The organism is Lentzea sp. NPDC006480, from assembly GCF_040611995.1.
Lineage (GTDB): Bacteria > Actinomycetota > Actinomycetes > Mycobacteriales > Pseudonocardiaceae > Lentzea.
Map to the genome: position 1 here is coordinate 56,282 of NZ_JBEXPJ010000003.1, position 55,960 is coordinate 112,241.

Here is a 55,960-nt window from a genome sequence, read left to right on the forward strand (position 1 = left end):
CGCCGCACGATCGTGCAGTACGTCCGGCTGCTCGCGCGGGATCGGCTCACGCCCGCGCCGTACCGGGAGCTGTGATGCGCACGGTCGTCATCGGCGGTGGCATCTGCGGTCTCGCGGTCGCACACCGCCTGGCCCGTTCGGGCGTCGACGTCACGTTGCTCGAAGCGTCCGGCCAGCTCGGCGGGCTCGGCACGTTCTTCCCGTGGCGCGACAGGTGGGTCGAGCGGTTCTACCACTGCGTCATGCCGACGGACGAGAACCTGTTGCCGCTGCTGGGAGAGCTCGGGCTGGGCGACGACGTCCGCTGGGAGCGCACCAGCATGGGCATGATCGTCGACGGCCGGCACTACCCGTTCAACTCAGGCCTGGACCTCCTGCGGTTCACCGCATTGGGTGTTGCCGACCGGATCAGGTTCGGCGTGATCTCGGTGCTGCTGCGCCGGTTGGGCAAGGGCAAGGACCTCGACAACCTGCGCACCGAGGACTGGTTGCGCGGTCTGTACGGCGACAAGGTGTGGGAGAACCTCTTCGCGCCGCTGTTCGGGTCGAAGTTCGGCGCGGCGTTCGGCGACGTGCCCGCGCTGTACCTGTGGCAGCGCCTGGGCCGCGAACGCAACGTCGCCGTGCGCGGGTACCCGGCCGGTGGGTACAAGTCGATCATCGACGCGCTGAGGGCCTCGATCGAGTCGCACGGCGGGATCGTGCGGACGTCGGCTCCGGTCAGGGTGTTGCGGGACGGCGAGGTCGAGCTCGACGGCGAGACGATCAGGGCCGACCGGATCGTGTCCACGTTGCCGCTGCCGGCGTTGCGCCAGGTGGCAGACCCCGAGCTGGCGCCGTTGCTGCCGTCGGTGAACCTGCGCTACCAGGGCGTCGTGAACGCGCTCTTCGTGCTGCGCAAGCCGTTGTCCGGGCACTACTGGACGCCGGTGCTGCGGTCGGGCACCGAGTTCGACGGCGTGGTCGAGATGTCGCCGCTGACCGGACCGGTCGACGGGCGGCACCTCGCGTACGTCATGCGCTACACCGGCCGGGACTCCGAGCTGTTCGCCGAGGACGAGAGCGCCATCGCGGCCAGGTGGACCGATCAGCTGCGGTCACTGCACCCCGGCGCGGACGTCGAGGAGGTGCACGTCTTCCGCGCGCCGTTCGTGGAACCCGTGTACCCGGTGGGATATCTGGCGTCGAAGCCTGAGGTGGAGGTGGCGGGCACGTCGCTGCTGCTCGCCACCACCGCCCACGTCTACCCCTCGGTGACGAGCTGGAACTCGAGCGTCGGGCTGGCCAACCGGGTGTCGGAGACCATCCTGCGCACGGCGGCCTCGATGAGCCCGGACGGCGAACCGGTGCCGTAGGGCGACGGGATCTCCGCCAGCCGGGCGCGGTGCCCGCTCACGTCGTCGAGCCAGCGCAGCACCTCGGTCCGCACTCGGGGACCGGGCGGCACGAGCGTGCCGAACGTGCCCTCGATCTCGGGCCGTTCGGTGCTGCGGCGGACCACGACGACCGGCCGCTTGAGGACGCTGACCTCCTCCTGCACACCGCCGGAGTCGGACACGAGCACCGCGGACCAGCGCGCCAGCGAGAGGAAGTCCTTGTAGGACTGGGGTTCGATCACCCGCAGCCGGGTGAGCAGGTGGTCGAGCCCGAACGCGGCCACCTGCTTCGCGGTCCGCGGGTGCAGCGGCAGCACGACCGGCAGCGGCAGCCTGGCGAGCTCGGTGAGGATCGTCTCCAGGTTGTCCCTCTGGTCGACGTTCTCCGGCCGGTGCACGGTGGCGAGCACGTAGTCGTCCTGCTGGAGCCCGAGCTCGTCGATCAGCTGTGCCGACTCGTCCTGGCTCGGCAGCGCTTCCTCCAGCGCCTCCACGACGGTGTTGCCGGTGACCGTGATCCGGTCCGCCGCAACACCTTCCGCGACCAGGTTGGCGAAGTTGATCGACGTCGGCGCGCAGCAGAGGTCGGCGAGGTGGTCGATGGCGACCCGGTTGTGCTCCTCCGGCATGGCCCGGTCGTAGCTGCGCAGGCCGGCCTCGACGTGCACCAGCGGCAGGTCGTTCGCGTTGGCGGCCAAGCCACCCGCGAGCGCGGATGTCGTGTCACCCTGCACGATCACCACATCGGGTGGTTCTTGGACGAAGTGCGCGTCGAGTGCCGCGACCGCGTTGCCCAGCTGCGCACCTCGGCGTCCGCCACCCAGGCCGAGCTCGACGAAGCTGCCGGGTTCCGCGATGCCCTGCCGGATGCGCGCGTACATCGCGCGGTCGTAATGCTGTCCTGTGTAGACGACGGCTGCCTCTTCGCCGAACCGGCGGATGAGCGGAGCGAGCTTGATCAGTTCCGGCCGCGTGCCGCACACCAACGTGATTCTCACCGGCCGCACCCTAGGACCAGGCACGGAATTTCCGTTGGCGTGTCAGTCGATCGGGTGAGTCGCGGCTGGAGTGGTGCCGGAAATTGTTGCGGCGCAACTAATGTGTGACGGTGTTCAAGAGACCCGCCGCGATGGTCATCGCCGCGATCATCGCTTCCGCACTCACCGCCTCGTCGCACGCCGCCACGCCGATGCTGCCGGACCTGCGGCAGGCTCCCGTGGGCTGCCCAGGCGGATATGACGGGGATGCCGGCAAGTGCGACGCCTGGGACGTCTGCATGGTGACCGACCCCTCCGCACCCGGCGGTCCGTGCGTCACCGAGGGCGACATCAAGGCAGTGCGCCTGAGGTTCACCACTTCGGTGGACAACATCGGCGACGGCCCGTTCCTCGTGCACGCCCACCGCAACAGCACGGCCCAGCCCCGCATGTCGGTGCGGCAGGCCATCCAGTCCGAAGAGGACGGACCGATCCCGATGACCTTCGCCGAGGCGCAGCACCGCACCTCGACGTGGTCGTACTACGAGCCCGCGGCCGCGCACCAGCACTGGCACCTGATGGGCTTCGAGTACTTCCAGCTGCGCACCCCGACCGGCGAGACCGTCGTGACGGACCGCAAGAACGGCTTCTGCCTGGGCGACCGCTACACAAACGTGGACGCGGGAGCACTGGCCCACCGGCCCGGCGGCGAGGACACCCACACCGGCAAGCTCGCGGCGCTGCTCGACGGCCACAAGTGCCAGCACCACAACCCGCAGGCGCTGGACGTGTTCTTCGGGATCTCCGTCGGTGAGGGCGACGACTACAAGTACCAGGTGGAGTTCCAGTGGCTCGACCTCACGAAGGTCGCCTCCGGGGTCTACGACGTGGTGACGGTCGCGAACCCGGACCGCCAGCTGCAGGAGAAGAACTACGACAACAACGCGGCGGCGATGGCCATCTCGGTGCAGTGGCCGGACCGCGCTTCCGCCGCGCCCGCCAAGATCACCCGGCCGCCCGTCGTGAAGCTGCTGCGCGGCTGCCCGGGCAAGACGCGCTGCGCCAACGAACCCTGACACTTCACGGCTTTGCCATCAGAATCGGCGGATGTCCTTCCTGATCGGCGGACGACCGCTGGCCGACCGGCTCGTCGCGGAGCTGCCCTCGTTCGTGCGGCGGGTGCTCGCGGAGATCACCTCACGCGTGCCGGAGTACCAGCAGCTGCCCCGCGAGGAGCTGGCCGGCGACATCACGCGCGTGATCGAGCAGGCGCTGCGCGCGTTCGCCGACGTCCTGCGCACCGGTGTCCTGCCGACCGGTGAACAGCTGCGGTTCCTGCGCGAGTCGGCGGCGCGGCGGGCCGAGGAGGGCGTGCCGGTCGACGTGGTGCTCACCGCGTACCACGTCGGTATCCAGGTGGTGTGGGAAGCGCTGGTGCCCGACGCCCGGCCGGAGGAGGTCGGGGAGGTGCTGAAGCTCAACGCGCTGGCCATGCGCTACCTGCAGGTGGTCACGCCGGTGGTGAGCGCCGGGTACCTGGACGAGCGGCAGACGATCTTCGATGACGAGCGGTCCGCGCGGCACACGCTGCTGACCGGGTTGCTCGCCGGAACCGTTGAGGCGTCCGGACCTCACGTGGTGCTGGCGCTGCACGTGCCGCCGCACCCGGACGAGCTGCTGCCCGGTGTGGACGCTTCCGTTGCGGCACGGCGGAAACTGCGGCGGTTGCGCACGGAGCTGGAGCGGCACAGCCGGGAGCCGGTGCTGTCGTCGCTCGGCGTGGAGGGCGGGCTGGCGTTGCTGCCCGGTGAAGATCTTCCGCTGGACCGGATCGTGGCGGACGTGACGCGGTCCGCGGGCGTGCCGTTGACAGTGGCGGCGGTCGCGGCCCCACCCTCCGGGGTCGCGGCCGCCGCCGGGCTCGCGCGCGAGGTGCTCGACGTGGCGCTGCGGTCGGGTCCTGGCCTGTACCGGCTGGCCGACGTGTTGCTGGAGTACCAGTTGTCCCGTCCCAGCGCCGCGCTCGGGCCGCTCGCTGCTGTGGTCGCGCCGTTGTCAGATGAACTTGTTGGCACGCTTGAGGTCTATCTCCGGCGTGGCTCGCGGCGGCCGGCTGCGTCGGAGCTGCACGTGCATCCGAACACAGTGGACTACCGGTTGCGCCGGGTCGCGGAGCTCACCGGCCTGGACCCGACGCGGATCGAGCACGTCACGCTCCTGACCGCAGCCCTTGCAGCGCGGCGCGCCCAACCGTGAGGCCGAACGCCTTCATGCCGGCGGCGTTGGGGTGCAGCGGCGCGGCGATCGTCGTCGGGATCAGGCCTTCCAGGTAGCGATCAGCGGGTTCGGCGCAGATGTCATGGCCTTCCGTCACTGCCGCGAAGTCCACGAACATCGCGCCGCGCTTGGTGGTTTCGGCTTTGACGGTCGCGCTGATCTTGTTCATGACGCTCTGCAGGTAGTCGCCGTCACGGCCCCAGACGGGCTGACGCGGGTAGCAGCCACCTGGTCTGATGTAGGTGCCGTAGCCGGTGATCACGAGCTTCGCGTTGGGCGAACGCTTCTTGATCGCGTCGAGCGCTGCGCCGAACTCCGGTGCCCACGCGTCGACGGCCTTGGCGAGCTGGTCCCCGCCTTCGGTGTAGCGGTCCTTGCAGGAGATCCCCGCGGGTTCGGGCAGGAAGTTGATGCAGCTCAACGCCGTCTGGAACAGTCCGATGTCGTTGGCGCCGATCGTGAGCGACACGAGGTCCGTGGTCGGTCTCAACGCTTCCAGTTGCGGCGTCACGAACCCGAACTGGTGGCCCGCGAGGTGGTTCGTCTCGGCGCCGGAGCACGTGACGTCCGTGAGCTTCGCCCCGAGGAACGCTGCTGCGACCTGCGGGTAGTTGTGGTCGCTGCGCAGGCACCACAGCGCGGGGTCCTGGTTGGGGATCAACGGGCCGGCCGCGGCCGAGTCGCCCAGTGCCACGTACTCGATGCTGCTCTCGGCGTTCGCTGTGGTTGTTCCCGCGACCAATGCCGTGATCAGCGCCAACCCGGCCACGATCCGCATCCCGAACCTCCCACGTCGTTGTCAGGTCAGCTCATCGTGGTGGAACAGGTCACGGGCGCGGATGGGACGTTGCCCAGAGTCATCCGGTCGTGTTTGTGACCGATCACAATGGAGCAGTGACTCCCGGGGAACTCCTCTCGTTGGCCGCCCAGTCCTGCGTGGACGCGGCCAAGCTGCTGCACGAGGTGCGCGTCTCAGTCGCGGCGAAGGGGGCGTTCGACCAGGTCAGCTCGGCTGATCTGGAGGTCGAGGCGTTCCTGCGCGCCGCGTTGACCAGCGGCGTGCCCGGTTCGACGGTGGTCGGCGAGGAGCTCGGCGGTGCGTCTTCGAGGATCACCTGGTTCGTCGACCCGATCGACGGGACGCGGAACTTCGTGCGCGGCATCCCGCTGGCGTGCATCTCGGTGGCGGCGGCCGTGGACGGCTCGCTGGTCGCCGGGTGCGTGCTCGACCCGTTCCGCGACGAGCTGTTCACGGCGGCGGTGGGCGTGCCGTTTTCGGTGCGTTCCTCGGGTCTGGTGATTCCTCCCGGCGTGAGTCCGCGCCCGCTCGTGCTGACGGACATCCCGTTGCCCGGCAGCCCCTACCGCGGCGAGATGGAGTTGCTCGGGTCGCTGATGGAGATCGCGGACGTGCGGCGGGTGTACGTGACCGCCCTGTCGCTCGCCTGGGTCGCTGCGGGCAGGGCGGACGCGGCGGCGAACCTCGGCATCCACCCGTGGGACGTGGCGGCGGGTTCGGTGCTGGTGCGAGAGGCCGGTGGGGAGTTCTGGCCGGTCGGCTCGGACGGGTTCGTGGCCGGCCGTGGTGAGATCGTCTCGTGGCTGCTCGAACGGCTGGAGGGCATCGTCTCGTGATCGATCTCAGCGGCAAGGTCGTGCTCGTCACCGGAGCGGGTGGTGGCTTGGGTGCGGGCATCGCCCGGCGGTTCTCCGACGCGGGCGCGTTGGTCGTGCGCCACAACGGTGTTGCGGACGGCGACCTGCGCACGGACGCTGAGCGAGTTGTGTCGGCGGCTTTTGGTGTGCACGGCCGGTTGGACTTCGTCGTGAACAACGCGGGTGTGCAGCCCGTGGAACCGTTGGCGGACATGACCGTCGCGCAATGGCAGTCCGTTGTGGACACCAACCTGACCGGCCCGTTCGCGGTGACCCAAGCCGCAGTTCAGTTCTCGGTCAGCTCGATCACGCACATCGCGTCGATCGAGGGCTCTTTTCCTGCCGCTGGACACGCCCATTACAGCGCCTCGAAGGCCGCGCTGATCATGCACGCCCGCGCCGCCGCGTTGGAGTACGGGCCGAACGTCCGGGTGAACACGGTCTCGCCTGGCCTGGTCGAGCGCCCCGGCATCTCCGAACAGTGGCCGGAAGGCGTTGCCAGGTGGGAGAAAGCTGGCCCGTTGGTGCGACTCGGCACGCCGGAGGACATCGGCAACGCCTGCGTCTTCCTGGCTTCGGACCTGGCTTCCTGGATCACCGGCCACGACCTGGTCGTCGACGGCGGCGTGACGGCCCGCCCGACCTGGTGACCACTGGGCGAGATACCCGCCGTCGACCGGCAGGATCGCGCCGGTGATGAACGAAGCTTGGTCACTCGCCAGGAACGCGATGGCTCGGGCCACTTCTTCCGGCTCTCCCAGCCGCTTCACGGGATGCACCGCCGCCATGCCGTCGACGTAGGTCCTGCCCTGGGGCGTCGCTTCGAGGTCCTTGACGACGGCCGTCCTGATCGTGCCGGGAGCCATGGCGTTGACGTGGATGTTCTCGTGCGCCCACTCGACCGCGAGGTGCATGGTCAGCCCGGACGCGACGAACTTCGCGGGCCCGTACACCGCATGCTTCGGCTGCCCGGCCATCCCGGAGATCGACGACACGCACACGATCGCGCCACCGTTGCCCGCGCGTCCTCGTCGCTCGGCGGTGGCCCGCCCGATCCCGCCGGCCTCACCGGTGACGCACACGTCTTGCCCGACCTCGGTGACCTTGCCCACATCACCACTCCGACCAGGCTCGACGCGGCCGGGTCCAGCGCGGGACTTGGGCGCGCATTGGGCGCGGACCGCAGGGCAGGACCGGGAACAGCCGGGCATCACCGGGAGTTACAAGATCATCCTCTGACCGCGTCTGCGCTGGTCAGGAGGTGATCCATACAGGTGAACGGTAGTGCCCCCGACACGGTACGCACTAGTCCCTCCCCTACGCGTGCGTGCCGTGAACTGCAGATATCCGCTACCGTTCCACTCACACACCGTCGTCGATGCCGTAGCAGCGGCGCCCAATGAGGCACCGGAACGGGTCGCCATGACACCGGTCCACCTGTAGCGGACTGGTTGCGCTCGGCACGGCATACGTGTCGTACCACCGCAGTCGGGAGTTCGCGTCTCAGTACGGAACAACCGCAGCGATCTGACTCGCTGACCATGGATGGACTGCTCATCGGCGACAGTCGAACTTGGGTGGAGCGGTTCCGGCTTTTGTTGGAAAGTACGGATGGCTTGAGGCTCGACATCGCGCTGTCGCCGTGCGCCGGCATCACCTCGGCTCCTGACCTGACGGTGTTCGCAGTGGCCGTTGCCGCCTACTTGCCACGGGCCCGACTGGTGACGTGGCAGGGACGACGCGGCAATCAGAGGCCTGCGCTCGCGGACGCGCGGTCTTGGGTCAGAACTTCACGCGGGGGCGTTCCGTGAAATCACGGTCGAGCAGGGTGCGGACGTCCGCCTCGGGCAGCCCGGAGCGCTGGATGAAACTGGAATATGAGACGCCTGTCGTCTCCGTGAGTTCCAGCGCACGTTGGAGGAGTACCGGGGTTTCGGGGTTTCCCAACGATCCGGGCTCCACCTTCCTCCAGCCTCGGACGGAAAGCGCCTTCCACCCTTGGGCGTAGGTGTGCTCACTCATAACGCCGAGCGACTTTGCCCGGACCAGTAGAGCCGCGATCGAGACGTGCCACTTCGCTTTCAAGCGAAGGAAAGCGGGCCAGTCGAGTCTGTCCGGGAGCTCATGTTTGATGTCGGTCGCTGGCATCAGAAAGGCGGCCGCGAACTCATTGGCCTGATTCTCCGTTGCCTTGTCGGCGATCTGGCCATCGATGCCATGCAGGACAAGGTGGCCCAGCTCATGCGCCGCGTCGAACCGCGACCGGTCCCGCAACCCCTTGTCAGCCCCCAGCGCAACGACGGGCCGGTCCGGGAAGTCCACACAGAACGCGTCGACCTTCTCGATGCTGACACGGAACCGGACGACGACGATTCCGTTCATCTCGAGCAGTCTCACGACGTTCTCGACGGGACCGGGCGGGACTTTCCAGTGAGCGCGCACCAGTGCCGCGGCCTGTTCAATGTCGGCGGCCTGCAGGCTGCGACCACCGTCTGCGGCGGCACGCGGCAGGTTGAACTCCGGCAGCACGACGTACTTCTCGAGCTCGAGCGCGAGCTCTCGAGCGAGATGGACGTACGCGAGCGCCTGCTGACGATCTCGCGGCGAGGTAGAGCGAAGGCTGCGGAAGAAGCCGTTGATCTGTTCCTGGGCGGGAGGACGAGCGGGAGCGGCGAAGAAAGACGGTGGTACGCGCAACGCCACTGCAATTCTGTTCAGAGTCGACGACGCAGGCCGAGTGTGGCCGTTCTCGAACTGACTGACCGAGGCCGCGGTAACAGAGCCGACTTCGCGGGCGAGCTGTACCTGACTGAACCCGCGGAGCTCCCTGGCCATGCGCAGCCTGGTCCTGTCGAACAGAGCCGCGATGTCGCCGGGGTCCAGTTGCGGGTCGTTCACGTCGTCTCCGCGCTAGTCCACGCCCGCCGATTCGGCGGACGACTCTCGATCTTGATCGGTCCGTTCGCATCTTAGGCATGCCTTGGCTACTGCTGAGTCAACTTGTGGGATTCATCGCCGACACGCCCAGGTGAAGTGTCCTGGTTTGAAACGTGAGGTCGTGAGGTAGTGTATCCGAATCTTAGAAGATGATGTTCGAATCTGAGGTGCCGTGGAGATGGTTCATGGCGCGCATGGGACTGCAAGGAGGTCGTGGACGTGACGCAAAAGATCACGCATGCGGACGTAAAGGACTTCGCGGAACGCGTGGTGAACCTGCCGCGGCAGACTGCGATCGACAGGCGCAGCCAGGTCAACAAGCTGCGCGAACGCCTGAAGTCCCACATCGCGCTCAACCCTGGGTTCTCCCTGGTGAAGATGCTGCATGCTGGCTCAGTCGCGAAGGGCACCGCGCTGCGCACGTTCAACGACTTCGACGTGGCGGTCTACGTCAAGCGTGACGAGGCTCCTGTGAAGGAGTCGGAGTTGGTGGAGTGGCTCACCGAGCGGCTTCGCGAGGCCTACAAAGGACTGCTCGACCCGTCACAGATCACGCCCGGCACACACTGCGTGAACGTGCACTTCAAGTCGACCGGCACTGATGTTGACGTCGTGCCGGTGCTCTATGAAGGCGATGCTGACGACTGCGGATACCTGATCGCCAAGGACGCTGGGGACCGAACCGACTGGTTGCTGACCAGCGTGCGATTGCACCTCGACTTCGTTCAGGCCAGGAAGAACGACTGCCCGGATGACTGGGCACAGGTAGTCCGCCTGGTGAAGTGGTGGATTCGCGAGCAGGTCATGAGTAGTCCGCCGGGCGACAAGTTCCGCTTCAAGTCATTCATGGTCGAACTCCTCTGCGCGCACCTGCTTGACACCGCACGTGTCGACTTCACCGACTATGTCACCGCTCTGGAGGGGTTCTTCGACTACGTCGTGCGAACCGAACTTCGCGAACGGATCGCGTTCGACACGTACTACCCGGCGTCGGACCTGCCGAGCGCTCGCGTTGGGGAGATCGAGATCTTCGACCCGGTCAACCCGGCGAACAACGCCGCCCGGCTGTACGAGCTGCGCGACCGCATCCGAATCGTGGATGCAGCCGAGGCCGCGCTGGACGCGATCACCGAGGCTGGCTACGCGACGACGAAGGATCATGCCGTGAAGTGCTGGCAGGTCGTGCTCGGCAGCAGGTTCAGGGGGTAGCCATGACCACGTCTTACACGCGTTCCATGTCCGAGACCTACAGCTTGGCCTCGGCCAAGTACGTTGCCTCGAAAATCGCCACCGACTTGCGCCAAGTGCAGCGCTACTACCCTAAGCACGGTCCCTCTGACGCGGACATCATGGACTACGCCTTGGAAGCAGCGTTGCTTTCCCACCGTGGCTACGTCAACAAGATCACTTACGGGTTCCAGAGGCACGGCGACTGGATCCTCGCCCTCGACTACACGAACGTGGACGGCACTCTCGTCGCCGATGACCGCGCGGGTGGGATCTACCGCTACGCCAACACAGACGGCACGATATTCAACAGCTTTCTGCGCTACAGCTTGAAATGGTCCCTTGCGCCAAGTACTGATCGGGACGAGTTCGCCGGACTACTGCCCTTCACCCGTACTACCGCCCCTGCCCCTGGCTACACGGGTGGCTACCACACTTCCGATCGCACGTACTCGGCCCACGGGACGGGTTTCACCAGGAGCATGTACCGACCACTATGACCACCATCAGCAACGACCTGTTCGAGGACGACCTCGATCTCCCCGACCCTGTCGCTCAGCAGCGCTACGCCCACTTGGTCGGACTTGATCACGTCAAGATGCGCTTGGCCAAAGAGGCCGAATTGATCTTGCAGCCGCAGCTGTTGCGTGAGTGGAGTCTTCGTACCCACAACACGGTCCTACCTGCAGTCGACCGGCTGGCCCACCGACCACCTCTGATCATCTTCGCCGGTGACGTCGGCACGGGGAAGACCACCCTCGCGGAGACCTTCGCCGACGCCATCGCCCGACGCCACCGCATCGACGTGCGCGTCAAGCGCCTAAGCCTGCGTGCCCGCGGCACCGGCGCCGTCGGAGAAATGACCCGACTAATCGGAACCGCATTCGACGGCGTCCTCGACGAGGCCCGCCTGGCGGGTACGACTCGCCCCACCATCCTCGTCATCGACGAGGCAGATGCCCTGGCCCAGTCCCGTGAAGCCAGCCAGATGCACCATGAGGACCGCGCCGGGGTGAACGCGTTGATCCGCGGCATCAGCCAGATCGCCACCGAGGCGCCCGGCGTCCTGGTCGTCATGTGCACCAACCGCATCGGCGCCCTCGACCCGGCGATCCGGCGCAGGGCTGCGGCAGAGTTCGACTTCGCTCGCCCTGACGCGACTCAGCGTGCCGCCATCCTCACTTCACTCTTCGAGGGAATCCCACTTGGACCGTCGGATCTGCAGGAACTGGTAAAGCTGACCGGACCGGACGAGCGGGGATACGGCCACACCTACTCTGACCTGGTCGACCGGGTGCTCGCTGCGGTCTGCCTGACCGCCTACCCCGACCAGCCTGTCACCGCGAACCTGATCGCTGAGCAGATCCGGCGCTGCCCGCCGACGCCCCCCTTCACGGCGCAGTCATGATGCAAGTGCCGGCCGCGGCTCGCCCGAGCGCGAGTGGCGCCCGCCTGACGGGCGACGACGTCCAGCACGCCGTCGCCTGGCACGCCGGACTCCGGACCCTGGTCCCACACACCGGAGTCAGGTCCGTAACCGTCGAAGCTGCCCAGGTCGGCAACGTTGACGACGTCGTCATCATCAGGGATACCGGCCCTAACGAGTACGTCCAGGTCAAGGCTTCGGTGTCTGCGGAGCGTGCAGCGACCCTGGACTGGTTGTGCGAACAGACCCGCAAGGGTGGGCCAAGCATCCTGCAACGGTTCTACCAAGCGCGGACCGATCTCTGCCGAAACGAGACGCGTCCTCAGCTGACCCTGGTTACAACTCGTTCCATCGACCCTGCGGATCCGATTCTGACTCAGCGGGATCGCCACGACCGTCTTGGCGAACGACTTCGACAATCCAGGACGCCCGCTGCACTCACGGCCCGGGCCCGCCTGATTGAGCACCTGAGCTGCACCGACGACGAGCTGTTCGAGTTCTTCGCGGACCTGCGGCTGCGCACCGATGCGTCCGAAGCCGTCTGGCGAGACCACATCGCCGAAATCAGCTACGCCGCAGGAGTACGCGCTGACGAGACCGCCTTTCGCTTGGGCATCGCCGAGGTCCGAGAGTGGGTCAAAACCAACCGAGCGGTGAGAACAGCCCACGACATCCGCGAGGCGATCGACCGCCTCGGGTTGCACGCAACCGAACCGTTCACGGTTCTCGCCATCAACTCGCTCGATCCTCGTCCTGCCCATCCTGACGCTGCGGTCACGCTCGACTGGGTGGACCGGTTCCGCGGAACCGAAGCCAGAAACCGACGGGGCTTGAAGGATCCTCAGGAGTGGGAAACCGTGCTCCGTCCACAACTAGCTGACGCTCAACGCGCCCTACGCAGCCTCCGTGCACGCCGCGTGCTCATCACCGGGACCATGCGGCTCCCCACGTGGTTCACGACGGGGGTCATGTTCCAGGAAACTGCGGGATTCACGCTGGCGAAGGTCAAGGACGGCCAACTCTGGGCACCACCTACCAGCCACGTCGCCCCGGCAGCGATTTCCGTGTCTCGTCCCCTCTCCGATCTCCCGGTCGGACAGGACGTTGCGCTCGCCATCGCGATCGCCGCTGATCTGACTCCTGACGTGCACCAATACCTCGCATCGACGGGCCGGGATATCCCGTTGCTGACCGTGCGGCCGGCCACGGGCACGGGCGGCACGAGCATCGTCGACTTGGACCACGCCTTTGGAGTCGCGCTCGCCATTCGCGACCTCGCCCGCGAGATCGCGCGTACGATCAAGCCTCCGGTCCTGCACCTGTTCCTCGCCACGCCGGCCGGATTCGCCGTTCTGCTGGGTGGCATCTGGGACCGCGTTCCCACCACACAGACCTACGAGGACCTCGCCGCCGACGGCTATGAACCGGCCTTCACGATTCCGAACTAGCCTGCGTCTGTCGCTTAAACGTCAAACGAGCTGTGGTGACACCGACGCGACAGTCGGTTCTGCGCTGGACAAGAAACCACGCCACCACCAGCATCGCACGCAGGTTCTAAAGCAGTGATCCTCGCCGCTCAAGCAGCTCATCTCAAGCGTCGAGACCTTTAGCTGTTGATCGACAACGCGCACAGAGCGAACCGTCTCGCCGGTGAACAGCTCCTTCAAATCGTGATCATGAAGAACGCAACAGCTCTAGTTGCCACCGTCATTGCGCCCCAAGTCGCGATCAACATCAGCCCAGGACTGAAGAAGACAGCTCTCCAGGGGGACAGACTGGCCAGTAGTCTCCGCGCCGTCGGAGGACGTCGACTCGACTTCAGATCAACAGTATTCGGGCACGTCAACGGCCACTCACAGCCATCAACTGCCAACATGGAAATGACAACCGCTTCTGCAGCCGCTACAAGATCAAGATTTTGGCATGACAAGCACCCAGACAACTGGAGCACTGCGCAACCGTTCGCATTTGCATCAAAGTCTCACGGTACGCGCTCGCATATCGGATGGAGCGTCATTTGGTAGGCAAATAGGTGAGTCAAACTCATGTTTTGGACTTCATTGCTCGATTGGCGGTGGCAAATATTACGTCAGATGCACTCTACCTCTACACCCGATAGGACCTTGACTAACCTCGACGTCCCAACACACGATTATCTACTTGGATCCTCAACACCCAATGGAGGCTAGAGATGTCGACGAAGGAGAAAGAACCGGACGTCACGCCGGACAACGACGGCGGTGGCGCGGACGACGGGGGCGTCGGCGGCGAGTAGGCGACACACCCCTGAAGCATGGAGCGGAGTGAGGTCTTGGATACCAGACATCGGTCCGTCACGACCCCACTCCGCCCGGTGTACGCCGGCTACTTTCCTCGCTTCAATATCAATGAAATCGAAGACAGAGCTCGCCTACTTCCAATCCACCTAGCAACTCAATTGAACCCGTTTAACATCATATTATACAGCCAGCTATATGGCTGGTCCTGGTTCGACCACTACATGAATAAAACAGCTGCAACTCGCAGAGTTTTACTCACCGAAGTTCTTTCATACGCAGGGATCTCCGAGCGGACGACGACCGCAATAAAGAAGATCGATCGCGAACTATTTACGCCAAAAGATTTGACTCTATTCAGCTATTTAAACTGGAGTATCCCCATTGGGGCCGGCACCTGCCTTAGCGCTCCCGGAGTAACCGCCATCATGTGCGATGAGCTGACGGGCGACTTGAATGGGGTTGGAGTTGAGGTTGGCGTCGGAGTCGGTTATCACGCCCACTTGCTCCTTACGATAAATCCAAGACTACGGATAATTGGATATGAGGCTTCCACGTACGCAGCAAGTAGGGCGCGCGACCTAGCCAAAAACCTGGGATCTACTAGACTAAATATCGTTAATGAATCTTTCTCTGAGTCTTCGCAGATAGAACACGAACTCGCCCTTGCTTACCATACTGCGGTGTCTCATCACCATCCGAGCCGAAACATCGCTGGCGCACTTTTAGAAGGTGCTCGATACGTTTTTCCACGCGCCCTGACATCAACAGAGTATTTTACAGAGCCTACAGATGAATGGCTCCATGGGCTCTTCCCGACTTACGACAGGTACCGGGTTTTAGGTGTCTCGACGGCGTGCTCGTTAGCCACCTATCGGGTGATTGATGGTGTCCTGCAGCAAACCAACTGCATGTATGGAGTAAGATTTGTTGGTTGGCGCGACAAGGTTGTGGATGGCAGTACAACAATGTCCAATTTTGGGCTAACAGAGTTGACGCGGGCTTACTCGCTGCGCGAGCGTTACGAAGGGAAATGAATGCAAAACGCATTCGACTTGTTTCAGTCCATAGTTCTGATGCAGGGCACTCAGTGCGCTCGAAGAATTCATCTTGAGAATCAGCTCCGGAAGGATCTAAAAGGCCATCCGTTTTCTGTAGCTGGTCTTCAGTCGGCACGCGAATCACTACGGAGAGATCTCGACCAGCTGAAGGTGATCTCCACAGACGACGAGTCACGAGCAGTGCTTGCGCTGCGAGAACTTGAGCGTGCAAACGTAGCTGCCGAGCGCGATAGGGAAGCGCTGGAGAAGCTGACCAGTTTCACGCCCACGCAAAGCAAGCTCACACAAATTCGCGACGACGTCGCAGATTTCTATTTGACCCTACAGATAGATGTGACTGAGGTTCCTGTTCGGGTCGTCGAGCGCCTACCAGAGCCATATGCGAGCAAAGGATTCTCGGCTCTCACAGCCGACATGGGAGACAAACGAAAGCATGGGATTGAACCCGGAATCTACTTCGACGAATCAGCAATTTCACCGTTCCTAGCAGACTATTTCATCGCACACGAGATTATCCATGTGTGGCTCGGTTTTAGAAGCCCTGACGAATCTTGCACTCTTCTGGAAGAAGGTTTGGCAGAGCTACTCAGCATATTTGGCTACGTAGCGCGGACGTTTGGCCTTGCTGCGGCCGAGAACCTATACAAGATTTTTCGCCTGAACTCAAATGCGGCCACTCGCTTCGAATCGTATGTCGACGGAATACGACAAGCGTTGTTTACCGCGGAATCCCTGGGCGCAGTAGGCCAGCTAATTGAGAATGCCCGGTTGGGCAGACCGCAGCTAAATGCAGCTTTTGACCGATCCCTTACTTCTACACACACCGAATCCAAGATAGACGGGAATCCTACTCAAGAACACACCGGACTCGAGACGGGAGCGAAGGTGGCACGATCGCTACTGTCTTCTTTTCCGCGCTCATTGGTAGTTAGTGCTCCCGCATTTATCGTTGCAGAACTTGCGCATGACGGCATGACTTTCCGTGAGCTTGCACACGCGTCCAAACTAGAGTCAGACCTAGTATCAAGCGCCGTTGCGGAGCTAGACGCACGGGCGCTCGTCACACTTCGCAGAGACGGTCAGGTAGTGTCTCGCAACCTTGCTCGTGAACATTTGGAGCGAGGACACTTGCGGTTTGACTTTAGACCAGTCGGCTCACTGGGATGAACAAGTCGCTTGCACTTAAGCGCTGGAAAGTATACCTAGTCCTCCTAATAGTTCTACTAGTTGGCATAATCCTTCTACTCATTCAATCCGCATTGCAACGCAGCTGGATAACATTAGAGGAGCCCTGGAACTCCGTTCCTTGGGACTCTTTGGGCGAGTCTTTCGTAGGGGCATTCTTGGTTGGCTTTATTTACGAAGGGCTTATACGCAGAGAAACCGAAGCGCTGCTCAATGACACGATTCAATCCTCACTTATCCAGCAGCGCTCAAATATGCTCTACAGCCTCACCTTAGACTCGGCCACGAATATAGATTCACTCAGAAAGCTCTCTGATACTGAATTAAATAACGCGACGAAGGCTGTTTTGACGGCTCGACTAGGAGAAGCGAGCCTTGCACGAGACATATCCGAGTCGCTTCTACCTCAAGCAGCTCCAAATATCGAGCTCACCCGGGATTTCCAGGTTCGCGTGCAGTTCCTCGAAGACGGCGATCTTGATGACGAGCCTGGCCGTTATTTTGTGGCAAGGATCTCTGTGTCATATGTGAGGCGCTTGCGGCGAGACTGTCTAAGATTTGGCGTCACTGATTCGACCCCAGCAATATTTGGCCGAATCGGCAGCCCCAATGACTACGACGTAGTATGGCATACAAATAGGATGGGAAGGTACCACTACGACGATCCGCGTACTTTTCATTTAGAGTACGTCAGGGTTGACGAAAACGATCTATCGATCGTTACCGCTGACGAGCTGATTACAACTTCAACAGGGGAGAAGGCTTCGGTCCGTTCACATTCTGCCTCACACGAGGCCCTTGTCTCCGCCGTCGGCGAGGAAGTAAAGGTGGCCTATTGCTATATAGCAAAGGTACCGAAGTTGGGTCATTTATTACATTTTCCCTTAGCTCAAACGAGCGCAGGCGTCAGATACGAGTTTGACTTAGGCGATGTCGGAATAGATCGCGCAACAATCGTTCCATTCTTCTTGAGCGCCTCGCGACCCCTCGTTCGGGAGCAGAAGTTTTAAGGTCGAATGGTGATAACTGCGACAACTAGTAGCTGGGTCCTGCCTGGAGGCGGGATCGCATTAGTTTGGAAGCTCACAGAAGAGACACACGACGATTTCATTCAGAATGTATACAAGTCGCCGCGCAGTAGCGATTAGGCACGCGCAAGACTCCGACTGGCGAGAGAGAAATGCGTCGTCGAACGACCTTCGGTGGCCCCTTATTTAGTTCGCAGCGCGAAAACCGCCAGACTTAATTTGCATGAGAAACTCGGCCCACGCGCTTGCCCTGACGACGAATGCCCCGCCGTCAGGGTCCTTGCTGTCCCGCATCGCGGTCTCTGCTTCGCCGACGGCGAGCTCGATGCAGTTGTTGTCGGGAGCGGTGTAGCTGGACTTGCGCCACGTCTTCTCAGGGTTCGTCATGTCGCTGGAGTCTCTCCTTGAAGAGTTCAGCCTGGTCGCGGATGACCTTGAGCGACTCTTCGGGCGTGAAGGCCAGCTCCTCCGCGATCTCGTTGAACGACTTGCGGAACTTGTCTACGTCAACGTCATTCTCCACCCACCGACCACCTCCCCTGGTCTCCAGGTAGACGACGTCTGGGAAGTCCTCGTCGTCGAAGCTCAGGATGGTCACGCCGTCGATGGCGTAAGCGCCAGCGTCCTCGCCGATCACCTGGATCGTCACATTCAGGAGAGCCGCGGACGCCTGCAGGTGGAGTAGCTGCGCATACATGGCAGCAGGGCCGCCGACTGCGCGGCGGAGAGCTGCGATGTCGATCAGGAAGTGCGCTTGCAGCGGAGCGTCGCCGTGCAGCCGCATCTGGCGGCTTTGCCGGGCGGCAACGGTGCGGTTGGCGGGGACCTTCGGGTTGACGAACAGGTGCGCCGCTTCGCGGAGAGCGAGCGTGTACTCCGGGACCTGCAGCATGCCTGGGATCCAGACCGCTTCCACCTGCTTCAGCTTTGAGGCGTCAGCTTCGGCGCGGGCATATGAGCGGGCGGCCTGGTTGTACGCGGCTGGGTGTTGAACGCGCGTGCTGTCCTGCTTGGCGTCTTCCCAGTACTCGGTTGCCTTGCGCCGGCGGTCTTCGTCCGCCTCTACGAGGTCGAGGTACAGGCCGAGGTCGGCCCAGCCGAGGAGGTTCGTGCCGTTCAGGCACTTCGACAGGTGCGCTTCGGTCTTGCGGAGTTCGCTCGCCAGGTAGCTGAGGTCCTTGCCCGCGTCCTTGCGCAGCTGATCGAGCAGGCGTCCCAGCTTGGACTTCCTGTACGTCTTGTCGCTGGGCACCGGTTGCCTCCTCGCGCTGCGGAACTCGTGATCACCCTAGTCACGCGCAGGTCAGGGCAGGTTCACACGTTCCGGTTATCGCACTAGGGGTTAATTAACCCCTAGTGTGGTCGCTGTCGGCGGGATCTTTGGCCCCTTGTGGGAGCTGGTCCGGACGGGCGTGTCCGGGCTGGTAGCGCGCCACGCCCAAGGATTCCGTCGGCCCCAGGTCGGTCCGACGAAGGGTTCTGGTGATGGCGCGTCTTGAGGATTTCGTTCCGGTCGTGGTGAACCTGACGTGGGCGCAGACCGCAGTGCTTTCGCGCGCTGCCGTGGTGGTCACTTCTGCCTTGGATTGCAGGGAGGCCAATGCTGCGGAGCAAGGGCTTCTTGTGTTCCGCCAAGCGGTTGCGCGTGCTTTCGCCAACGACAGGACGTCGGAACCGACCGAGCAGCCTCGGTGTTCCCGTCTCCGAGCCAGCTAGCCGAAGGGCGCGCTGCCATGGGCAACCTGGTCTTGTTTTCCGAGCTGCGTCGACGGCTTGTCGAGCACTTGGATCTTGTGTCGCGGATCGCTGCTGACGGTGATGGTGCGTCCGCGTTGTCCATGGCACGGCACGAAGTTCCGCGGTTAGTAGCCGCGCTGCGTGTGTTCGTCGATGAGCACCAGCCGGACGAGAACGGCTGGTGCAGGAAGTGTCGCGGCGGACCCGCTTGGCGGAGAGTGCCGGCGCCTTGCCGGATGTTGCTCGACGTTCACCTTGCCGCCCAGGCAGCGACTGCGACGACGCACGAGCGCACGCATTGGCAGCCGAAGAGGCATCGGGCTTGAAGCCCACGGATCAAGAACAGGCTGATGGGACATGGCTCTACAACTGGTCAATGGGAGAGCCAGTCTGGAGGTCCGCGCCTTGAGCCGGACTGTGCTGGGCTGGCGTACGAAGCGCGACTGGTCGCTCTTGGAGTTGGGTGCTCGGGTTGGCTTCTCTACCGCGAAGCTGTCGCACCTCTGCCAAGCCGCCCAACGCATGTCTCCTAGCGAAGTCGTCACGGTCGGAGCTGCTTGCGGCGCATCCGATGACGAAGTTGAGCTGTGCATGCGGGTTGCGCAACGAGCCATCGACCCTCAGATGTGGGATCGGATCAACGGCGACGCCTGGGCTCGGCTGACGTGGACACCGTGGGATGTCCTGGCTGAGGCGAGTGAACTGGTGATCGTGGCGGCGGGATCGCTGCCTGAGCTTGTGCGTGCCGGTGGCTACCACGCCGCCCTTGTCGAGTCCGGTGCAGCGGCGAACGACCTCGATCTTGCGAACCAGCAAGAGGCTCTCAGCCGCTTGAGACTGGGCACCAAGCAGGCCGAGAAGCTGCGGCGGCTGAACGTTCGACTGATCGTGACAGAGCAGGTGCTCAACGGCGGCGTTGGCGATTCGAGAGTGATGGCGGACCAACTGGAGCACCTGGCGGAGCTGGACGAACTGCCTGGCTTTGAGCTTCAGATCGTAGACGGCGATGTCGGACCCTACTTCGGCATGGGCGTGTCCTTCACCTTGATGCGGTTCGTGGAGAAGCGGTTTGACGACGTCGTTCTTCTGAACACGCTGCACGGCGGCAACACCTGGCTTGAGTCGGCTGCCGAGCGCACTCCCTACGAACGAGTCCTTGTCGCACTCCGCAATGTCGTCCGCACCGAGGAGCTGTCCTTGCTCTGGTTGAACGAGGCCTCGCTGCGGCTTCGGGATCCAGCGCGGCGCTTGCAGCTGGTTACTGATCAGGCGAGGAGCTAGACATGCCGAAGAGGATCTCCACCGCGCGTGGCCGTGAGCTGGGCGCTGGCATACGCGCGGCCATCGCAGGAGCTGGCATGACCTCGCGAGGGGCCGCTGAGGTCATGGACTGGGACGAGGCCAAGGTCTCGGACGTGGTGAACGGCAAAGGTGGCGCCAACCTCGTTGAGATCGCTGCGCTGCTGGGTGCCCTGCCGGGTCAAGTCGGATGAACGTGCTCATCTTCTGGCCCTGCACAGTGAGACGGCTGTTGTCGGCTGGTGGCAGCAGCACGGAGTGTGTTCGCCTATCGAGCTTCGTACTGTCGTTGAGAACCTGGCGGTGGCGGAGACGCTTACGTGCTGGCACACGCACGCGGTGCCGCTGTTCCTGCAGACGGCCGACTACATGCGCGAGGCATTGCGCGCCTCGGCCACGTCGCCGGCCGATGAGCTGGAAGACCGAGTTCAGGCGGGACTTGCGATGCAGCGACTGCCTCGACGAGGCACAACGTGCACGTACTTCATTCACGAGTTGGCGCTACAACTTCAGGTCGGCGGCGCTGAAGTGCAGGCCGGGCAGCTGCTGCATCTCATGTTCATGGCGAACCGCCCGAACGTCGAGATCCGGATCCTGCCGGTCGCCCGAGGTGCGCACGCAGGGCTGGCGGGGCCGTTCACCCTGCTGACGTTTCCTAAGTACGAACCGCTGGTTTGGGTTGGCGCAGAGAACTCCGCTCTCCTTGCCGAGTCGAGAGATGCGGTCGCGGGTTACGAAGCTGTCGTTCGCGCGCTGGATGCTGAGAGCCTCGACGAGGCCGAATCCAAGGATCTGCTTCTCCGCCTGCATGGCGTGACGAAGCCATAACGATCGACGATCGCGTGTCCTATTAGGCCTCGAAATCCGGAGTTCAGGGGTGCTTGAGCGACTACCGCTTGAGCAGCTCCGAAGGGAGAGGCCGATGGGCAACAGCGCGGGTTGGTCAGCGCGTGGTCCGGCACATGGGGAGGCGGATGTCCGGCGTTCTGAATCCGCTGGCCCAACCGCCGAGACGCGAAGCAATATCACCGCACGTCAGCAGTGGTATCGAGGAGAGTCGCCCAAAAGCCGACTGAGGAGTGACAGCAAAGGAACTCCCCACATTCGTGGACGGCGCGACGGCCGAGTCGGTGAGCCAGATGCGGCCCTGTGGTTCCGGCTCGTTGAGCGGGATCGACGGATCCTCGCCCTCCTGCACGAGCACAAGGTGCTCACCACCAACCAGATCGCGGCGATCGAGTTCTCGTCGATACGACGTGCTCAGGATCGTCTGCGACAGCTGCGTGAGCTGGGCGCGGTGTTCGCGTTCCGCGACTCGTACAGCGCCGGCGGCACGAGTCAGACGCGGTATGCGCTCGGTTACCGCGGTGCGCGGGTGATCGCTGCACAGCGCGCGGAGAAGCCGCCAGTGGCTAGCGCGTACGCAGAGCGCTTGGAGCGGCTGGGGTTGTGGCCGAAGCTGTCGCATCAGCTCGGCGTCAACGACTTCTTCTGTGGGCTGGCGGCGTTTGCCCGTACTCGCCCGGATGCCGCCCTCACTCAGTGGTGGTCGGAGAAGGCGTGCACCGAGTTCTTCTGGCACGGGGACATCAAGCTCAGGCCCGATGCTTACGGCTGTTGGGACGCGCAGGGACGCCGGGTGCGGTTCTTCCTGGAACACGACACCGGTACTGAGCCGCTGTCCAAGGTGGTGGGCAAGCTCGGTGACTACAGCCGTTTTGGCACCGACGTGTTCGGCATTCTGCTGTTCTCCGTTCACTCATCGCTGCGAGAACGGAACCTTCGCTCGGCGATGCGACAACAGCTCGGCTACGAGAAACCCGGCTTCGTCATCGCGACCGCGTCTCGTGACCACGGCCGTCCTGATGGACCTGCTGGGCCGATCTGGGCGGCGTGGTCCTTCCAAGACCAGGTCCAGGAACGGCGGCGACTGGCGGAGCTGCCGCAACGCGGCCCGCGCATCGCACAGCACGTATCCCCTGTTGGGCTCCCGTACAGCGAAGCGGCATGGGATCCCAACGACACCACCATGACCGGACAGGTCACGGGAGATGAGAGGCGATGGGAATGAACATTGTTCCACTGCCTCAGAAACCACCCTTTAGTGAAATAGAACCCTTGTGCGACAACGGTTCTGGACAGCAAGAGTGGCATTACAATCAAATAGGAAACCGCACGAGGAGCTGGGCGTTCTCCGGCCACGTGCGTTATGTCAGCGGCGCCGAAGGCGATCGTCTGCGCGGCGAACTGGCCGTCGTGATCAGAGACCTCCTCGACTGGGCTGCCACCCAGCACGCCGAACAGGTCGATGATCAGGAGGCTGCCTGATGAGCCAACCGCGGACGCACGCCGTGCCGTCTGGACCATCCGGTCTGTCGGACTACGCGGTCTCTCCACTCGGCATGCCGGTTGCGTTGCTGCGCAACGAAGTTCGCGTGGCGTTTCTGGGGCGCACGTCCACCGACGACCAGCAGGATCCGCGGCAGTCCATGCTGCGACAGCTTGGGAACTGCAAGGCGTCCATCCCCGAGTCGTGGGTGATCGTCGCGCACTTCTACGACGTCGAGTCTGGCCGCATGGAGTTGGACCAACGTGGGCGCGGCGAGAACTACGAGCGCTACGACATCCCGATCGCCCGTGACGGCGGTGTCACCGACCTGCTCGACGAGGCGGCGCACAAGGGCCGCAGGTTCGACGTGGTGATCTGCGAGAGCGTCTCGCGCGTTGCTCGGCGCACGTACGAAGGACTCTCGATCGAGCGAGAGTTGGAATGGGTCGAGGTCCCGTTGTTCGCCTCCAACGAGCCGATCACGCTGACCGGCAGCCGGGCGCAACGGATCCTGCAGCGGCGGATCAACCAGTCGGTGGCCGAGTACGAGGTGCTCAACACGCTTGAGCAGTCCTGGGGCGGGTTGTGCACGCATGTCCGCGAGGGTTGGAACATCGGCAAGCCGCCGTATGGCTACAAGGCCAAGACGTACCGGCATCCCAACCCCACCAAGGCTGCCAAGGGGCAGACCAAGACGCGGCTGGAGCCGGACGGCATCAAGGCCCAGACCGTCACCCAGATCGCGATGTGGCGCTACCACCAGGGCCTGGGCTACGGCACGATCGCTGACCTGCTCAACGCCGATCTCACCAAGTACCCGCCGCCTGAGCCACCCAGCAAGGCTCGTGCCAGAGGAGCTTGGAGCAAGTCCAGCGTCTGCGACCTCCTGCGGAATCCGAAGTACACCGGCTTCCAGGTGTTCAACCGGCGCGCGACGCGGTCGAAGCGCGGGAAGGTCAACTCCCCTGTCCTGTGGGTGTGGTCGCCCGAGCCGGTCCACGAGCCGCTGATTCCGAAGTGGATGTTCGACGAGATGACCGCGACGAGGAAAGCCCGGCAAGGCTCGCGAGACGACGACGCGAGTGTGCACTCCACCGCCACACGTACGTACCTGCTGCGCGGCATGGTGTTCGACGCGTGCGGCCGGCGGATGTACGGCAACTTCCGCAACCAGCGCGTCTACTACATGTGCTCAGCGCGCAGTAACAACCGCGGGCGGCCCGACAGATACTCCGACCATGCCGAGGTGGTCTACGTCCGCGAGGACGCGATCATGGAGGGCATTTCGGCCTTCTTCGCGGACCGCGTGTTCGGACCTGAGCGACGGGCGCTGCTCGAAGCTGATCTTGCAACCGTCGACGATCGCGAAGCCGAGCAGCGACGCGCTGAGGCGGAACAGGTCGAACGGACGCTCGCCGACATCGAGCGGAGGCAGGCAGCGATCCTCCGCCAAGCCCCAGGACGGCGACGACGCGTTCAGCCGCGGACTGCGGCAGACCTACAACGAACTGGACGAGCAGAAGCGGACGCTCGTGACGAACACCACACCGATTGGTACAGCAGTGCCAATCGGGCCGACAGGTGACGACATCGCGCTACTTGATGCGCTTCCGCACCTGGTCGCGAACTTGAGCAAGGCTCCTGACCTGCTGCTACGAAGGTTGTTCAAGATCACCCAGCTCGGCGTCCGCCTGAACGATGACCATGATCATCTTCTGGTTACTCTCCGGCTCCCCTCCGCGCATCTTTCGGAGGTAGCGGATACGGCCGAACGGATCGCCGAAGCCGTGGCTGGAACTAACAAAACGCCTGATCAGGCACCTGATCCTTATGCGGATCTAGTTGGTGCCCCCGACGGGATTCGAACCCGTACTGTGATCCTTTTAAGGGACCTGCCTCTACCGATTGGGCTACGGGGGCGCGGTGAGCCTAGGCCTTGATCGTTGGCTTGTGTGAGCGGATGGTCTTTTCTCGCCCGCACGGCCCAGCGAATTGGACTAGAACGAGCATCCGGGTAAGCATCGAACGGACCCGAACATCAGCGTGCCCTCCCCGCTCCGAGCAGCTCCTTGAAGCGCAGCGCTACCCAGTCGTGGACCGCGGCGGAGACCGAGTTGTCGCCGGCGCGATGCTCGAACCAGCGCCAGTCGCAGTTGACGTTGATCTCCAGGAACACGTGGTCGGAGCCGGTGACGAGCAGGTCGAACGCCGCCACCTGCACGCGCCAATGCCGTGCCAGTGCGAGCAAACGGTCGGACAAAGAAGAAGGCACCGAGGTGGGCGTCACGCGGACCGCGTCGGGGTCCACCCAGAGCTGGGCCGGGTCGAGCTTGTCGACCTGGAAGGCGATGCAGCGCTCCCCCACGACGAACACGCGCAGCTCGGTGTCGGAAGGGACGTACTCCTGGACGATCACCGGCGCGGGCTCAGGCGCGTCCGAAGCCCTGGAAGTCTCCAGAGGGCGCGGGAACAAGCCGTGTTGCACGCCGGGGCGAGGCTCCAACAAGTGCCGCCCAGCCGTCTTGACGATGCAACGGCCGCCGCCGGGGCGCGTACGGCCCGGACGTGTCGTCACGGCCGTGCGCGGCACACGCAAGCCAAAAGCAGATGCGTCGGAAAGCTGCGTGAGACGGTCCAGATGCGTCGAGAAGCGCGATGGGTTCACGTGCGCCCAGTCGGAGCGCGAAGACAGCCAGTTGGCCACTGAGGCCCATTGGTCGACCGCGTAGGCACCGGCCAGCGTTCCCGGCTCGACGGGCACGGCGGAGAGCTCGAAATGGCGGCGCCACACCAGAAGCGGGCGCAGCAGCCAGCGATCGAGTTCAACGAGAGGCTGATCCGTGTAGACGGACAGCGGGAGATCCACACAACGATCGGCGTCGATGCGGGCCATCCGGATGCCGCGCTCGGCCAGGGCGATGGAGAGCTCGTTCATCTCCATGTCGGCGGCGCGCGCCAGTACGAGCACACAGGGCTGGGGGTTGCCGTCGCCCTCGTCGACCATGCCGAGGCGGTGGACCTGCTCCTGGAAGTCCAGGCATTTCGGCGGCGAACGGAAGAGGTAGTCCTGACCCTGCAGCAGCAGAGGTCTGGCAGCCTCGGACGGGGCACCTGGCACCCGCCCGTCAGCTGACCTGCTCAATCGTCCTTCTTGCTGCGGAAACTCTGCCCCGCCTGCGCGTACTCTGCGGCGTACTGCGCCAACGCGGGGTCCTCGATCTCGCCACGACGAAGCTGTGCGGCCAGCTCCTCGAGAGACATCGGGATCACCTCTCTCCCCACACAGGCGAATCACGCATTCAGGTGATGCACCAGCCGTAGTCTCTGGTTCACGTAACGCAATGTCAAGGCGACCCTTGGAGCTTTACTCCGATTGGGCGCTCAAGTTCGGCCTCTGGCCCAGCGAGATGCCCCGAACGTGATAACGCTCGGGGCATCTCGCCACTCACAGAGAGTGAAGGTCAGCTCTGCACCGCGCGGTCGAAGTCCGACTTCGGGTCGTTGATCTGACCGAGCGCCACGACCTCGCGACCGTAGAACAACGCCTGCGTCCAGTCCATCAGCACGCGGAGCTTGCGGTTCACGGTCGGCATGAACGCCACGTGGTAGCTGCGGTGCATGAACCACGCCGGCAGGCCCTTGAAGCGCATGCCGAACACGTCCGCGACGCCCTTGTAGAGGCCGAGGCCCGCGACCGAGCCGAGGTACTTGTGGAAGTAGTCCTTCGGCTGCTGGCCGCGCATCTGCGCCACGATGTTCTTGGCCAGCAGCTTCGACTGACGGATGGCGTGCTGCGCGTTGGGCACGCACGTCGCCGTCGGGTCCTCCTCGATGCGCGAGAGGTCCGGCACCGCGGAGCAGTCACCCGCGGCCCAGACGCCGTCGAGGCCCTGGACCTGCATGGCGGCGGTGCACCGGACGCGGCCGCGCTCGTCGAGCGGGAGGTCGGTGTTGCGCAGCACCGGGTTCGCCTTCATGCCGGCGGTCCAGATGATCGTGTCGGAGTCGAACTCCGTACCGTCATCCAAAACCACATGCCCACCCTCGAGCGACTTCACGCGGGTGTCGAGGTAGATCTTGATGCCGCGCTTCTCCAGCGCCTCGACGGTCCACGCGCCGAGCTTGGCGGACACCTCGGGCATGATGCGGCCCATCGCCTCGACGAGGACCCAGTTCATCTCTTCGGGCTTGACGCCCTCGTAGTACCGAAGCGCATACCGCGTCATGTCCTCGAGCTCGGCGAGCGTCTCGATGCCCGCGAAGCCGCCACCGATCACGACGAAGCTGAGCAGCTTCTTGCGCAGGTCCGCGTTGTTCGTGCTGGCGGCCTGGTCCAGGCGCGACAGCACGTGGTTGCGGACGTAGATCGCCTCGCCGATCGTCTTCATGCCGATGCCGACCTCGGCCAGGCCGGGGATCGGAAGCGTGCGGGAGATCGCGCCCAGCGCGGAGACGAGCACGTCGTACTCGATCTCCTCGACGTGGCCGTCCGACAGCTCGGCGGTCACGATCTTGCGCGCGTGCTCGATCTTGGTGACGCGGCCCGTGACGACGTGGCAGCGCTTGAGCACCTTGCGCAGGGGGGCGACGACGTGGCGCGGCTCGATGGAGCCGGCTGCCGCCTCTGGCAGGAAGGGCTGGTAGGTCATGTGCGGCTGCGGGTCGATGACGGTGACAGATGCCTCACCGGAGCGCAGTTTCTTCTGCAGTCCGAGAGCCGTGTACATCCCGACGTACCCACCGCCGACAATGACGATTCGTGTGGGTTGCGACTTCACAGCAGCCATACACATATGGTCGCACCAGGACCCCCTTTTTCGCGCGTCACAAGGGGCCGTTGTGACTACCGTCGCCGGGTGATGCCGAACACCATCGCGACTGACCTGCGCCTTGAGTCGGAGTTGAGGAGTTCTCGCTGAGAGGGACGATTCAGATCCTCAGCGCGACGACCGCGATCACGACCGTCAGAGACCCTAGTCCGAGCAGCTCCACGAGGCCGATCGCAGGCCCTGATGGGATGAACGCGGCGAACGTCGCGACACCAAAAGAGATCGCCTGGACAATGGCGAACCGGCGCGCTGGTGCTTTCAGCGCAGCGAGCTCGATTTTCGTTTTCACCGGAACGACCGCCGCCAATGCGGTCGTCACGTGAACCAGGTGCAGCGCCGGGATCATGAGCCACACGCCCAGCCGCAACGGGTGCCCGTCGCCGAACGCCATCGCGAGCGCCGCGTAGCCGATCAGCAACGCCGGACCCGCGCTCCCCGGCATCAGCGCCGAGAGCACCGTCAGCGCCGCCACGATCACCAACGGCGCCACCGTGTCGGACTCCAGGTGCAGGATCAGCGCCACGGGCAACGCCGCGAGCACGATCGCCAGCCGCATCAGCATTCGCGCGTCACCTTCACCCCGTGCTCGGCCATGCGCCGCAACCGCAGCCGGTGCTCCGCCGCGATCATCTCGGCCGCGACCTCACCCCACGGCGTCTCGGCGTCGGGCTTCAGCGGCAACGGCAGCGTGCTGATCGCCAGCACGACGTGTCCGTGCTTGCGGGTCTGCACGGCCAGTTCGGCGATCTCGTCGTCGAGGAACGGCGACAGCAGCACGACCACGCATCCGTGCGGCAGCTTCCGCAACGCCACGCGCGACGCCCACCCGGCCGCCTGCACGCACACGACGAGCTGCGTGCGGATCCGCATCAGGTGCCGCCGCCCGACGCCGGAACGGACGTTGAGCTGCGGCCGGCTCAGGTCCATCAACCCGACCCGGTCGCCCTGCCTGAGGTACCCGGCGGCCATCGACGCGGCCCGCCGCACCGCGCGGTCCAGGCTGCCACCGGGCCGGGTCGTGGCCCCGTAATGAGGAGAGGACCAGTCGGCGACGTTCACGCCGACGTCAGTGCGAGTGTCGAGAGCCAGCACGATCTCCGCGTCGGCCTCGGCGTGCCGTTCGCGGACGTGGACGGTGCCGGTGCGCGTCGTCACCCGCCAGTCGATGCGCTTGAGCCGGTCGCCGGGCTGGAACACCCTGATGTCGCGCAGCTCCGTCGAGTCGCCCGCCCGCGGCGAGCGGTGGATGCCGACCAGACCGGCGGGGCGTGGCGGCAGCGGTCCGGACGGGTGGTGCTCGACCGGCGGCAGGATCGTGCGGACGTGTTCGACCCCGACGATCGGGCCGTAGACGTGCATCCCGTCCGGCCCGGCGAACAGGTGGTCGAGGCGAAGATCGACACCAGGCCCCCACGCGTCCCGGCGGATCTCCACCGGCAGGTCGGGCGAGTGCGCCGGGACAGCGCGAACACCACCCGGCAGCTTGATCACCGCGATCTCCGCGTCCGCGCCGTCGACCTTCGCGACGGTGTGCACGATGCCCGCGCCCGCGCCTCGCGGCACCGGCCGGACGCTCACCGTCGGCTTGCCGTGCGGTTTGTGCGAGAGCAGCACGGACAACACGAGCGGCACACCGAACAGCACCAGCTCGACCTGGTGCAAGAACATCCCCGCGACGATCAGCCCGGTCCCGAGCCAGACCGCGCGCGAGTACGCGTCCGTCGGGTGCCAGTGCGCGCCGTGTGACTGGGCGAACGCCTCCCTGATCTTGTCCGCTCTGCTCATGAGCTGGGCGGGCCCGGAACCTTGCCGAGCAGCTCGGTGACGACCTGCACCCCGCTCACGCCGGACGTCCACGTCTCCGGCTTCAGCACGAGCCGATGCGACAGCACGGCGACCGCGCACTCCTTGACGTCCTCAGGCGTCACGTAGTTGTGTCCGTCCAAAGTAGCCAGAGCGCGTGCGACGAGAACCAAGCCCTGGGCACCACGCGGTGACGCACCGACCTCGACGGACGGGTGCTGCCGCGTGGAAACGGCCAGATCGACGCAGTACCGCAGGAGATCGTCGTCCACTGTGGTCTGTTCGAGCTCGTGCTGCAGCTCGGCGAGTCGGCCGGGCACCAGCACCGGCGGCACCTCGGCCTCCTCCTTCTGCCGCGCGAGCCGTCGCCTCAGCACCTCTACCTCTTCCTCGGCCGGCGGATAGCCGATGTCGAGTCGCACCAGGAACCGGTCGAGCTGCGCCTCGGGCAACGGGTAGGTGCCCTCGTACTCCACGGGGTTCGACGTCGCGAGCACGTGGAACGGCTTCGGCAGCGGGAACGTGCGCCCCTCGACCGTGACCTGCCGCTCCTGCATGGCTTCCAGCAGCGCGGACTGCGTCTTCGGCGGTGTCCGGTTGATCTCATCGGCCAGCAGCAGCCCGGTGAACACCGGCCCCTGGTGGAAGTCGAACTCGCGGCTGCCGGGGTCGTAGAGGAACGACCCGGTGACGTCCGCGGGCAGCAGGTCCGGCGTGCACTGCAGGCGGCGGAAGTCGAGGCTGAGCGCCTGCGCGAGCGACCGCGCGATCAGCGTCTTGCCCAGGCCCGGCACGTCCTCCAGCAGCACGTGCCCACCGGCCAGCACGGCCGCCAGCGCGAGCCGCACGGTCCGCGTGCGCCCGACGACGACCTTGCCGATCTCGTCGAGAACGGCCTTGGCCTCCAACGCGATGCTCACTCGACCCTCCTGAGCCTCTCTGCGAGTGATTTCGGGTCGGGCATCTCGGATGCGTCGATCCCCAGTCGTTGCAACCGGCCGCGGAACCGTTCCTGGTACCGCCGCGGGCTTTCCGCCGCCTCTTCCAGCCTGGACGCGAGCGTGCTGGCGTGCGCGGTGCTGATCGAACCGGGCGGCGGCGGTACCGGGCTCCACACGATGTCCGTGGCGCGTTTGAGCCTGCTGACCAGCACGGCGAACGCGGTCGGCGGCACGGCCAGCGCGGCCGCCCAGAACGGTTCGGCGCCGAGCAGCCAGATCGCCACACCGATGATCACTCCGACGCCCAGCGCCAGCGCGGTCTTCACGCGAGCTCCCGAACGATGCGGTCCAGTTCCCGCCGCGCTTCCTGAGCCTGCTCCGCGCTCACGTCCTCGTGCCCGAACCGCGCCCGCTGGTAGAGGTTCCTGAGGACGGTCGCGTCGACACCGAGCTTCTCGGTGAACTCGGTCGGCGTCTGGTGCGGCAACCGCTCCTCGGCCTCCTCCAGCGCGAGCCAGGCGGCGATCACGGCGTCGCGCGGCGGCCGTTGCGGGTGGTTCGTGAACTCCTGCAACGCCTTCTCGACGCGCTGGACCACCGACGACGTCGGACCGACCTCGAACTCCTCGATCTCGACGCCCCTGAGGCCTCGGCGACGACGCCAGCGCGGCAGCTCCAGCGCCAGGATGATGCCGACCAGTCCGAAGAGGACCAACCCGGTGAGCACCAGCAGGTACACCGTGAACGGCACGGCGAACACGTCGGGCAGCTCCTGCGGGATCGGCAGGTCCATCGACGGTTCGCGGAGCTGGGACGGTGTGTCGTCCTTCATCCGGTTGACGAGCGTGACCGGCGACGAACCGCTGGCCGCGACGACGACGATCAGCAGCGCCACCACCGCAACCGCAGCCCGCCACCACTTCATGCGGATCAGCCTTGCACGGATCCGAGGTGCCGGGATGATCCTTCGGCCAACTTGCTCGTGAGGTCCGGGTTCTCGAGCAGCGGCACCACCTCGCGCAGCACCGCCGCGTGCTCGCCGATGCGCTTGCGCACCACGTGCCCGCTTCCGCCGCCGGCCGGCACGTCCCGCTCCGGCCCCAGCCCGAGCATCGCGTAGACGGCGCCCAGGTGGGCATCGACGTCCGGCCGGTACATCCGCACCTTCGTCGTGATGCCCCGTTCCCCCTGGTGCCACGACCAGACGCCGATCGAGATGAGCAGGTTCGGCTTCTCGTACCGCAGCCCGCCGTGGTCCTGATGTCCGTGCGGCTCGACGACGTGCGGCCCGCTGAACCCGTACTTCTCGACCAGGAACGAGAACGCCGCCGGCCCCTCGGTCCACAGCACGTGCGCGGGACTGCGCTTCCCCATCAGCTGACCGCCCGCCGCAGCACGTCCTGCAGCATCTCCTGGGTCAGTTTCCCCGTGTAGGTGTTGTGCGGCGACACGTGGTAGCACCCGAACACCCGCAGCCCGCCCATCTCCACCTCGACCCCGTGCCCGAACTTCGGCCGCTCCGGTCCCAGCAGCGGCAGGAACGCCTTCCACCCGAACCCGCCGAGCACCAGGACGGACCGCAGGTTCTTCATCAGCCCGATCTCCTCGCGCAGGAACGGCGAGCACCGGTCCCGTTCCTCAGGTGTCGGCTTGTTCTCCGGCGGCGCGCACCGCACGGGTGAGGCCATCCGCACGCCGCGCAGCTCCATGCCGTCGTCCCGCGACCAGGCGTGGGGCTGGGAGGCCAGCCCCACCTCGTAGAGAGCGCGGACGAGGAAGTCACCGGAGGCATCGCCGGTGAACATCCGCCCCGTCCGGTTTCCGCCGTGCGCTGCCGGGGCCAGACCCACGATCAGCAGCGACGCGTCCATGGGACCGAAGCCCGGCACCGGCTTGCCCCAGTAGTCCCAGTCCCGGAACGCGGCACGTTTCTCCGCGGCCACGGACTCGCGCCACACGACCAGGCGCGGGCACGCTCGGCACGCCGTTATTCGATCGTCGAGTTCCGTAGTGTTGCTCCTATGTCCGAGGAGAAGACCGAATCCAAGCCCGAGTCTCCCGCTGATGACCTGGTCACTACCCAGCACAGCATCACCGTCAAGGGCCGCGAGCTGAACTACACCGCCACCGCCGGGCGTGTCGTGCTCAAGGAAGAAGTGCTCAAGGACGGTGTGTTCGAGGGCCACAAGCCCAAGGCAGAGGTGTTCCTCACCGCGTACACACTGGACGGCGCGGATCCGCTGAAGCGCCCCGTGACGTTCGCGTTCAACGGCGGGCCCGGCTCCGCGAGCCTCTGGCTGCACATGGGCGTCCTCGGGCCGCGCCGGGTGCTCAGCGGTGACGTGGGCAACCTGACCGCGCCGCCGTACGGCCTCGCGGACAACGAGGAGAGCCTGCTCGCCGAGAGCGACCTCGTGTTCATCGACCCGGTGTCGACCGGCTTCTCCCGGGCCGCGCAGGGCGAGAAGCCCGGCAGCTACCACGGCTACCAGCCCGACATCGACTCCGTCGGCGAGATCATCCGGCTGTGGACCTCGCGCAACGGCCGGTGGATGTCGCCGAAGTTCATCTGCGGCGAGTCGTACGGCACGCTGCGCGCCGCCGGTCTGGCCGAGCACCTGCAGAAGAAGTACGGCATGTACCTCAACGGGCTCATGCTGATCTCCTCGGTGCTGGACTTCGCGACGCTGGAGTTCAACGAGGGCCACGACCTCGGCTACACGCTCTTCCTGCCGACGTACGCGGCGATCGCGCACTACCACGGCCTGCACGGCGACCGGCCGTTGAAGGAGCTGCTGGCCGAGGCGGAGGAGTTCGCCTCGCGCGACTACCCGTACGCGCTCGCCCGCGGCAACAGGCTCTCCGAGGTCGAACGTGCCGCGACGGTCGAGAAGCTCGCGCGGCTCACCGGCCTGTCCGAGGATTATGTGGACGCGGTCGACCTGCGCATCGAGCACATCCGGTTCTTCACCGAGCTGCTGCGCCGCGACCGCAAGACCGTCGGGCGTCTCGACGGCCGCTTCACCGGGTGGGACAAGGACTACGGCCGCGAGGAGATCTCCGCCGACCCGTCCATCGACGCGATCCTCGGCCCGTACGCGGCGTCGATCAACCACTACCTGCACGCCGAGCTCGGCTACTCCAACGACCTGCCGTACGAGACCCTCTCGCGGGCCATCGAGCAGTGGTCGTACAAGGAGTTCGAGGGCCGCCACGTCACCACCGCGGGCAAGCTCTCCGCGGCGATGCGGGCGAACCCGCACCTGAAGGTCCACGTCGCGTTCGGCTGGTACGACGGCGCCACGCCGTACTTCGCGGCCGAGCACCTGATCGCGCACCTGCAGATCCCGAAGGAGCTCACCGCGAACATCGAGTCGGCCTACTACCCGGCCGGCCACATGATGTACGTGCACGAGCCCAGCCGGATCCAGCAGTCCGAGGACCTGGCCGCGTTCGTGCGCAACTCGTCCAACACGTGATCCTGGACCTCTCCGACGACGCCGTCCTGCGCGAGCTGTGGACGGTGCAGCGGCTGGCTTACGCCGTCGAGGCCGAGCTCATCGGCTTCGACGGCATTCCACCGCTGCACGAGTCGCTCGAAGACCTCAGGGCGTGCGGTGAGACCTTCTTCGGGCTGTACGACGAGGAAGGTCTCACCGGCGCGGTCTCGTACCTGCTCGACGGGTCCACTGTGGACATCTGTCGGCTGGTCGTGCACCCGCGAGCACATCGTCGTGGCATCGCGTCGAAGCTGCTCGACGCGCTGCCGGACGGGCCGCAGACCGTCAGCACCGGCACCAAGAACGAACCCGCGCTCCGGCTGTACCGGAAGCGGGGGTTCGTCGAGACGGGCCAGGACATGATCGCCCCGGGGGTGACGATCACGCGCCTTGTGAAGCCCTAGGCCCACTTGGTGTCGAAGCAGTTCGCGTCCACGTAGTCGCGAACGGGTGCCGGGTCGCCGGCCGCGGCGCGAGCTGCCGCGTCCCGCACGAACTGGCGGCCTGGCTTGTCGTCCTCCGGCGGATAACGCGTCACGAGGTTCGTGATCGCGTCGAGCGCCGACCCCGCCGCTGCCGAGTCGCCACGGCTGACCGCGGCGTCCCACGAGCGGTACCAGGCGCACGTGTTCACGACTGCCAGCGCCTGGCGCGCGAAGCCCTGCTCACCGGCTGGCGGCGTGGTCGCTTTGATCAGCGCCTCCAGATCGGGCCGGACGTCCGCGGGCCACTTCATCGTCGAATAAAGCGAACGAACCTCATCCGGATATCCGACTGGAGAAGCGGGCGCTGCAGGCGCGGCACCGCACCCGGCCACGAACAACAAGAGCAGGCAGACGAAACGCATTAGTTCACGTTCCACCAGACGTTGCCGTTCCACGTGTCCGTCGAGTTGCTGCCGTACGACTTCGCGGAAAGGCAGAAAACGGTGCTCGCGCGGAAGTTCGAGCCGATGCGGACGCGCGGCGTCGGGTCGGCGTTCTGCAGGCGCACCTCGGAGCCTTCGGCGCCACCTGAACAGCGGCGCCACTTCACGCCGATCTCCGGACCGTCCGTCTTGTTGACGTAGATGTTGGTGCCGCCGACGGTGATGGTCCGCGCGGTGGAGTAGTTGACCCACTCGCCCTTGCGCAGGTTTCCGGAAAGACCGGACGAAGAAGCACTCGCAGGCATCGCGGTGGCGACCAACGCGCCGATCACACCGACCGCGACGACGAACATCTTTCTCTTCATCGCTTTTCCTCCCCAGTAGAGGGTGGCTGGAAGAACGCGATGAAAATTAGCCACGCGACGGTGACCGGGATACCGCCGGAAGAGCAGCGACCAACGACGCACAGGACTACTTGGATAGTCACCAACTGGGCCGAGAGAGTGACGACAAGCCACCAGCAGGGTGTCGCCGCACACCGTCAACGCTAGAACGCCCAGCACAACGAAAAAGGGGCCACACCAGCGGTGTGACCCCTCATTCAGGTGAACATCAGACGACCGCGCGCTCCTCGGCGAAGTGGCACGCCGCCGGGTGGCCCCCGTTGCGCGGCACCAGCTCCGGCACCTCGGTGGCGCAGACGTCCTGCGCCTTCCAGCACCGCGTGCGGAACCGGCAGCCCGACGGCGGGTCGATCGGCGACGGCACGTCACCCGTCAGGCGGATGACGTCGCGCCGGCCGCGCTGGGTCGGGTCCGGCACCGGCACGGCGGACAGCAGTGCCTGCGTGTACGGGTGCATCGGCCGCTCGTAGATGTCGTCCTCGGTGCCGATCTCCACGATCTTGCCGAGGTACATCACCGCCACCCGGTTCGACAGGTGGCGGACCACCGACAGGTCGTGGGCGATGAACAGGTACGACAGGCCCATCTCGGCCTGCAGGTCGCCCAGCAGGTTCATGACCTGCGCCTGGATCGACACGTCGAGCGCGGACACCGGCTCGTCGCACACGATCACCTTGGGCTTCAACGCCAGCGCACGCGCGATGCCGATGCGCTGACGCTGACCGCCGGAGAACTGGTGCGGGTACCGGTTGATGTGCTCCGGGTTGAGACCCACGATCTCCAGGAGCTCCTGGACCTTCCGGCGGCGGTCGCCCTTCGGCGCCACCTCGGTGTGGATCTCGTAGGGCTCACCGACGATGTCGCCGACCGTCATGCGCGGGTTCAGCGACGTGTACGGGTCCTGCAGCACGATCTGGATGTTGCGGCGCAACCTGCGCAGCTCCGCACCCTTCATGCCGAAGATGTCGCGGCCCTCGAACTTGGCCGAGCCCGCCGTCGGCTGCTCCAGGCGCATCAGCACCTGGGCCAGCGTGGACTTGCCGCAACCGGACTCACCCACGACACCGAGGGTCTCGCCCTTGTTCAGCGTGAACGAGACGCCGTCGACGGCCTTGACGTGGCCCACGGTGCGCTTGAACAGCACGCCGACCCGGACCGGGAAGTGCTTGACGAGGCCATCGACCTCAAGAATCGGCTCAGCCACGAGCGACGACCTCCTCCGCGATGTGGCACCGGCTGGTGCGGCCCATGCCGAGGTTGTGCACGGCCGGCACCTCGGAGACGCACCGGTCGAACGCGCGCGGGCAGCGCGGGTTGAACGGGCAGCCGGGCGGGATGTTGGTCAGCGACGGCGGCAGACCCTTGATCGTCTTGAGCTCCTGGCCCTTGAGGTCCAGGCGCGGCAACGACTCCAGCAGCGACTCGGTGTACGGGTGCCCCGGCGCGCGGAACAGCTCGTACACGTCGGCGTGCTCGACGATGCGGCCCGCGTACATGACCGAGATCCGGTCCGCGACGTCGGCGACCACGCCGAGGTCGTGGGTGATCAGGATCATGCCCATCTCGCGTTCCTTCTGGATCTCCGCCAGCAGGTCCATGATCTGGGCCTGCACGGTGACGTCCAGCGCGGTCGTGGGCTCGTCCGCGATCAGCAGCTCTGGGTCCAGAGCCAGCGACATCGCGATCATCGCGCGCTGCCGCATACCGCCGGAAAACTGGTGCGGGTAGTCGGAGATCCGGCCCTTGGCGTTCGGGATCTTCACCTGGTCCAGGAGCTCGACGGCGCGCTTGCGAGCGTCCGCTTTGGACATCCCGCGGCGGACCTTCAGCTGCTCCTCGATCTGGAACCCGACGGTGAACACGGGGTTCAGCGCCGAGAGAGCGTCCTGGAAGATCATGGCGATGCCCTCGCCGCGGATCTGGCGCCGCTCCTCCGCGGACTGCTTCAGCAGGTCCTCACCGCGGAACTTGATGGTGCCCTTGGTGATGAACGCCGGCGGCATGTCCAGGATGCCCATGATCGTCTGCGCGGTCACGGACTTGCCGGAGCCGGACTCTCCCAGCACGGCGAGGGTTTCCCCCGCCGAGACGTGGTACGAGACGCCGTTGAGCACCTTCGCGACACCGTCGCGGGTGCGGAATTCCACGTGGAGATCCTCGACCTCCAGCAATGGCTGAGTCACAGGATTCCCCTATCGGGACTTGGGGTCGAGGGCGTCGCGCACGGCGTCGCCGAGCATGACGAAGGCCAGCACGGTGACGGTGACGAAGCCGGCGGGGAACAGCAGCATGTGCGGTGCCGACTGGAAGTAGTCGCGCGACTCCGAGATCATCACGCCCCACGACACGACCGGCGGGCGCAGGCCGATGCCGAGGAACGCGAGCGTCGCCTCGGCCCCGATGAAGGCGCCCAGGGCGATCGTCGCGTACACCAGCACGGGGGCCACGGTGTTCGGCAGCAGGTGCCGGAACACGATCCGCAGCGGCGAGGCGCCGAGACCGCGAGCGGCCTTCACGTAGTCCTGCTGCTTCGCCACCAGCGTCGCGGAACGCATGATGCGCATCGCGACCGGCCACGACAGCACCGCGATCGAGAGCACCACCTGCGTGACGATCCGGATGACGCCGGGGTTCTCCGAAGGCGCGTTGAGCGTCGTCAGGATGACGATCGCGCCGAGCACGAACGGGATGCCGGCGAAGATGTCCGCGAACCGGGACAGCAGGCTGTCGATCCACGTCTTCGCGTAGCCCGCGATGATGCCGACGATCGAGCCGATCAGCACGGTCAGCAGCGTGGCGAAGATGCCCACCAGCAGCGACGCGCGGGCGCCGTGCATCGCGCGGGCGTAGACGTCGTAGCCCTGCAGGTCGTAGCCGAACCACGCGTCGCCGGACGGCCCCTGCAGCGACTTGTCGAGATCCGCGTGCCGGGGGTCGACCGACGTGAACAGCGTCGGCCAGATCGCCATCAGCACGATGACCGCGATGATCACCAGCGAGATGATGAACGTGGGCTTCGTGCGCAGCTCACCCCACGCGTCGCTCCAGAGCGAACGCGGCTTCTTCTGCTTCTGCGACGAGTCGTCGACGTGGCTGAGCTGGTCGACACCGGCCGCCGCGGCCGCTTCGAGTCCGGAACCGCCGGACACGGATCCTGGGTCACTCATAGCGAATCCTCGGGTCGAGAACGGCGTACAGGAGGTCGACGAGCAGGCTCGCCAGCAGGTAGACCAGCACCAGCAGGGTCACGATGCCCGTGACCATGATGCCTTCCTTCTCCTGGATGCCGCGGAAGATCAGGCCGCCGATGCCGTTGATGTTGAAGACGCCCTCGGTGACGATCGCGCCACCCATGAGGCTGCCGAGGTCGGTGCCGAGGAACGTGATCACCGGGATCAGCGAGTTGCGCAGCAGGTGGATGCCGACGACGCGGGTCTGCGGCTGGCCCTTCGCGATCGCCGTGCGCACGTAGTCGGCGCGCCGGTTCTCGACGATGCTCGAACGGGTCAACCTGGCCACATAAGCCATCGAGAGACTGCCGAGCACGAAGCCGGGCAATATCAGCTCGCCGATCGTCGGATCGGAGCTGACCGAGGTGTCCATGATGTCGAAGCCCTGCGGGCCGAGGTAGAGCCGCAGCACGAAGCCGGTGACGAAGACCGGCAGCGAGATCAGGAACAGGGTCGAGACCAGGACCAGGTTGTCCAGGAAGCCCTGCTTGCGCAGGCCGGTGAGGATGCCGGCGGTGATGCCGATGATCGCCTCGATGATGAGGGCGATGATGCCCATCTTGAGGGTGATCGGCCACGACGTGCCGATCTGCTCGCCGACGGACACGCCGTTGAAGGTGGTGCCGAAGTCGCCGACGAGGAGGTTGCCGAGGTACTTGAAGTACTGGACCAGCAACGGGTCGTTGAGGTTGAGCTTTTGGCTCATCTCCGCGATGTAGGCCGGATCGCACGGCCGCTGGCCGCACTTGCCCGCGAAGGGATCCTGGGGGATCGCCCAGACCAGGGCGTAGATCAGAAAAGTGGTCCCGAGGAAGACCGGTATCAGCTGCAGCAGACGGCGCAGCACATAGCGACCCATGAGGTCGGCTCCTTGCGTGGTGGGGGGCGCCCCGAGCCTGAACACCGCTCCGGCCCCGCGCCCGTAACGTTCGACGGACGCGGGGCCGGAAGGGTTTTACTCAGAACTCAGGTGTTCGGCAATCAGGCCTTGACTCGGAACGACTCCAGAACGCCCTGGCGCTTGAACGACATCTTGGCCTCGAGCAGGTTCTTCGAGCGACCGCCGATGCCCTTCTCGTTCCAGGTCGGCATGGAGGGCAGGTCCTTGGCGATGATGTCCTCCGCCTGCTGGTACAGCTTGATCGCCTCGTCCTCGTTGGCCGTCTCGTCGGCCTTCTTCAGGAGCGCGTCGACCTCGGGCTTCGAGTAGTTCGAGTCGTTCGACGAACCACCGGTGCGGTACAGCGGGTTGAGGAAGTTCTCGATCGACGGGTAGTCGGCCGACCAGTCCGAACGGCTCATGCCGGTCAGCTGCTTGCCGTCGACGATCTGGCGGAACGCACCGAAGTTGGTGGCACCGACGAACTCGCAGTCAACACCGAGCGTCTGCTTGATGCTGTTGCACGCCGCCTCGAGCGGCTCCTTGCGGCCACCGTCCTGGTTGGACTGGATGGTCAGCTTGCCGGTGAAGCCCGACTCCTTGAAGAGCGCCTTCGCCTTCTCCGGGTTGTACTTGCAGTACTCGCCGCAGGTGTCCGCGCGGTAGCCCTTGATGCCGGGCGAGACGAAGCTGGTGGACGGCACGTACGAGCCGGCCAGCACGGTCTTCGTGATCTGCTCCCGGTTGATGGCCATCGAGACGGCCTGGCGCAGCTTGACGTTCTGGAACGCCGGGATGTACTGCGGGAACGCGATCGCGCTCTGGCCAAGGAGGTTCGCGGTCACGACCGCGTCACCCAGGTCCGCCTTGTACTTCTCGCCGACCTTGGCCGACGGCGGCAGGGCCTCCATGAAGTCCAGCTTGCCCGCGACCAGGTCCTGGTACGCGGTCTCCTGGGAGGAGTAGATCTTGTAGTCCAGGGTCTTGAAGTGGACCTTGTCCTCGCCCTTGTAGTCGTCGAAGCGCTCCATCTTGATGAGCGCGTTCGGCGTGCGGGAGACGAACTTGAGCGGGCCGTTGCCGATCGGCTTGGCCTCGGCGGCCTTCGGGTCCTTGAAGAACGAGTCCGCCATCGGCGAGAACGGCGTGTAGCCGATCATCGTGGTGAAGACCGAGGTCGGGCCGTTCAGCGTGACCTTGAACTCGTAGTCGCCGACGAGCTCGAGACCGGACATCTTGTCCTTGGCCGGCGTGGCCTTCTCGTCCTCGGGGTGCACGTCCGCGAAGCCCTGGATCGGGGAGAAGAACGACGCCGCCTGCTGGGCGTTCGGCGCGTACGCGGCCCAGTTCCAGGCGTCGACGAAGTTCTTCGCCTTGACCTCGGTGCCGTCGTGGAACTTCCAGCCCTGCTTGAGCTTGATGTCGTAGACCTTCGCGTCCGAGGACGTGATCGACTCGGCCATCAAGTTGTAGGGGGCGCCGTCCTCGGCCTTGTAACCGACCAGCCGCGAGAACAGCGAGTCGGTGACCTTGCCACCGCCGGCCTCGGTCGTGTTGGCCGGGAACAACGTGCTCTTGGGCTCGGTGCCGTAGATGGACACCGTGCCGTCCGGGTTGTCCTTGCCGGCCGCAGTGGAGCCACCCCCACCGCCGCCGCACGCGCTGAGCGTCATGGCCAGCGCGGCTGGCAGTGCCACCCACGCAACCCGTGATCGCGACATCAGTCTCTCCCGCCTTTCCCCGGCGTCGGCGCAGTTATTGCGCACGCACGCCTCCCCGGGAGGTCTCGTCCACCTCCCAAAACGTGAGAGGACGTTAACCGGGGTGTCCAGGAGTACGCGCATCGAAAGCGGTCACAAAGTCGTCACGATCACCTCAAGTCGACCTTAATTCTCCGCTAGACCAGCGAAAACGCGATGCCGTCGAGGATGTCGTGCTCACTGCACACGAGCGTGCGAATACCCGCGCGATTCGAGAGCTCCTCGGCAATCGCACGCAGAACGATGGCTCCACCGCAGATCACGTCCACCCGACCGGGATGCATGGGCCCGAGCGAGGCACGCTCATCATGAGTCATCGACAGGATACGGTCGGTGATTTCTTCTACATTGTCAAGTGTGATTCGGCTGAGGTGAATAACGTCGCTGTTGTACACCTCCAGCCCCTGGACCAGGGCTGACAACGTCGTGACGGTCCCGGCGACGCCAATCCACGTCCTCGTCTTCTCGACGGGCACGACTTCGAACGCCTCTTTGATCTGCGCCCGCGCAAACGCTTCCGCCGCGGCGATTTCCTCGGGTGCGGGCGGGTCGGACTTGATGAACCGCTCGGTGAGGCGCACGCATCCGATGTCCATCGACCGCGCGGCCTCGACCTCGGTGCCGCCGCCGAGGACGAACTCGGTCGAACCTCCACCCAAATCGGTGACGAGGAAGGGTCCCTCTTCCGGGTCAAGGTCGGCGACCGCGCCGAGATAGCTCAGGTGTGCTTCTTCGTCCCCGGTGATCACCTCGGCGGGCGCGCCGAGGATCTCCTCGGTCATGCCGAAGAACTCGTCCTGGTTGCTCGCGTCGCGCGTGGCACTGGTGGCGACCATGCGTGCTCGCTCGACGCCCTTGCGTTGCATCGTGCGCGCGTAGTCGAGCAGGGCCTGCCGGGTGCGCTCGATCGCGTCGGGGTGGAGCCGCCCGGTCGCGTCGACGCCCTGCCCGAGCCGGACGATCTGCATCTCGCGGTGCACGTCCCGCAGCCACGCCGTGCCGTCGTCCCGCTTCGTCACGTCGGCGATCAGCAGCCTGATCGAGTTGGTCCCGCAGTCGATGGCCGCAACCCGCGACATGATCACCCCTACTTCTGTGCCTGACACTCCGCGGCAAGCATGGCGTAGACGTAACTGTCGGCCCACTCGCCCTTGACCGTCATGTCCTTCCTGAAGTGCGCACTCAGCCCGGACGCGGTGCAGCTCGCGCATGGCCAGGCGCTTCGCCGTCTCCTCACGGGTGGCGGGCCGCTGAAGAGGTAGCGGCAGCGTTGATCGGGAAGTCAGGCCCGCTCGTCCGCCAGCAGCGCGTAGATGAAGGCGTCGCACCACTCGCCCTTGTACAGCTCGTTGTGGCGGTGGTGCGCCTCCCTGCGCATGCCGAGGCGTTCCATCAGCCGCCAGCTCGGCTCGTTGCGCGGGTCGCAGACGGCCGTGATCCGGTGCAGGCCCAGGTCGTCGAACCCGATCTTGAGCATCTGCTGCGCGGCTTCGCGGGCGAGGCCCTTGCCGTGGAACTCGGGGTTGAAGACGTAGCCGATCTCGCCCTGGCGGTGCTCCTCGCTCAGCCACTTGAGGACGACGTCACCGACGACCCTGTGCACCTCCGGCCAGTAGGCGGCCAGCACGAGCCACTGGCCTTCTTCGGTCAGCTCGGTCTGGGTCATCTTCTGGTGGAGCGCCTCCTCGGCCGCCGCGCGGTCTTCGAGGTGGTCGGCGAAGAGGTAGCGGTAGACCTCGGGCCGGGAGCGGGTGGCGTGGAAGTCGTCGAGGTCCGCGGGCTCGTACGGGCGCAGGACGAGGCGCTCGGTCCGCAGCGGGTAGTCAGGTCGCACACCGACCACCTTGCCAAGGATCAGCGGCGGTGCCTCGCGATTTACGGCGAGGGCTAGCTGGGGGTGCTCGTGAGCAGGCTGCTCGGCGTCGCGCTGCCGGCGCCCGTCGACGACTTCTCGGTCGACGACGTGACGGACTGCTGCGAGGTCTCACCGGTCGACTGCGGCGGGTCGGCCTGCTTCGACGTCGTGGTGGTCGTCGTCGTGGTCGTGGTGGTCGTCGTGGTCGTGGTCGTCGACGTCGTGGTGGAGGTCGTCGGGCACGTGGACGAGGTGGACGTCGGCGCCGTGGTCGACGTGGTGGTCGACGTCGAGGTGGTCGTCGTCGAGCAGTTCGGCGGCGTAGTGGTCGTCGTCGTGGTGGTCGTCGTGCCGCCCGGGTTGTTGTTGCCCGGGTTGTTGTTGCCGGGATTGTTGTTGCCCGGGTTGTTGTTGCCCGGCTGCGGGTTCTGCACGTTGTTGCCGTTGTCCGGCAGCGACGGGAGGGCGTTGACGTTCTCGCTGTACTCCTGGGCCCACTTGAGGACCGTCTGGACGTACTTCGTGTCGTTGTTGTAGCGGAAGACCGCCTTGGCGCGGTCGGTCTGCTTCGTCATGTCGCCACCGTCCGCGCAGAGGTAGCGGCCGGCGCCCAGGGCGGCGTCGTAGACGTTGTTCGGGTTGACGTTGCCGTCTTCGTTGCCGTCCGCGCCGAAGCTCGCCCAGGTGCTGGGGATGAACTGCATCGGGCCCACCGCGCGGTCCCAGGCGCTGTCGCCGTCGAGGCGGCCGCCGTCGGTGTCGTGGACGGCCCTCACGTTGAGGGAGCCGTTCAGGACCGGACCGAGGATCTTGGGGGTGGCGTCGCCGACGGCGTTCACACGACCGTTGTTCGCGTGGTTGGACTCGATCTTGCCGATGCCGGCGAGCAGCGCCCAGTCGAGCTTGCAGCCCGGGACGAGCTCGGCCATCTTGTCCTCGGCGCGGAGGTAGGCCTCGAAGACGACGCCGGGGATGTCGTTGTCACTCGGGAAGTCGTCGATCGTGTCGCCGGGGTCGTTGTCGAGGTCGTCGATCTTGCCGTCCTCGAGGTCGGCGAGCAGGGCCGCGCTCAGCTCGTCGGAGAGCGGCAGGCGGCCGGTCGCGCCGAGGGCGGCCGGGTCGAAGCGCAGGGCTCCGTAGACGTCGGCCGGACCGAGGCTGACAGCGATGTCGTTGTGCTTCGAGAGGTTGACCCAGTCGACGAGCTTGGTGCCGACGATCATGGTGGGCGCGAGCATGGCGGCGAGCGCGGCGACGGCGAACCCCTTTTGCCTCGGGGACAGCCGCTGCGGACCACGCAGTTTTGCCATTGCCACGAATACTCACCTCTCGTGCGTCATCGCGGCGCGCCGCCCGGCAGTTACGGCGCGGCCCCCATCGCTGACCCGTTCCACCCTGCCCCACTCCAGAGCCTAGGTGTACCCAAGACGGAGTGAAGCGTCTGTTCGGTTCCGTTGACTGTTAACTCGCGGCACATTCACCTGCCGGCCACAGTCCCTGCCCGGTCAAGATTGCCAGGGCTTCGTCCCCCATGGGATTGACCCCGGGGCCCTTCGCGAGGGCATGAGCGACGTGCACGTGAAGGCACTTAACTCTGCTCGGCATGCCGCCCGCGGTGACTTGCGTGCCCAACGACTCGATGGCGTCCCTCTCTGCGAGGTACGCCTCGTGCGCGCGCAGGTAGGCCGCGGCGAGCTCCTCGTCGACCGCCAGCCGGTCCTGCTGCTCCTTCATCAGCCCGCCGCCCTCCAGCGTGCTGACCAGCGAGTTCAGCTTCGGGCAGGTCAGGTAGTAGAGCGTCGGGAACGGCGTCCCGTCGGGCAGCCGCGGGGCGGTCTGCACGACGTTCGGGTGCCCGCTGGGGCACCTCGAGGCGATCGCACGTGTCCCGCGCGGCGTGCGGCCGAGCTGCTTGGCGACCGTTTCCAGGTCAGCAGCACTTACTTGTGCGTCACCGATTCCCACAGTTCCTCGTACCAAGACCTTTGTGCCGCGGGCTTGCCCGACGGCCTCTCCGATTCAGTGTTCCGCTTCTCGTCACCCGGCAGCTGGACGATGTACGGCGTCTCCCCCGGCCGCACCCAGTGCAGCCGTTTGCGCGCCTCGATCTCCACGTACGCCGGGTCGTTCAACTGCGCCTTCCGTTGCTCCAGCGCAGCCACCTGCTCCCGCAGCTTCTGCTGCTCGGCGCCCACGTCCCGCAGGTCGTCGCGCTGGGACAGGTAGGTCCGCAACGGGACCGCGACGCTCAACGCCAGTGCACAGAGCACCATCGCGAACATCGCGGCCCGCCGCGTACCGGTCATGCCGAACGCGCCGCCCGTGCCGTCGCTACGACGCGACGGCGCCTTCGGGCGGGGCGGCTTGCGCACGCGCGCGGGCCGCGCCTCCCGCTCTTCGCGGGGGCGGCGGGGACGACGCGCGCGCTCGGCCATACCTGAAGCTTCTCAGCTCTCCGGCGTGTAGCGCGGGAACGCGAGCTCACCCGCGTAGCGCGCCGCGTCACCGAGGGACTCCTCGATGCGCAGGAGCTGGTTGTACTTCGCGGTGCGCTCACCACGCGCCGGGGCACCGGTCTTGATCTGGCCGGCACCGGTCGCGACCGCGAGGTCGGCGATGGTCGTGTCCTCGGTCTCGCCCGAGCGGTGCGACATCATCGACTTGTAGCCGTACGACGTGGCCAGCGAGACCGCGTCGAGGGTTTCGCTGAGGGTGCCGATCTGGTTGACCTTCACCAGCAGCGCGTTGGCGGCGCGACGGGAGATGCCCTCCTCCAGCCGCTCCGGGTTGGTGACGAACAGGTCGTCGCCGACGATCTGGACCTTCTCGCCCAGCTCGGCGGTCATCTGCACCCAGCCGTCCCAGTCGTCCTCGGACAGCGGGTCCTCGATGGACACCAGCGGGTAGTCGCGGACCAGCTCGGAGTAGTAGCCGATCATCTGCTCGGCCGATCGCTTCGACTTCTCGAACGTGTAGGCACCGTCGCCGAAGAACTCGGTGGCGGCCACGTCCAGCGCGAGCGCGATGTCGCGGCCGGCGCGGTAGCCCGCCTTCTCGATCGCTTCGAGGATCAGGTCGAGCGCGTCGCGGTTGCTGGACAGGGACGGCGCGAAGCCACCCTCGTCGCCCAGGCCGGTCGCGAGGCCCTTGCTCTTCAGCACGGACTTCAGCGAGTGGTAGACCTCGGCGCCCCAGCGCAGACCCTCGCGGAACGTCTCCGCGCCGATCGGCGCGATCATGAACTCCTGGATGTCCACGTCGGTGTCGGCGTGCGCGCCACCGTTGAGGATGTTCAGCATCGGCACGGGCAGCACGTGCGCGTTCGGGCCGCCGATGTAGCGGAACAGCTCCAGGCCGGACGAGGTCGCCGCGGCCTTCGCGACGGCCAGCGACACACCGAGGATCGCGTTGGCGCCCAGGCGCGACTTGTCCGGCGTGCCGTCCAGGTCGACGAGCTTCTGGTCGACGACGCGCTGCTCGACGGCCTCGATGCCGACCAGCTCGGGCCCGATCTCGTCGAGCACCGCGGTGACCGCGCGCTCGACACCCTTGCCCAGGTACCGCTTGGCGTCGCCGTCGCGCAGCTCCACCGCCTCGTGCTCACCGGTCGAGGCACCCGACGGAACGGCCGCGCGCTCCAGCGTGCCGTCGTCCAGCGCCACCTCGACCTCGACGGTGGGGTTGCCTCGCGAGTCGAGGATCTCGCGTGCTCCGACCTGCTCGATGACCGCCACTTGCGCTCCCTGTTTCTCCTGCGTCTCGTCTCGCGACGAGCCTACTTGGGCACTCTGACAGGCAGGTGCTTGACGCCGTTTTGGAAGTTCGACCGCAGCCTGTCGACGCTGCCATCCAACTGAATCGTGCCAGAAAGGTCCAGCACTGCCTCGAAAATCGCGCGCATCTGGGTCCTGGCCAGCTGCGCACCGAGACAGAAGTGCGGACCGTGCCCGAAGCTGAGGTGATCGGCCTCGCGCCGGCCGACGTCGAACTTGCTCGGTTCTGTGAAAGCTCTCTCATCGCGGTTGGCCGAGGAGAACCAGACGACGACCTTGTCCCCCGCCTTGATCTTCTGCCCGCCCAGCTCGGTGTCCTGGACGGCCGTGCGGCGGAAGTGCATCACCGGCGTCCACCACCGCAGCATCTCCTCGACGGCCGTGCCGAGCAGCGTCCGGTCGGCCCGCAGCCGCTCGTACTGGCCGGGGTGTTCGAGCAGCGCGATCATGCCGCCGGGGATGCCGTTGCGCAGGGTTTCGTTGCCCGCCACGGAGAACAGCCAGAAGAGGTTCTCGAACTCCTCGACCGTGATGTCCTCCCGCATGAGGTTGCTGACGACGTCGTCGGTCGGGTGCTTCCGCTTGTACTCGCCCAGCGCGTGCGCATAGGCGTAGAGATCGGGCATGCCGTCGCGTGCGCGCGGGTCGCGACCATCGGAAGGACGCAGCTCCAAGGCCTGCAGAGCCATCTCGGTCATGCCGGCGGTGTCGCTGGACGACAGCGCGTACTCCGCGTCCTGAAAGCCGATCACGCGGTTGCTCCAGTCGTAGAGCAACGCGCGGTCCTGCCGGGGCACGCCGAAGACGTCGGCCAGCGTCAGCAACGGCAGATCGGCCACGTCGTGGGCGAAGTCGCCGGACGGGTTGGCGATGATCTCGCGGGCGTTCGCGCGGATGCCGTCTTCGAGGCGAGCCACCGCGCGTGGGGTGAATGCGCTGGTCAGCATGCGTCGGAGCCGGGAGTGCTCAGGCGGGTCCTGGTTGAGCATCATGCGCTGGACGTACGCCAGGTCCACGGGCGCGGGGTCGCGGATCTGCGTGGCGCCGCGGTGCGATGAGAAGGTGTGAGGCGAACGAAGCACCGTCCGGACGTCGGCGTGGCGGAAGACAGCCCAGAAGTCGCCGATGCGCACGACGTTCTTTTCGCGCAGCCGGGTGAGTGCGTCGTGAGGGACACCCGAGGTATACGTGTCCGGGTCGACGATCAGCTCGGCATCGGTACGCATAGAACAGGATTCTGACGTGCTCCATGTCGAACGAGGTGGGAACGGGCCACTGCTGGTGCTGCTGCACGGCCTGGGCGCGACCGGCGAGGTGTGGCACGACGTCGTCAGCGAGTGGCAGGGCAGCTGGCTCGTGCCTGACCTGCCCGGTCACGGACGCTCCCCCAAGATCGAGCGCTACTCGTTCGGCTCGCTCGCGGCAGCCGTGGCCGACGTGATCCCGCGCGAACCCGTCACGGTCATCGGGCACTCGCTCGGCGGTGTCGTGGGACTAGCGCTGGCGAGCGGCTGGTTCGGTGTGAAGGTCACGACCTGCATCGGGGTCGGCATCAAGGTCCAGTGGAGCGACGAGGAACTGGAGAAGGCCGCGACACTCGCCGCGAAGCCCGGCAAAGTCTTCGCCACCAAGGAAGAAGCTGTCGCGCGAGCCTCGAAGATGGCGGGCGTGAAACTGGACCACGGAGTGTCCGAAGTGGACGGCGGATGGACGCCATCGCTGGACGTGAAGGCTTTCGGCGTGGGCAGGCCGGACATGCCGGGCCTGATCATGGCCGCGGAGGCCGAGGTCGTGCTGGCGGCGGGCGAGAACGACCCGATGAGCCCCCAGGAGCACCTGAAGGAGCTGGTGCCCGAGCCGGTCGAGTTCCCCGGCGCGGGCCACAACGTGCACGTCGAGTCGCCCTCGTCGATCACCGCGCTGCTGGCTCAGCTCGCCACGTAACCGCCGTCGGCCGTGATGACCGAGCCGGTGACGTAGCTGGAGCGGTCGGAGGCCAGGAACACCACCGCCTCCGCGATCTCCTCGGGCTGGCCGACGCGCTTCAGGGCCGTCAGCGCCGTGATCGCCTCGAACATCTCACCGGCGCCCTGCACGGCGGCGTCGGTGGCGATCGGACCGGGAGCCACGGAGTTGACCCGGACGCCCGCCGGGCCGAACTCGACGGCCCACGACCTGGTCAGCGCGTCCATCGCGGCCTTGGAGGCGTTGTAGACGGAACCGATCGGGGTGCCGATCACGGCCGCGATCGAGGAGACGTTGACGATCGAGCCGCTGCCGCGAGCGACCATCGCCGGCGCGAGGGCCGCGGTGAGGAAGTAGGTGCCGCGGACGTTGACGTCGAACACCTGCTGGTAGCCGTCGAGCGACTGCTCGGGAGTCGGCGAGAACGGGAAGATGCCCGCGTTGTTGACGAGCACGTCGACCTCGCCGACCTCCTGCGCCAGCGTGCGGACGTCCTCGACGCTCGCGATGTCCGAGACGATGAAGTGTCCGGTACCGCCGGCCTGCTCGATCAGCTCGACGGTCTCCTTGCCGAGCTCGGCCCTGCGCCCCGTGAAGTAGACGGTGGCACCCGCCTCCGCGAGCTTGACCGCGATCGCGCGGCCGATGCCCGACGTGGCGCCGGTGACGAGTGCCTTCTTGCCTGCGAGTTCCTTGGTTGACATGTCTACGAACGTGGCCGGGTCAGATCGTCAGGCCATAAATTCCTGATGAATCAGCTGGTCAGAACCGGTGAGCGCCACCCGAAGTACAGCCGCACGAACCGCGGCAGCCGGTAGCGGCCGAGCACCATCGGTTCGATCAGGTGCACATCGGCCAGCGACTCCAGCACGTACTCGATCGCGCCAGGCTCGACGCCCGCCATCTCCGCCGCCTCGCACACGTCGATCACGTCGGCCCGTCGCCTGGAGAAGCACTCGAGCAGGTGCCGCTCCGCCTCGCCGAGCCGCTCCTCCGCCTTGATCATCGGCGCCAGCACGGCCTGGCAGTCGGACGGGATGGTGCTGCCGAGCCGAGTCTCCCGGTCCATCTGGGCCAGCAGCATCCCCATCGTCCAGTGCGGGCGGCCGGTGAGCTTGCCGCCGAGCACCCGGATCGGGTTCGGCATGCGGGACACGCGGTCCAGCACCTCCTCCGCCTCGTCGGGCTCGGCCTCGATCCGCGCCGCGTCGAGCACCTCGCGCAGGAACTCCCGCGCCTCGGTCTCGGTCAGGCCGGCGAGCGTCACCCAGGTGACGCCGGGCAGCTCGTTCCACCGGCGCAGGCTCGTGAGGATCATGGCGCTGCCGGACGTGTGGAGGTCCGCGACCTGCGCCGGGTCCTGCACGTCGTCGACCACGATCAGGAACCGCTTGCCGCGCGCCTTTTCCCGCCACAGCGCGGCTTTGTCGCCGTTGGGGTTCTCCACGCCGACCGCGCGCAACAGCTCGTTGGCGACGTCCTTGGACCGCACGAAGATCTGACCGTCCGGGTACTGGTGCTTGACGGTGTGCGCGATCTGGGTGGCGAGCGCCGTCTTGCCGCTCCCGTGCATCCCGGTGATGCCAACGGTTTTCGGCAACGTGCGGAGTGCCAGCGCGATCTCGGCGGTGCGGCCGGTGAAGTCGGGCAGGCTCGGCGGCAGCTGCTCCGGACGGCGTTCGAGGTGCAGGTCGCCCTTGAGGATCTGGGCGTGGACCTTGCGCAGCTCGGGTCCGGGTTCCAGGCCGAGCTCCTCGTTGAGGAGTGCGCGCGCCTGGTGGTATTCGTCGAGCGCCTCGGCCTGCCTGCCCTCGCGGTAGAGGGCGCGCATCAGCAGAGCGCGCGGGCGTTCACGCAGCGGGAAGAGAGCGACGTGCTTCTGCAGTTCGAGGATGTCGAGCTCGCGTTCGAGCCAGTCCTCGCGGGACTTGAGCCGGTGCTGGGCCAGCCGCGTGCGTTGTGCCTCGAAATAGGTGCTGCTGAGGCCTTCGAGCGGCTCGCCTCGGCAGTCGTCGATGATCTCGGCCGTGAGGGTGTAGCCGCCGTTCTTGGACTTGAGGTCCAGCTCGGGCAGCAGCTTGCGGATCTTGTAGGTGTACGTCCGCAACGCCATGACCGCGCTCGGCGTCGGGTCGTCCCAGACCATGCCGATCAGCTGGTCGTTGCTCAGCCGGATGCCGTTGTTCAGCAGCAACGCCGCCAGCACCGCGCGCTGCTGGCGCGGCCCCAGTTCGATCTCCTCGTCGTTTCGCCAGGCTCGTACCGGACCCATCAGTGAGAAGCGCAGGCTCATGCAACAGCACAACGCCCGCGGGCATTCCCCGCTTCCCCCCTCGTCACGGGTGGGCCGGCAACGGGCGCGGCTCGATCACCTGCTTCATCACGATCGTCGACGTCAGCCCTCGCACCCCTGGCAGCTTGGCCAGCGTCTCCTCGTACAGCCGCTGGTACGACGCGAGATCCGCGGTGACCACCCGCAGCAGGTAGTCGGGGCTGCCGAACAACCGTTGCGCCTCCACCACGTTCGGCACGTCCACCAGCGCGCGGTCGAAGTCGTCCATCGACTCGATCCGCAGCTTGGCGAACACCAGCGCCTCGAAGCCGAAGCCGATCGCGGCCGCGTCCACCACGGCTCGGTAGCCGCGGATCACGCCTGCTCGTTCGAGCTCACGCAGGCGGCGCTGCACGCGGGAGACGCTCAGCTGCACGCGGTCGGCGAGCTCGGTGATGGTCAGGCGGCCGTCGGCCTGCACGTGAGCAAGAATCTTGCGATCCAGGGCATCCATGCAGCAAAGAATCGCAAACACTTCCTCCACGAACGAGCTTAGGTTTGCCCTATGAACCCGTTACGTCAGCTCACCCTGGACCAGCTGAGGCAACGCACGAGCATGAAGTGGCGGTACTACCCCGAGGACGTGCTGCCGGTGTGGGTCGCCGAGATGGACGTCCACCTCGCGGAACCGGTCGCGCGGGCGATCACCGAGGCGGTTGGACGAGGCGACACCGGCTACCCCGCGGGCACCGCCTACGCCGAGGCGCTGGCCGAGTTCGCGAAGAAGCGGTGGGACTGGGCGCCGGCCGTCGAGCGGACCGCGATCGTGCCGGACGTGATGCTCGGCGTCGTCGAGATGTTCCGGCTGGTCTCGCACCGGGACGCGCCCGTCGTCGTCAACTGCCCGGTGTACCCGCCCTTCTACCAGTTCATCGAGTCGCTGGGCCGGACCGTCGTCGAGGCACCGCTCGGCGAGAGCTTCCGGATCGACTTCGAGGCGCTCGAAAGCGCGTTCGTCAAAGCCGGCAAGGGTGCGGTCCACCTGCTGTGCAACCCGCACAACCCGACCGGCACCGTCCACACCGAAGCCGAGCTCACCGCGGTCAGGGACCTGGCTCGCAGGCACGGCATCCGCGTGGTCGCCGACGAGATCCACGCGCCGGTCACGACCGCGAAGTTCGTGCCGTACCTGAGTGTTGCGGACGACGGGCTGTCGTTGATGTCGGCGTCGAAGGCCTGGAACCTGGCCGGGCTCAAGGCCGCGCTCGCGGTCGCCGGGCCGGACGCGGCGGACGACCTCGCGCGGCTCCCGGAGGAGGTGAGCCACGGCCCCAGCCATGTCGGCGTCCTCGCCCACACCGCGGCGTTCAACCACGCCGGCGACTGGCTGGACGCGCTCCTCGACGCCCTCGACGAGAACCGGCGACTCCTGCGAGACCTGCTGGCCGAGCAACTGCCCGCGGTCCGCTACCGACCGGCACCCGGCACCTACCTCGCCTGGCTGGACTGCCGCGAGCTGGGCCTCGGCGACCGTCCCGCCAAGACCTTCCTGGACCACGGCAGGGTGGCGGTCAACTGCGGCACCACGTTCGGCACGGGCGGCAACGGCTTCGTGCGGCTGAACCTCGCCACCTCGCCGGAGATCATCACCGAGGCGGTTCGCCGGATGGCCGCGAGCTTGCGGATCCGGACCGAAACCTCGTGCGAACCCGCATGAGCTGGTAGTTCTGGAACCTGTGCGGATCAAACCAGGCTTCGCGGCGGGCACGGTGCTGGTCTGGGCCTCCGGTTATCCGGTGGGCGCGCTCGCCGTGGCCGTGGCCCCGCCGTTCCTGATGACCACCGTGCGCTTCACCCTCGCGGCCCTGCTCATGGCTCTCATCGCCATCACCACGAGCGCGCGCTGGCCGCGTGGCTGGCCGCTCGTCCACACGTGCGTGGCGGGGTTGCTCGTGCAGGCCTGCCAGTTCTCCGGCGTGTACCTCGGCCTGCGGCTCGGTGTCCCCGCGGCGGTCACCGCGTTGATCATCTCGTGCACACCGGTGCTCACGGCCGTGGTGTCAGCGGGCGTGTTCGGTGTCCGAATTGGACTCAAACAGGTGCTCGGCCTCGCACTCGGCGTCGCCGCGGTGCTCGCCGCGCTGTGGGACCGGCTGGGATCGTTCGGGTCCGGCGCGGTCTTCACCGTGCTGGGCATGCTCGGGTTCGTCGCGGGCGGCGTCTACCAGCAGAAGTTCTGCCGGGACACGGACTTCCGCAGCGGCAACGCGGTGCAGCACGCCGTGTCGGTGCCGGTCGTCGGGCTGCTGGCGCTCACCGAGAACGCCGGCGTGACGGACTGGCGGCAGTTCTGGCTGACCATGGCGTTCCTGGTGCTGGTCAACTCGATGGGCGGCGCGTCGTTGTTCCTGGTCGGCGTCCGCACCGGTGGCGCGGCGGCCATGACCACGCTGTCCTCAGTGGTTCCGTCGGTCACGGCGTTGATCGCGTGGCCGCTGCTCGGGCAGGCGCCGACGACCGGTGTCCTGGCCGGGCTGGTGCTCGGTTTCTGCGCGTGCTGGCTCGGCACGGCCACCCCGAAGAGTGCTGTCGCCCGGACGGCAGTCGAAGAACCGGCGAGCGGTGGGTAACGTTGATCGAATGACGGACAGCACCTTCGAGGCGTTCAGGAAGGCGGAGGCGCTGATGGCACAGCGCCGACCTCTCGATGCGCTCCGCGAGCTGAAACAGGTGCTGGCCGAGGCCGGGGAGGCCCCGTCCGTGCAGCTGCTGGCCGGCCGCGCGTATCTCGGGTCCGCGCAGCTCAACCGGGCTGAGGAAGCGTTCCGGAAGGTGCTCGACCTCGATCCGAGCGACCACTACGCCCGGTTCGCGCTCGGCAAGACGCTGCAGCGGCTCGGGCGCCTCACCGAGGCGCTCGCCCAGTTGCGGATGGCGGTCGCGATGAACCCGTCACCCGAGTACCAGGAAGCGCTCGGCGAGGTCAAAGCCCGGCTGGCCCTGGGAACCTGATCACCTGAACAGGCCCTCGCCCCAGAACCCGCCCTCCTTCACACCCGGCGGCACCGCGAAGTGCGCGGAACCGGTGTGCTCCACGTACTCCATCATCTCGTCCTTTGTGGACAGAGCCTGCTGCATCGGCACGTAGTGCGTGCGCGAGTCGCGGTTGAACCCCAGGAAGAACAGACCGGCGTCAAGGTGCCCGAGCCCGTCCGAGCCGTCGGTGAAGTTGTAGCCGCGGCGCAGGATCCTGACGCCGTTCAACGACTCCGGCGACGCGAGCCGGATGTGCGAGACCTCACCGATCAACGGGACTCCACCCGCGCCGCGGACGTGCAGGTCGGGCTCGTCGAACTCCTTCTGCTGCCCGAGCGGCGCGCCCTCGCCCTTGGTGCGGCCGATGATCTGCTCCTGCTCGCTCAGCGACGTGCGGTCCCAGATCTCGATGTGCATGCGGATCCGGCGGGCCACCAGGTACGTGCCACCGCGGATCCACTCGGGGCCTTCGGTGACCCACACGTGGTCGTGCAGCAGGTCGGTGTCCTCGGCCTTGATGTTGCGCGTGCCGTCCTTGAACCCGAACATGTTGCGCGGTGTGGCCTGCGAGCGAGTGGTCGACGACGTGCGGCCGAACCCGAGCTGCGACCAGCGCACCGCGACCCGGCCGAAGCCGATCCGGACCAGGTTGCGGATGGCGTGCACGGCGACCTGGGGGTCGTTCGCGCAGGCCTGAATGCAGATGTCGCCGTTGCTGCGCGCGGGATCCAGGTCGTCCTGCGGGAAGCGCGGCAGGTCGATCAACGCCTCCGGCCGCTTGTCCTTCAGCCCGAACCTGTCGTCGAACAACGACGGCCCGAAGCCGATCGTGATCGTCAGTGCGGACGCGGGCAGGTCGAGCGCCTCGCCGGTGTCCTTGGGCGGCGCCTCGGCGTTGCCGCCCACCGCACCGTTCTCGGCCGCTTCCTGGCCCGCGGTCATCCGTTCCGCGGCCAGCGTCCACTGCTTGAGCAGGTCGACCAGCTCGTCGCGGCTGGTCGTCTTCACGTCCAGCGCGACGAAGTGCATGTGGTCCTGCGCGGGCGTGGTGATGCCCGCCTGCACGTCACCGCGGAACGGAACCTTCGCCGCGGCGAGGTTCTCGACCTCCGGCGACGGCTTGGTCGCAAGCACACCTGCGGTGGCGCCGGCGCCCGCGAGCGCCACCCCGGCGCCCGCGTAGCCCAGCAGCCTCCGCCGCGAAACCCCTTGGCTCACTTGGCCGACACCACTTCCGCGACCTTGCTGACCGGCTCGCCGAGTGCGTCGACGGCCTCGGCCAGCGCCTTGATCTCGTCCTGCGTCAGCTCCTTGTAGGACTTGAAGCCGTCGCCCTTGCGCTGCTTCTCCAGCGCCTCGTCGAGCGCCTTGAACTTGGCGTCCAGAGTGGACACCAGCGCCTTGTCCTTCTGCTCCACCGCCGGGCGCAGTGCCGCGATGGCCGCCTGCGAACCGTCCACATTGGCCCGGAAGTCCCACAGGTCGGTGTGCGAGTAGCGGTCCTCCTCACCGGTGATCTTGCCGGTGGCGACCTCGTCCAGCAGCTCCTTGGCGCCGTTCGCGAGCTGCACGGGCGTCAGCTCGACCGTCTTCGCCTTGGCCACGATCTCCTTGACGTCGACCAGGAGCTGGTCCGCGATCTTGTCGGAGTCGGCCTGCAGCCCGGACTCCCACAGGTCCTTCTCGAGGCGGTGGTAGCCGGTGAACGCCTGCCCCTCCTCGATCACGTCCTCGCGGCCGTCGATCTTGGGGTCGAGGTCGCCGAAGCTCTCCGCGACGGGCTCGATGCGCTCCCAGTAGGTCCGCGACACCGGGAACAACGCCTTCGCGTCGTCGACCTTCTTGGCCTTGACCGCGCCCACGAACTCCTCGGTCTTCACCAGCAGCTGGTCGGCCTGCGAGCTCACGTACCGCTGGTAGCTCTTGGTCGCCTCGGCCAGCAACGCGTTGCCGTCGGTGGACTTCTTGCTGTCACCGGTGACCGTGAAGTCGCCGCGGATGCCGTCGCCCTTCATGCCGGGCTTGCACGCGGTCTGGAACTTCCCGGCCTCGC

General features: G+C 66.1%; 59 protein-coding genes, 1 tRNA gene and 1 pseudogene (2 of these 61 cut by a window edge). 25 read left to right on the forward strand and 36 right to left on the reverse strand.

Annotated features, from left to right (window positions below; translation table 11 throughout):
- Both ABZX92_RS02375 and ABZX92_RS02380 read left to right on the forward strand, forming a co-directional pair.
- A protein-coding gene (locus tag ABZX92_RS02375; protein WP_355552780.1) for a glycosyltransferase crosses the window boundary here: on the forward strand, positions 1 to 75 show its 3' portion. Its footprint begins 762 nt before the window's first position; only the last 75 of its 837 coding nucleotides appear in the window; its start codon lies off the left edge, out of view; its stop codon occupies positions 73 to 75.
- Positions 75 to 1,355, forward strand: a complete 1,281-nt coding sequence (locus ABZX92_RS02380; protein WP_355552783.1) for an FAD-dependent oxidoreductase — start codon at positions 75 to 77, stop codon at positions 1,353 to 1,355. Before ABZX92_RS02375 ends, ABZX92_RS02380 begins: the two co-directional genes overlap by 1 nt.
- Here the strand turns inward: ABZX92_RS02380 and wecB are convergent.
- Complete coding sequence (gene wecB / locus ABZX92_RS02385; RefSeq protein WP_355552785.1) at positions 1,244 to 2,374, reverse strand: UDP-N-acetylglucosamine 2-epimerase (non-hydrolyzing); 1,131 nt, start codon at positions 2,372 to 2,374, stop codon at positions 1,244 to 1,246. The two genes, ABZX92_RS02380 and wecB, sit on opposite strands and share 112 nt — an antisense overlap.
- 110 nt (positions 2,375 to 2,484) lie before the next feature.
- Between wecB and ABZX92_RS02390 the strand changes: the two genes are divergently transcribed.
- Positions 2,485 to 3,429 (forward strand): lysyl oxidase family protein, encoded by a 945-nt coding sequence (locus tag ABZX92_RS02390; protein WP_355552788.1) that lies wholly within the window; start codon positions 2,485 to 2,487, stop codon positions 3,427 to 3,429.
- A 31-nt stretch (positions 3,430 to 3,460) separates the two neighbouring features.
- Positions 3,461 to 4,609, forward strand: coding sequence for a helix-turn-helix domain-containing protein (locus ABZX92_RS02395; protein ID WP_355552791.1), 1,149 nt, complete (start codon positions 3,461 to 3,463; stop codon positions 4,607 to 4,609).
- On the opposite strand, the gene ABZX92_RS02400 is transcribed toward ABZX92_RS02395, so the two are convergent.
- A complete protein-coding gene (locus ABZX92_RS02400) occupies positions 4,563 to 5,408 on the reverse strand; it encodes an SGNH/GDSL hydrolase family protein (protein WP_355552794.1) in 846 nt (281 codons plus the stop codon). The two genes, ABZX92_RS02395 and ABZX92_RS02400, sit on opposite strands and share 47 nt — an antisense overlap.
- A gap of 116 nt (positions 5,409 to 5,524) precedes the next feature.
- Here ABZX92_RS02400 and ABZX92_RS02405 point away from each other — a divergent pair, with 116 nt between their 5' ends.
- On the forward strand, positions 5,525 to 6,265 hold the full coding sequence (locus tag ABZX92_RS02405; RefSeq protein WP_355552797.1) for an inositol monophosphatase: 741 nt from the start codon (positions 5,525 to 5,527) through the stop codon (positions 6,263 to 6,265).
- Complete coding sequence (locus ABZX92_RS02410) at positions 6,262 to 6,936, forward strand: SDR family oxidoreductase (protein ID WP_355552800.1); 675 nt, start codon at positions 6,262 to 6,264, stop codon at positions 6,934 to 6,936. The genes ABZX92_RS02405 and ABZX92_RS02410 overlap by 4 nt, the downstream gene beginning before the upstream one ends.
- A gap of 72 nt (positions 6,937 to 7,008) precedes the next feature.
- Here ABZX92_RS02410 and ABZX92_RS02415 read toward each other — a convergent pair.
- Positions 7,009 to 7,497 (reverse strand): annotated as a pseudogene (locus ABZX92_RS02415) (SDR family oxidoreductase); the annotation flags it as partial.
- Positions 7,498 to 8,068: 571 nt separating this feature from the next.
- On the reverse strand, positions 8,069 to 9,184 hold the full coding sequence (locus ABZX92_RS02420; protein ID WP_355552803.1) for an XRE family transcriptional regulator: 1,116 nt from the start codon (positions 9,182 to 9,184) through the stop codon (positions 8,069 to 8,071).
- A gap of 258 nt (positions 9,185 to 9,442) precedes the next feature.
- On the opposite strand from ABZX92_RS02420, the gene ABZX92_RS02425 reads away from it, so the two are divergent.
- The 7 genes from ABZX92_RS02425 (at position 9,443) to ABZX92_RS02455 (ending at position 17,408) form a co-directional block, all read left to right on the forward strand.
- Positions 9,443 to 10,432, forward strand: coding sequence for a CBASS oligonucleotide cyclase (locus ABZX92_RS02425; protein WP_355552805.1), 990 nt, complete (start codon positions 9,443 to 9,445; stop codon positions 10,430 to 10,432).
- Between the two features lie 2 nt (positions 10,433 to 10,434).
- Positions 10,435 to 10,950, forward strand: coding sequence for a hypothetical protein (locus ABZX92_RS02430; protein WP_355552808.1), 516 nt, complete (start codon positions 10,435 to 10,437; stop codon positions 10,948 to 10,950).
- Positions 10,947 to 11,858 (forward strand): AAA family ATPase, encoded by a 912-nt coding sequence (locus ABZX92_RS02435; protein ID WP_355552811.1) that lies wholly within the window; start codon positions 10,947 to 10,949, stop codon positions 11,856 to 11,858. Before ABZX92_RS02430 ends, ABZX92_RS02435 begins: the two co-directional genes overlap by 4 nt.
- Entirely contained in the window at positions 11,855 to 13,324 is a 1,470-nt protein-coding gene (locus ABZX92_RS02440) for an SAVED domain-containing protein (RefSeq protein WP_355552814.1), read from the forward strand. Before ABZX92_RS02435 ends, ABZX92_RS02440 begins: the two co-directional genes overlap by 4 nt.
- A gap of 905 nt (positions 13,325 to 14,229) precedes the next feature.
- A complete protein-coding gene (locus ABZX92_RS02445; RefSeq protein WP_355552817.1) occupies positions 14,230 to 15,189 on the forward strand; it encodes a hypothetical protein in 960 nt (319 codons plus the stop codon).
- Positions 15,190 to 16,380: a hypothetical protein gene (locus ABZX92_RS02450; RefSeq protein ID WP_355552820.1), complete on the forward strand. Its 1,191-nt coding sequence runs from the start codon at positions 15,190 to 15,192 to the stop codon at positions 16,378 to 16,380. It begins immediately after the preceding gene.
- Complete coding sequence (locus ABZX92_RS02455) at positions 16,377 to 17,408, forward strand: hypothetical protein (RefSeq protein WP_355552823.1); 1,032 nt, start codon at positions 16,377 to 16,379, stop codon at positions 17,406 to 17,408. The genes ABZX92_RS02450 and ABZX92_RS02455 overlap by 4 nt, the downstream gene beginning before the upstream one ends.
- A gap of 204 nt (positions 17,409 to 17,612) precedes the next feature.
- Here the strand turns inward: ABZX92_RS02455 and ABZX92_RS02460 are convergent, their stop codons facing one another.
- Together ABZX92_RS02460 and ABZX92_RS02465 are read right to left on the reverse strand one after the other, a co-directional pair.
- On the reverse strand, positions 17,613 to 17,813 hold the full coding sequence (locus tag ABZX92_RS02460; protein ID WP_355552826.1) for a DUF397 domain-containing protein: 201 nt from the start codon (positions 17,811 to 17,813) through the stop codon (positions 17,613 to 17,615).
- Entirely contained in the window at positions 17,800 to 18,678 is an 879-nt protein-coding gene (locus ABZX92_RS02465; protein ID WP_355552829.1) for a DUF5753 domain-containing protein, read from the reverse strand. The genes ABZX92_RS02460 and ABZX92_RS02465 overlap by 14 nt, the downstream gene beginning before the upstream one ends.
- A gap of 842 nt (positions 18,679 to 19,520) precedes the next feature.
- On the opposite strand from ABZX92_RS02465, the gene ABZX92_RS02470 reads away from it, so the two are divergent.
- From ABZX92_RS02470 to ABZX92_RS02495, 6 genes are all read left to right on the forward strand, one after another.
- On the forward strand, positions 19,521 to 20,444 hold the full coding sequence (locus ABZX92_RS02470; protein WP_355552832.1) for a Scr1 family TA system antitoxin-like transcriptional regulator: 924 nt from the start codon (positions 19,521 to 19,523) through the stop codon (positions 20,442 to 20,444).
- Positions 20,445 to 20,521: 77 nt separating this feature from the next.
- Positions 20,522 to 20,656: a hypothetical protein gene (locus ABZX92_RS02475; RefSeq protein WP_355552834.1), complete on the forward strand. Its 135-nt coding sequence runs from the start codon at positions 20,522 to 20,524 to the stop codon at positions 20,654 to 20,656.
- 109 nt (positions 20,657 to 20,765) lie between these two features.
- Positions 20,766 to 21,290, forward strand: a complete 525-nt coding sequence (locus ABZX92_RS02480) for a DUF5753 domain-containing protein (RefSeq protein WP_355552836.1) — start codon at positions 20,766 to 20,768, stop codon at positions 21,288 to 21,290.
- Between the two features lie 94 nt (positions 21,291 to 21,384).
- A complete protein-coding gene (locus ABZX92_RS02485; protein ID WP_355552839.1) occupies positions 21,385 to 22,533 on the forward strand; it encodes a replication-relaxation family protein in 1,149 nt (382 codons plus the stop codon).
- Entirely contained in the window at positions 22,524 to 22,790 is a 267-nt protein-coding gene (locus ABZX92_RS02490) for a hypothetical protein (protein ID WP_355552842.1), read from the forward strand. The genes ABZX92_RS02485 and ABZX92_RS02490 overlap by 10 nt, the downstream gene beginning before the upstream one ends.
- Complete coding sequence (locus tag ABZX92_RS02495; protein WP_355552845.1) at positions 22,790 to 24,376, forward strand: recombinase family protein; 1,587 nt, start codon at positions 22,790 to 22,792, stop codon at positions 24,374 to 24,376. The genes ABZX92_RS02490 and ABZX92_RS02495 overlap by 1 nt, the downstream gene beginning before the upstream one ends.
- Before the next feature lie 258 nt (positions 24,377 to 24,634).
- Here the strand turns inward: ABZX92_RS02495 and ABZX92_RS02500 are convergent.
- The 11 genes from ABZX92_RS02500 to ABZX92_RS02550 all read right to left on the reverse strand — a co-directional run bounded on the left by ABZX92_RS02500 (position 24,635) and on the right by ABZX92_RS02550 (position 32,430).
- Positions 24,635 to 24,711: transfer RNA gene (locus tag ABZX92_RS02500), tRNA-Leu, on the reverse strand.
- A gap of 118 nt (positions 24,712 to 24,829) precedes the next feature.
- Positions 24,830 to 25,933: a hypothetical protein gene (locus ABZX92_RS02505; protein ID WP_045310005.1), complete on the reverse strand. Its 1,104-nt coding sequence runs from the start codon at positions 25,931 to 25,933 to the stop codon at positions 24,830 to 24,832.
- On the reverse strand, positions 25,930 to 26,052 hold the full coding sequence (locus ABZX92_RS02510) for a hypothetical protein (protein WP_269083663.1): 123 nt from the start codon (positions 26,050 to 26,052) through the stop codon (positions 25,930 to 25,932). The genes ABZX92_RS02505 and ABZX92_RS02510 overlap by 4 nt, the downstream gene beginning before the upstream one ends.
- A 200-nt stretch (positions 26,053 to 26,252) precedes the next feature.
- Positions 26,253 to 27,578, reverse strand: a complete 1,326-nt coding sequence (locus tag ABZX92_RS02515) for an NAD(P)/FAD-dependent oxidoreductase (RefSeq protein WP_355552848.1) — start codon at positions 27,576 to 27,578, stop codon at positions 26,253 to 26,255.
- Positions 27,579 to 27,720: 142 nt separating this feature from the next.
- Positions 27,721 to 28,182 (reverse strand): hypothetical protein, encoded by a 462-nt coding sequence (locus ABZX92_RS02520; protein ID WP_355552851.1) that lies wholly within the window; start codon positions 28,180 to 28,182, stop codon positions 27,721 to 27,723.
- Positions 28,176 to 29,405, reverse strand: a complete 1,230-nt coding sequence (locus tag ABZX92_RS02525) for a DUF58 domain-containing protein (protein ID WP_355552854.1) — start codon at positions 29,403 to 29,405, stop codon at positions 28,176 to 28,178. The genes ABZX92_RS02520 and ABZX92_RS02525 overlap by 7 nt, the downstream gene beginning before the upstream one ends.
- Entirely contained in the window at positions 29,402 to 30,343 is a 942-nt protein-coding gene (locus ABZX92_RS02530; RefSeq protein WP_355552857.1) for a MoxR family ATPase, read from the reverse strand. Before ABZX92_RS02530 ends, ABZX92_RS02525 begins: the two co-directional genes overlap by 4 nt.
- Positions 30,340 to 30,690 carry a hypothetical protein gene (locus tag ABZX92_RS02535; protein WP_355552860.1) on the reverse strand — a complete coding sequence of 117 codons (351 nt, stop codon included), beginning with the start codon at positions 30,688 to 30,690 and terminating at the stop codon, positions 30,340 to 30,342. Before ABZX92_RS02535 ends, ABZX92_RS02530 begins: the two co-directional genes overlap by 4 nt.
- Positions 30,687 to 31,289, reverse strand: a complete 603-nt coding sequence (locus ABZX92_RS02540; protein WP_355552863.1) for a DUF4129 domain-containing protein — start codon at positions 31,287 to 31,289, stop codon at positions 30,687 to 30,689. Before ABZX92_RS02540 ends, ABZX92_RS02535 begins: the two co-directional genes overlap by 4 nt.
- Positions 31,290 to 31,294: 5 nt before the next feature.
- Entirely contained in the window at positions 31,295 to 31,738 is a 444-nt protein-coding gene (locus ABZX92_RS02545; RefSeq protein WP_355552866.1) for a hypothetical protein, read from the reverse strand.
- On the reverse strand, positions 31,738 to 32,430 hold the full coding sequence (locus ABZX92_RS02550) for a uracil-DNA glycosylase (RefSeq protein WP_355552974.1): 693 nt from the start codon (positions 32,428 to 32,430) through the stop codon (positions 31,738 to 31,740). Before ABZX92_RS02550 ends, ABZX92_RS02545 begins: the two co-directional genes overlap by 1 nt.
- Here ABZX92_RS02550 and ABZX92_RS02555 point away from each other — a divergent pair.
- Both ABZX92_RS02555 and ABZX92_RS02560 read left to right on the forward strand, forming a co-directional pair.
- The gene (locus ABZX92_RS02555; protein ID WP_355552869.1) at positions 32,386 to 33,843 is read left to right on the forward strand and encodes a peptidase S10; all 1,458 of its coding nucleotides are present in this window, start codon (positions 32,386 to 32,388) and stop codon (positions 33,841 to 33,843) included. The two genes, ABZX92_RS02550 and ABZX92_RS02555, sit on opposite strands and share 45 nt — an antisense overlap.
- Positions 33,840 to 34,268, forward strand: a complete 429-nt coding sequence (locus ABZX92_RS02560; RefSeq protein ID WP_355552872.1) for a GNAT family N-acetyltransferase — start codon at positions 33,840 to 33,842, stop codon at positions 34,266 to 34,268. Before ABZX92_RS02555 ends, ABZX92_RS02560 begins: the two co-directional genes overlap by 4 nt.
- Here ABZX92_RS02560 and ABZX92_RS02565 read toward each other — a convergent pair.
- From ABZX92_RS02565 to ABZX92_RS02630, 14 genes are all read right to left on the reverse strand, one after another.
- Positions 34,265 to 34,600, reverse strand: coding sequence for a hypothetical protein (locus ABZX92_RS02565; protein ID WP_355552874.1), 336 nt, complete (start codon positions 34,598 to 34,600; stop codon positions 34,265 to 34,267). The genes ABZX92_RS02560 and ABZX92_RS02565 overlap by 4 nt on opposite strands.
- Before the next feature lie 110 nt (positions 34,601 to 34,710).
- Positions 34,711 to 35,097 carry a hypothetical protein gene (locus tag ABZX92_RS02570; RefSeq protein ID WP_045311987.1) on the reverse strand — a complete coding sequence of 129 codons (387 nt, stop codon included), beginning with the start codon at positions 35,095 to 35,097 and terminating at the stop codon, positions 34,711 to 34,713.
- Positions 35,098 to 35,344: 247 nt separating this feature from the next.
- Positions 35,345 to 36,340, reverse strand: coding sequence for a dipeptide ABC transporter ATP-binding protein (locus tag ABZX92_RS02575; RefSeq protein WP_355552878.1), 996 nt, complete (start codon positions 36,338 to 36,340; stop codon positions 35,345 to 35,347).
- Complete coding sequence (locus tag ABZX92_RS02580) at positions 36,333 to 37,319, reverse strand: ABC transporter ATP-binding protein (protein ID WP_355552881.1); 987 nt, start codon at positions 37,317 to 37,319, stop codon at positions 36,333 to 36,335. The genes ABZX92_RS02575 and ABZX92_RS02580 overlap by 8 nt, the downstream gene beginning before the upstream one ends.
- 9 nt (positions 37,320 to 37,328) lie before the next feature.
- Positions 37,329 to 38,303 carry an ABC transporter permease gene (locus ABZX92_RS02585; RefSeq protein WP_355552884.1) on the reverse strand — a complete coding sequence of 325 codons (975 nt, stop codon included), beginning with the start codon at positions 38,301 to 38,303 and terminating at the stop codon, positions 37,329 to 37,331.
- A complete protein-coding gene (locus ABZX92_RS02590; protein WP_355552887.1) occupies positions 38,296 to 39,225 on the reverse strand; it encodes an ABC transporter permease in 930 nt (309 codons plus the stop codon). The genes ABZX92_RS02585 and ABZX92_RS02590 overlap by 8 nt, the downstream gene beginning before the upstream one ends.
- A gap of 122 nt (positions 39,226 to 39,347) precedes the next feature.
- Positions 39,348 to 40,967 carry an ABC transporter substrate-binding protein gene (locus ABZX92_RS02595; RefSeq protein WP_355552889.1) on the reverse strand — a complete coding sequence of 540 codons (1,620 nt, stop codon included), beginning with the start codon at positions 40,965 to 40,967 and terminating at the stop codon, positions 39,348 to 39,350.
- Positions 40,968 to 41,143: 176 nt separating this feature from the next.
- Positions 41,144 to 42,085 (reverse strand): Ppx/GppA phosphatase family protein, encoded by a 942-nt coding sequence (locus ABZX92_RS02600; RefSeq protein WP_355552977.1) that lies wholly within the window; start codon positions 42,083 to 42,085, stop codon positions 41,144 to 41,146.
- Positions 42,086 to 42,288: 203 nt separating this feature from the next.
- On the reverse strand, positions 42,289 to 42,840 hold the full coding sequence (locus ABZX92_RS02605) for a GNAT family protein (protein ID WP_355552892.1): 552 nt from the start codon (positions 42,838 to 42,840) through the stop codon (positions 42,289 to 42,291).
- A gap of 53 nt (positions 42,841 to 42,893) precedes the next feature.
- Positions 42,894 to 44,171, reverse strand: a complete 1,278-nt coding sequence (locus ABZX92_RS02610; protein ID WP_355552980.1) for a lytic transglycosylase domain-containing protein — start codon at positions 44,169 to 44,171, stop codon at positions 42,894 to 42,896.
- A gap of 151 nt (positions 44,172 to 44,322) precedes the next feature.
- Entirely contained in the window at positions 44,323 to 44,826 is a 504-nt protein-coding gene (locus tag ABZX92_RS02615; protein WP_355552895.1) for a DUF501 domain-containing protein, read from the reverse strand.
- Entirely contained in the window at positions 44,802 to 45,296 is a 495-nt protein-coding gene (locus ABZX92_RS02620; protein ID WP_355552898.1) for a septum formation initiator family protein, read from the reverse strand. Before ABZX92_RS02620 ends, ABZX92_RS02615 begins: the two co-directional genes overlap by 25 nt.
- Before the next feature lie 12 nt (positions 45,297 to 45,308).
- Complete coding sequence (gene eno, locus ABZX92_RS02625) at positions 45,309 to 46,595, reverse strand: phosphopyruvate hydratase (protein WP_355552901.1); 1,287 nt, start codon at positions 46,593 to 46,595, stop codon at positions 45,309 to 45,311.
- 41 nt (positions 46,596 to 46,636) lie between these two features.
- Positions 46,637 to 47,860, reverse strand: a complete 1,224-nt coding sequence (locus ABZX92_RS02630; protein WP_355552904.1) for a cytochrome P450 — start codon at positions 47,858 to 47,860, stop codon at positions 46,637 to 46,639.
- A 16-nt stretch (positions 47,861 to 47,876) separates the two neighbouring features.
- Between ABZX92_RS02630 and ABZX92_RS02635 the strand changes: the two genes are divergently transcribed.
- Entirely contained in the window at positions 47,877 to 48,578 is a 702-nt protein-coding gene (locus ABZX92_RS02635) for an alpha/beta hydrolase (RefSeq protein ID WP_355552907.1), read from the forward strand.
- Here ABZX92_RS02635 and ABZX92_RS02640 read toward each other — a convergent pair.
- The 3 genes from ABZX92_RS02640 to ABZX92_RS02650 are packed head-to-tail and all read right to left on the reverse strand — an operon-like array spanning position 48,563 to position 51,385.
- On the reverse strand, positions 48,563 to 49,303 hold the full coding sequence (locus ABZX92_RS02640) for an SDR family oxidoreductase (protein ID WP_355552910.1): 741 nt from the start codon (positions 49,301 to 49,303) through the stop codon (positions 48,563 to 48,565). The two genes, ABZX92_RS02635 and ABZX92_RS02640, sit on opposite strands and share 16 nt — an antisense overlap.
- A 50-nt stretch (positions 49,304 to 49,353) precedes the next feature.
- Complete coding sequence (locus ABZX92_RS02645) at positions 49,354 to 50,892, reverse strand: BTAD domain-containing putative transcriptional regulator (RefSeq protein ID WP_355552913.1); 1,539 nt, start codon at positions 50,890 to 50,892, stop codon at positions 49,354 to 49,356.
- A 43-nt stretch (positions 50,893 to 50,935) separates the two neighbouring features.
- A complete protein-coding gene (locus ABZX92_RS02650) occupies positions 50,936 to 51,385 on the reverse strand; it encodes an Lrp/AsnC family transcriptional regulator (protein WP_355552915.1) in 450 nt (149 codons plus the stop codon).
- Positions 51,386 to 51,436: 51 nt separating this feature from the next.
- Here ABZX92_RS02650 and ABZX92_RS02655 point away from each other — a divergent pair, with 51 nt between their 5' ends.
- From ABZX92_RS02655 to ABZX92_RS02665, 3 genes are read left to right on the forward strand one after another with little or no spacing between them, the layout of a single operon-like run.
- Entirely contained in the window at positions 51,437 to 52,588 is a 1,152-nt protein-coding gene (locus ABZX92_RS02655) for an aminotransferase class I/II-fold pyridoxal phosphate-dependent enzyme (RefSeq protein WP_355552918.1), read from the forward strand.
- A gap of 19 nt (positions 52,589 to 52,607) precedes the next feature.
- Positions 52,608 to 53,501, forward strand: coding sequence for a DMT family transporter (locus ABZX92_RS02660; RefSeq protein WP_355552921.1), 894 nt, complete (start codon positions 52,608 to 52,610; stop codon positions 53,499 to 53,501).
- 10 nt (positions 53,502 to 53,511) lie between these two features.
- Positions 53,512 to 53,883: a tetratricopeptide repeat protein gene (locus ABZX92_RS02665; protein ID WP_355552924.1), complete on the forward strand. Its 372-nt coding sequence runs from the start codon at positions 53,512 to 53,514 to the stop codon at positions 53,881 to 53,883.
- Here the strand turns inward: ABZX92_RS02665 and efeB are convergent, their stop codons facing one another.
- Positions 53,884 to 55,125, reverse strand: a complete 1,242-nt coding sequence (gene efeB, locus ABZX92_RS02670; protein WP_355552927.1) for an iron uptake transporter deferrochelatase/peroxidase subunit — start codon at positions 55,123 to 55,125, stop codon at positions 53,884 to 53,886. It lies immediately after the preceding gene.
- A protein-coding gene (gene efeO / locus ABZX92_RS02675) for an iron uptake system protein EfeO (protein ID WP_355552930.1) crosses the window boundary here: on the reverse strand, positions 55,122 to 55,960 show its 3' portion. The gene runs 277 nt beyond the window's last position; 839 of the gene's 1,116 nt are visible here — the last part of the coding sequence; its start codon lies off the right edge, out of view; the stop codon is at positions 55,122 to 55,124. Before efeO ends, efeB begins: the two co-directional genes overlap by 4 nt.

Bases quoted from the DNA above. Each gene is read 5' to 3' on its own strand.
- ABZX92_RS02380 (WP_355552783.1), top strand. From the start codon at position 75: ATGCGCACGGTCGTCATCGGCGGTGGCATCTGCGGTCTCGCGGTCGCA.
- ABZX92_RS02395 (WP_355552791.1), top strand. From the start codon at position 3,461: ATGTCCTTCCTGATCGGCGGACGACCGCTGGCCGACCGGCTCGTCGCG.
- ABZX92_RS02400 (WP_355552794.1), bottom strand. From the start codon at position 5,408: ATGCGGATCGTGGCCGGGTTGGCGCTGATCACGGCATTGGTCGCGGGA.
- ABZX92_RS02430 (WP_355552808.1), top strand. From the start codon at position 10,435: ATGACCACGTCTTACACGCGTTCCATGTCCGAGACCTACAGCTTGGCC.
- ABZX92_RS02435 (WP_355552811.1), top strand. From the start codon at position 10,947: ATGACCACCATCAGCAACGACCTGTTCGAGGACGACCTCGATCTCCCC.
- ABZX92_RS02440 (WP_355552814.1), top strand. From the start codon at position 11,855: ATGATGCAAGTGCCGGCCGCGGCTCGCCCGAGCGCGAGTGGCGCCCGC.
- ABZX92_RS02450 (WP_355552820.1), top strand. From the start codon at position 15,190: ATGCAAAACGCATTCGACTTGTTTCAGTCCATAGTTCTGATGCAGGGC.
- ABZX92_RS02455 (WP_355552823.1), top strand. From the start codon at position 16,377: ATGAACAAGTCGCTTGCACTTAAGCGCTGGAAAGTATACCTAGTCCTC.
- ABZX92_RS02460 (WP_355552826.1), bottom strand. From the start codon at position 17,813: ATGACGAACCCTGAGAAGACGTGGCGCAAGTCCAGCTACACCGCTCCC.
- ABZX92_RS02470 (WP_355552832.1), top strand. From the start codon at position 19,521: ATGGCTCTACAACTGGTCAATGGGAGAGCCAGTCTGGAGGTCCGCGCC.
- ABZX92_RS02475 (WP_355552834.1), top strand. From the start codon at position 20,522: ATGACCTCGCGAGGGGCCGCTGAGGTCATGGACTGGGACGAGGCCAAG.
- ABZX92_RS02485 (WP_355552839.1), top strand. From the start codon at position 21,385: ATGGGCAACAGCGCGGGTTGGTCAGCGCGTGGTCCGGCACATGGGGAG.
- ABZX92_RS02490 (WP_355552842.1), top strand. From the start codon at position 22,524: ATGGGAATGAACATTGTTCCACTGCCTCAGAAACCACCCTTTAGTGAA.
- ABZX92_RS02495 (WP_355552845.1), top strand. From the start codon at position 22,790: ATGAGCCAACCGCGGACGCACGCCGTGCCGTCTGGACCATCCGGTCTG.
- ABZX92_RS02510 (WP_269083663.1), bottom strand. From the start codon at position 26,052: ATGTCTCTCGAGGAGCTGGCCGCACAGCTTCGTCGTGGCGAGATCGAG.
- ABZX92_RS02515 (WP_355552848.1), bottom strand. From the start codon at position 27,578: ATGGCTGCTGTGAAGTCGCAACCCACACGAATCGTCATTGTCGGCGGT.
- ABZX92_RS02520 (WP_355552851.1), bottom strand. From the start codon at position 28,182: ATGCTGATGCGGCTGGCGATCGTGCTCGCGGCGTTGCCCGTGGCGCTG.
- ABZX92_RS02525 (WP_355552854.1), bottom strand. From the start codon at position 29,405: ATGAGCAGAGCGGACAAGATCAGGGAGGCGTTCGCCCAGTCACACGGC.
- ABZX92_RS02540 (WP_355552863.1), bottom strand. From the start codon at position 31,289: ATGAAGTGGTGGCGGGCTGCGGTTGCGGTGGTGGCGCTGCTGATCGTC.
- ABZX92_RS02545 (WP_355552866.1), bottom strand. From the start codon at position 31,738: ATGGGGAAGCGCAGTCCCGCGCACGTGCTGTGGACCGAGGGGCCGGCG.
- ABZX92_RS02555 (WP_355552869.1), top strand. From the start codon at position 32,386: ATGTCCGAGGAGAAGACCGAATCCAAGCCCGAGTCTCCCGCTGATGAC.
- ABZX92_RS02565 (WP_355552874.1), bottom strand. From the start codon at position 34,600: ATGAAGTGGCCCGCGGACGTCCGGCCCGATCTGGAGGCGCTGATCAAA.
- ABZX92_RS02570 (WP_045311987.1), bottom strand. From the start codon at position 35,097: ATGAAGAGAAAGATGTTCGTCGTCGCGGTCGGTGTGATCGGCGCGTTG.
- ABZX92_RS02585 (WP_355552884.1), bottom strand. From the start codon at position 38,303: ATGAGTGACCCAGGATCCGTGTCCGGCGGTTCCGGACTCGAAGCGGCC.
- ABZX92_RS02590 (WP_355552887.1), bottom strand. From the start codon at position 39,225: ATGGGTCGCTATGTGCTGCGCCGTCTGCTGCAGCTGATACCGGTCTTC.
- ABZX92_RS02595 (WP_355552889.1), bottom strand. From the start codon at position 40,967: ATGTCGCGATCACGGGTTGCGTGGGTGGCACTGCCAGCCGCGCTGGCC.
- ABZX92_RS02600 (WP_355552977.1), bottom strand. From the start codon at position 42,085: ATGTCGCGGGTTGCGGCCATCGACTGCGGGACCAACTCGATCAGGCTG.
- ABZX92_RS02610 (WP_355552980.1), bottom strand. From the start codon at position 44,171: ATGGCAAAACTGCGTGGTCCGCAGCGGCTGTCCCCGAGGCAAAAGGGG.
- ABZX92_RS02620 (WP_355552898.1), bottom strand. From the start codon at position 45,296: ATGGCCGAGCGCGCGCGTCGTCCCCGCCGCCCCCGCGAAGAGCGGGAG.
- ABZX92_RS02630 (WP_355552904.1), bottom strand. From the start codon at position 47,860: ATGCGTACCGATGCCGAGCTGATCGTCGACCCGGACACGTATACCTCG.
- ABZX92_RS02640 (WP_355552910.1), bottom strand. From the start codon at position 49,303: ATGTCAACCAAGGAACTCGCAGGCAAGAAGGCACTCGTCACCGGCGCC.
- ABZX92_RS02645 (WP_355552913.1), bottom strand. From the start codon at position 50,892: ATGAGCCTGCGCTTCTCACTGATGGGTCCGGTACGAGCCTGGCGAAAC.
- ABZX92_RS02650 (WP_355552915.1), bottom strand. From the start codon at position 51,385: ATGGATGCCCTGGATCGCAAGATTCTTGCTCACGTGCAGGCCGACGGC.
- ABZX92_RS02655 (WP_355552918.1), top strand. From the start codon at position 51,437: ATGAACCCGTTACGTCAGCTCACCCTGGACCAGCTGAGGCAACGCACG.
- ABZX92_RS02665 (WP_355552924.1), top strand. From the start codon at position 53,512: ATGACGGACAGCACCTTCGAGGCGTTCAGGAAGGCGGAGGCGCTGATG.